The organism is Vibrio sp. Vb1574 (assembly GCF_033338675.1).
Map to the genome: position 1 here is coordinate 1 of NZ_JAWOTC010000010.1, position 56,891 is coordinate 56,891.

60 protein-coding genes, 1 rRNA gene and 1 riboswitch (1 of these 62 running past the window's edge) are annotated in these 56,891 nt (G+C 46.4%); of the genes, 36 read left to right on the forward strand and 25 right to left on the reverse strand.

The window, feature by feature from the left end:
• Window positions 1–67, reverse strand: a 16S ribosomal RNA gene (locus tag R7O12_RS09320); the annotation flags it as partial.
• Window positions 68–580: 513 nt separating this feature from the next.
• On the reverse strand, window positions 581–1,105 hold the full coding sequence (locus tag R7O12_RS09325) for a DUF3087 domain-containing protein (RefSeq protein WP_017820996.1): 525 nt from the start codon (window positions 1,103–1,105) through the stop codon (window positions 581–583).
• Between the two features lie 160 nt (window positions 1,106–1,265).
• Here R7O12_RS09325 and trmY point away from each other — a divergent pair, with 160 nt between their 5' ends.
• A complete protein-coding gene (gene trmY, locus R7O12_RS09330; RefSeq protein ID WP_318125774.1) occupies window positions 1,266–1,865 on the forward strand; it encodes a tRNA (pseudouridine(54)-N(1))-methyltransferase TrmY in 600 nt (199 codons plus the stop codon).
• A gap of 77 nt (window positions 1,866–1,942) precedes the next feature.
• Here the strand turns inward: trmY and R7O12_RS09335 are convergent, their stop codons facing one another.
• Together R7O12_RS09335 and R7O12_RS09340 are read right to left on the reverse strand one after the other, a co-directional pair.
• On the reverse strand, window positions 1,943–3,286 hold the full coding sequence (locus R7O12_RS09335) for a TldD/PmbA family protein (protein ID WP_017820997.1): 1,344 nt from the start codon (window positions 3,284–3,286) through the stop codon (window positions 1,943–1,945).
• A complete protein-coding gene (locus R7O12_RS09340) occupies window positions 3,286–4,671 on the reverse strand; it encodes a TldD/PmbA family protein (RefSeq protein ID WP_054702131.1) in 1,386 nt (461 codons plus the stop codon). Before R7O12_RS09340 ends, R7O12_RS09335 begins: the two co-directional genes overlap by 1 nt.
• A gap of 311 nt (window positions 4,672–4,982) precedes the next feature.
• Window positions 4,983–5,090, forward strand: a riboswitch (TPP riboswitch).
• A 97-nt stretch (window positions 5,091–5,187) separates the two neighbouring features.
• On the opposite strand from R7O12_RS09340, the gene thiD reads away from it, so the two are divergent.
• From thiD to R7O12_RS09380, 8 genes are all read left to right on the forward strand, one after another.
• Window positions 5,188–6,045: a bifunctional hydroxymethylpyrimidine kinase/phosphomethylpyrimidine kinase gene (gene thiD, locus R7O12_RS09345; protein WP_047102518.1), complete on the forward strand. Its 858-nt coding sequence runs from the start codon at window positions 5,188–5,190 to the stop codon at window positions 6,043–6,045.
• Window positions 6,035–6,790, forward strand: a complete 756-nt coding sequence (locus R7O12_RS09350; protein WP_318105321.1) for an ABC transporter ATP-binding protein — start codon at window positions 6,035–6,037, stop codon at window positions 6,788–6,790. The genes thiD and R7O12_RS09350 overlap by 11 nt, the downstream gene beginning before the upstream one ends.
• Complete coding sequence (locus tag R7O12_RS09355) at window positions 6,783–7,583, forward strand: ABC transporter permease (RefSeq protein ID WP_149191644.1); 801 nt, start codon at window positions 6,783–6,785, stop codon at window positions 7,581–7,583. The genes R7O12_RS09350 and R7O12_RS09355 overlap by 8 nt, the downstream gene beginning before the upstream one ends.
• A 47-nt stretch (window positions 7,584–7,630) precedes the next feature.
• Complete coding sequence (locus R7O12_RS09360) at window positions 7,631–8,581, forward strand: ABC transporter substrate-binding protein (protein ID WP_318105318.1); 951 nt, start codon at window positions 7,631–7,633, stop codon at window positions 8,579–8,581.
• Between the two features lie 54 nt (window positions 8,582–8,635).
• Window positions 8,636–9,304 (forward strand): thiaminase II, encoded by a 669-nt coding sequence (gene tenA / locus R7O12_RS09365; protein ID WP_318125775.1) that lies wholly within the window; start codon window positions 8,636–8,638, stop codon window positions 9,302–9,304.
• A gap of 12 nt (window positions 9,305–9,316) precedes the next feature.
• Window positions 9,317–10,108 (forward strand): hydroxyethylthiazole kinase, encoded by a 792-nt coding sequence (gene thiM, locus R7O12_RS09370; protein ID WP_005374295.1) that lies wholly within the window; start codon window positions 9,317–9,319, stop codon window positions 10,106–10,108.
• Window positions 10,109–10,169: 61 nt separating this feature from the next.
• The gene (gene thiE, locus R7O12_RS09375) at window positions 10,170–10,784 is read left to right on the forward strand and encodes a thiamine phosphate synthase (protein ID WP_318105314.1); all 615 of its coding nucleotides are present in this window, start codon (window positions 10,170–10,172) and stop codon (window positions 10,782–10,784) included.
• 182 nt (window positions 10,785–10,966) lie between these two features.
• Complete coding sequence (locus tag R7O12_RS09380; protein ID WP_318105311.1) at window positions 10,967–11,692, forward strand: phosphatase PAP2 family protein; 726 nt, start codon at window positions 10,967–10,969, stop codon at window positions 11,690–11,692.
• 69 nt (window positions 11,693–11,761) lie between these two features.
• On the opposite strand, the gene R7O12_RS09385 is transcribed toward R7O12_RS09380, so the two are convergent.
• The gene (locus R7O12_RS09385; RefSeq protein ID WP_318105308.1) at window positions 11,762–14,209 is read right to left on the reverse strand and encodes a molybdopterin guanine dinucleotide-containing S/N-oxide reductase; all 2,448 of its coding nucleotides are present in this window, start codon (window positions 14,207–14,209) and stop codon (window positions 11,762–11,764) included.
• 22 nt (window positions 14,210–14,231) lie between these two features.
• Entirely contained in the window at window positions 14,232–15,326 is a 1,095-nt protein-coding gene (locus R7O12_RS09390) for a NapC/NirT family cytochrome c (RefSeq protein WP_318105305.1), read from the reverse strand.
• Window positions 15,327–15,596: 270 nt separating this feature from the next.
• On the opposite strand from R7O12_RS09390, the gene R7O12_RS09395 reads away from it, so the two are divergent.
• The 5 genes from R7O12_RS09395 (at window position 15,597) to R7O12_RS09415 (ending at window position 18,473) form a co-directional block, all read left to right on the forward strand.
• Window positions 15,597–16,112 (forward strand): GNAT family N-acetyltransferase, encoded by a 516-nt coding sequence (locus tag R7O12_RS09395; RefSeq protein WP_054578549.1) that lies wholly within the window; start codon window positions 15,597–15,599, stop codon window positions 16,110–16,112.
• Window positions 16,113–16,121: 9 nt separating this feature from the next.
• Window positions 16,122–16,853, forward strand: a complete 732-nt coding sequence (locus R7O12_RS09400) for a glucose 1-dehydrogenase (RefSeq protein WP_269334162.1) — start codon at window positions 16,122–16,124, stop codon at window positions 16,851–16,853.
• A gap of 1 nt (window position 16,854) precedes the next feature.
• On the forward strand, window positions 16,855–17,325 hold the full coding sequence (locus R7O12_RS09405; RefSeq protein WP_005374310.1) for a GNAT family N-acetyltransferase: 471 nt from the start codon (window positions 16,855–16,857) through the stop codon (window positions 17,323–17,325).
• Between the two features lie 119 nt (window positions 17,326–17,444).
• On the forward strand, window positions 17,445–17,912 hold the full coding sequence (locus R7O12_RS09410) for an HAD family hydrolase (protein ID WP_042522353.1): 468 nt from the start codon (window positions 17,445–17,447) through the stop codon (window positions 17,910–17,912).
• 33 nt (window positions 17,913–17,945) lie between these two features.
• Window positions 17,946–18,473 (forward strand): GNAT family N-acetyltransferase, encoded by a 528-nt coding sequence (locus R7O12_RS09415; protein WP_005374314.1) that lies wholly within the window; start codon window positions 17,946–17,948, stop codon window positions 18,471–18,473.
• A 37-nt stretch (window positions 18,474–18,510) separates the two neighbouring features.
• Here R7O12_RS09415 and R7O12_RS09420 read toward each other — a convergent pair whose 3' ends face one another.
• From R7O12_RS09420 to R7O12_RS09430, 3 genes are all read right to left on the reverse strand, one after another.
• Window positions 18,511–19,101, reverse strand: coding sequence for a type II secretion system protein (locus tag R7O12_RS09420; protein ID WP_225474250.1), 591 nt, complete (start codon window positions 19,099–19,101; stop codon window positions 18,511–18,513).
• A gap of 153 nt (window positions 19,102–19,254) precedes the next feature.
• A complete protein-coding gene (locus tag R7O12_RS09425) occupies window positions 19,255–19,542 on the reverse strand; it encodes a hypothetical protein (RefSeq protein WP_005374318.1) in 288 nt (95 codons plus the stop codon).
• Window positions 19,543–19,608: 66 nt separating this feature from the next.
• Entirely contained in the window at window positions 19,609–20,508 is a 900-nt protein-coding gene (locus R7O12_RS09430; RefSeq protein WP_005374320.1) for a DMT family transporter, read from the reverse strand.
• A gap of 92 nt (window positions 20,509–20,600) precedes the next feature.
• Between R7O12_RS09430 and R7O12_RS09435 the strand changes: the two genes are divergently transcribed.
• Window positions 20,601–22,037: a PLP-dependent aminotransferase family protein gene (locus R7O12_RS09435; RefSeq protein ID WP_225491992.1), complete on the forward strand. Its 1,437-nt coding sequence runs from the start codon at window positions 20,601–20,603 to the stop codon at window positions 22,035–22,037.
• Window positions 22,038–22,132: 95 nt separating this feature from the next.
• Here the strand turns inward: R7O12_RS09435 and R7O12_RS09440 are convergent, their stop codons facing one another.
• The 3 genes from R7O12_RS09440 to R7O12_RS09450 form a co-directional block, all read right to left on the reverse strand.
• On the reverse strand, window positions 22,133–23,269 hold the full coding sequence (locus R7O12_RS09440) for a glycerate kinase (RefSeq protein WP_318105298.1): 1,137 nt from the start codon (window positions 23,267–23,269) through the stop codon (window positions 22,133–22,135).
• Window positions 23,270–23,285: 16 nt separating this feature from the next.
• Window positions 23,286–24,638, reverse strand: coding sequence for a GntP family permease (locus R7O12_RS09445; protein WP_021452774.1), 1,353 nt, complete (start codon window positions 24,636–24,638; stop codon window positions 23,286–23,288).
• Between the two features lie 158 nt (window positions 24,639–24,796).
• The gene (locus R7O12_RS09450; protein WP_318105296.1) at window positions 24,797–25,939 is read right to left on the reverse strand and encodes a sugar diacid recognition domain-containing protein; all 1,143 of its coding nucleotides are present in this window, start codon (window positions 25,937–25,939) and stop codon (window positions 24,797–24,799) included.
• A gap of 234 nt (window positions 25,940–26,173) precedes the next feature.
• Between R7O12_RS09450 and R7O12_RS09455 the strand changes: the two genes are divergently transcribed.
• Window positions 26,174–26,347, forward strand: coding sequence for a hypothetical protein (locus R7O12_RS09455; RefSeq protein ID WP_005374332.1), 174 nt, complete (start codon window positions 26,174–26,176; stop codon window positions 26,345–26,347).
• 71 nt (window positions 26,348–26,418) lie between these two features.
• Here the strand turns inward: R7O12_RS09455 and R7O12_RS09460 are convergent, their stop codons facing one another.
• Window positions 26,419–26,781, reverse strand: a complete 363-nt coding sequence (locus R7O12_RS09460) for a hypothetical protein (protein ID WP_017634365.1) — start codon at window positions 26,779–26,781, stop codon at window positions 26,419–26,421.
• A 276-nt stretch (window positions 26,782–27,057) separates the two neighbouring features.
• On the opposite strand from R7O12_RS09460, the gene R7O12_RS09465 reads away from it, so the two are divergent.
• The 6 genes from R7O12_RS09465 (at window position 27,058) to R7O12_RS09490 (ending at window position 31,660) form a co-directional block, all read left to right on the forward strand.
• A complete protein-coding gene (locus R7O12_RS09465; RefSeq protein ID WP_318105294.1) occupies window positions 27,058–28,905 on the forward strand; it encodes a M3 family metallopeptidase in 1,848 nt (615 codons plus the stop codon).
• A gap of 67 nt (window positions 28,906–28,972) precedes the next feature.
• Window positions 28,973–29,509: a DUF924 family protein gene (locus tag R7O12_RS09470; RefSeq protein WP_005374339.1), complete on the forward strand. Its 537-nt coding sequence runs from the start codon at window positions 28,973–28,975 to the stop codon at window positions 29,507–29,509.
• Between the two features lie 24 nt (window positions 29,510–29,533).
• Window positions 29,534–29,863: a DUF4144 domain-containing protein gene (locus R7O12_RS09475; protein ID WP_017634368.1), complete on the forward strand. Its 330-nt coding sequence runs from the start codon at window positions 29,534–29,536 to the stop codon at window positions 29,861–29,863.
• 139 nt (window positions 29,864–30,002) lie between these two features.
• Window positions 30,003–30,488 carry a VOC family protein gene (locus tag R7O12_RS09480; RefSeq protein ID WP_005374344.1) on the forward strand — a complete coding sequence of 162 codons (486 nt, stop codon included), beginning with the start codon at window positions 30,003–30,005 and terminating at the stop codon, window positions 30,486–30,488.
• 174 nt (window positions 30,489–30,662) lie between these two features.
• Window positions 30,663–31,088, forward strand: a complete 426-nt coding sequence (locus tag R7O12_RS09485; RefSeq protein ID WP_017634369.1) for a VOC family protein — start codon at window positions 30,663–30,665, stop codon at window positions 31,086–31,088.
• 59 nt (window positions 31,089–31,147) lie between these two features.
• Window positions 31,148–31,660 carry a macro domain-containing protein gene (locus R7O12_RS09490; RefSeq protein WP_318125776.1) on the forward strand — a complete coding sequence of 171 codons (513 nt, stop codon included), beginning with the start codon at window positions 31,148–31,150 and terminating at the stop codon, window positions 31,658–31,660.
• Window positions 31,661–31,793: 133 nt separating this feature from the next.
• On the opposite strand, the gene ygjK is transcribed toward R7O12_RS09490, so the two are convergent.
• The 3 genes from ygjK to R7O12_RS09505 all read right to left on the reverse strand — a co-directional run bounded on the left by ygjK (window position 31,794) and on the right by R7O12_RS09505 (window position 36,960).
• Window positions 31,794–34,484, reverse strand: coding sequence for an alpha-glucosidase (gene ygjK / locus R7O12_RS09495; protein ID WP_064354460.1), 2,691 nt, complete (start codon window positions 34,482–34,484; stop codon window positions 31,794–31,796).
• A 115-nt stretch (window positions 34,485–34,599) separates the two neighbouring features.
• Window positions 34,600–35,367, reverse strand: coding sequence for a hypothetical protein (locus R7O12_RS09500; protein WP_064354459.1), 768 nt, complete (start codon window positions 35,365–35,367; stop codon window positions 34,600–34,602).
• 456 nt (window positions 35,368–35,823) lie between these two features.
• On the reverse strand, window positions 35,824–36,960 hold the full coding sequence (locus R7O12_RS09505) for an MBL fold metallo-hydrolase (RefSeq protein ID WP_318105291.1): 1,137 nt from the start codon (window positions 36,958–36,960) through the stop codon (window positions 35,824–35,826).
• 180 nt (window positions 36,961–37,140) lie between these two features.
• Between R7O12_RS09505 and R7O12_RS09510 the strand changes: the two genes are divergently transcribed.
• Window positions 37,141–37,386, forward strand: coding sequence for a Rho-binding antiterminator (locus tag R7O12_RS09510; protein ID WP_005460845.1), 246 nt, complete (start codon window positions 37,141–37,143; stop codon window positions 37,384–37,386).
• Between the two features lie 96 nt (window positions 37,387–37,482).
• Here R7O12_RS09510 and R7O12_RS09515 read toward each other — a convergent pair whose 3' ends face one another.
• From R7O12_RS09515 to ompW, 3 genes are all read right to left on the reverse strand, one after another.
• Window positions 37,483–38,973 carry an MDR family MFS transporter gene (locus R7O12_RS09515; RefSeq protein ID WP_025589648.1) on the reverse strand — a complete coding sequence of 497 codons (1,491 nt, stop codon included), beginning with the start codon at window positions 38,971–38,973 and terminating at the stop codon, window positions 37,483–37,485.
• A complete protein-coding gene (locus tag R7O12_RS09520; protein ID WP_064354458.1) occupies window positions 38,970–39,995 on the reverse strand; it encodes an HlyD family secretion protein in 1,026 nt (341 codons plus the stop codon). The genes R7O12_RS09515 and R7O12_RS09520 overlap by 4 nt, the downstream gene beginning before the upstream one ends.
• A gap of 214 nt (window positions 39,996–40,209) precedes the next feature.
• Window positions 40,210–40,854, reverse strand: a complete 645-nt coding sequence (gene ompW / locus R7O12_RS09525; RefSeq protein WP_064354457.1) for an outer membrane protein OmpW — start codon at window positions 40,852–40,854, stop codon at window positions 40,210–40,212.
• Between the two features lie 494 nt (window positions 40,855–41,348).
• Here ompW and R7O12_RS09530 point away from each other — a divergent pair, with 494 nt between their 5' ends.
• From R7O12_RS09530 to R7O12_RS09540, 3 genes are read left to right on the forward strand one after another with little or no spacing between them, the layout of a single operon-like run.
• Window positions 41,349–41,999, forward strand: a complete 651-nt coding sequence (locus R7O12_RS09530) for a Qnr family pentapeptide repeat protein (RefSeq protein ID WP_005374358.1) — start codon at window positions 41,349–41,351, stop codon at window positions 41,997–41,999.
• A gap of 9 nt (window positions 42,000–42,008) precedes the next feature.
• Window positions 42,009–42,320, forward strand: a complete 312-nt coding sequence (locus R7O12_RS09535; RefSeq protein WP_005383281.1) for a cupin domain-containing protein — start codon at window positions 42,009–42,011, stop codon at window positions 42,318–42,320.
• A 38-nt stretch (window positions 42,321–42,358) separates the two neighbouring features.
• Window positions 42,359–42,979, forward strand: coding sequence for an HAD-IB family hydrolase (locus tag R7O12_RS09540; RefSeq protein WP_053308043.1), 621 nt, complete (start codon window positions 42,359–42,361; stop codon window positions 42,977–42,979).
• Between the two features lie 115 nt (window positions 42,980–43,094).
• Here the strand turns inward: R7O12_RS09540 and R7O12_RS09545 are convergent, their stop codons facing one another.
• Window positions 43,095–44,273, reverse strand: a complete 1,179-nt coding sequence (locus R7O12_RS09545) for a lytic polysaccharide monooxygenase (protein ID WP_031813569.1) — start codon at window positions 44,271–44,273, stop codon at window positions 43,095–43,097.
• 214 nt (window positions 44,274–44,487) lie between these two features.
• Window positions 44,488–44,928, reverse strand: coding sequence for an Lrp/AsnC family transcriptional regulator (locus tag R7O12_RS09550; protein WP_005482841.1), 441 nt, complete (start codon window positions 44,926–44,928; stop codon window positions 44,488–44,490).
• A gap of 114 nt (window positions 44,929–45,042) precedes the next feature.
• On the opposite strand from R7O12_RS09550, the gene R7O12_RS09555 reads away from it, so the two are divergent.
• Both R7O12_RS09555 and R7O12_RS09560 read left to right on the forward strand, forming a co-directional pair.
• Entirely contained in the window at window positions 45,043–45,627 is a 585-nt protein-coding gene (locus R7O12_RS09555) for a LysE family translocator (RefSeq protein WP_054578560.1), read from the forward strand.
• Between the two features lie 178 nt (window positions 45,628–45,805).
• The gene (locus R7O12_RS09560) at window positions 45,806–46,579 is read left to right on the forward strand and encodes a siderophore-interacting protein (protein ID WP_170897416.1); all 774 of its coding nucleotides are present in this window, start codon (window positions 45,806–45,808) and stop codon (window positions 46,577–46,579) included.
• Between the two features lie 99 nt (window positions 46,580–46,678).
• Here R7O12_RS09560 and R7O12_RS09565 read toward each other — a convergent pair whose 3' ends face one another.
• A complete protein-coding gene (locus tag R7O12_RS09565; RefSeq protein WP_017633836.1) occupies window positions 46,679–47,551 on the reverse strand; it encodes a LysR family transcriptional regulator in 873 nt (290 codons plus the stop codon).
• A gap of 80 nt (window positions 47,552–47,631) precedes the next feature.
• Entirely contained in the window at window positions 47,632–48,438 is an 807-nt protein-coding gene (locus R7O12_RS09570) for an arylamine N-acetyltransferase family protein (RefSeq protein WP_005374380.1), read from the reverse strand.
• A gap of 293 nt (window positions 48,439–48,731) precedes the next feature.
• Here R7O12_RS09570 and R7O12_RS09575 point away from each other — a divergent pair, with 293 nt between their 5' ends.
• From R7O12_RS09575 to R7O12_RS09595, 5 genes are all read left to right on the forward strand, one after another.
• Window positions 48,732–49,880, forward strand: a complete 1,149-nt coding sequence (locus R7O12_RS09575) for an S-(hydroxymethyl)glutathione dehydrogenase/class III alcohol dehydrogenase (protein WP_017821027.1) — start codon at window positions 48,732–48,734, stop codon at window positions 49,878–49,880.
• 62 nt (window positions 49,881–49,942) lie between these two features.
• Entirely contained in the window at window positions 49,943–50,782 is an 840-nt protein-coding gene (gene fghA, locus R7O12_RS09580; RefSeq protein ID WP_062730862.1) for an S-formylglutathione hydrolase, read from the forward strand.
• A gap of 444 nt (window positions 50,783–51,226) precedes the next feature.
• Entirely contained in the window at window positions 51,227–51,682 is a 456-nt protein-coding gene (locus R7O12_RS09585; RefSeq protein WP_005374384.1) for a hypothetical protein, read from the forward strand.
• Window positions 51,683–51,687: 5 nt separating this feature from the next.
• A complete protein-coding gene (locus R7O12_RS09590) occupies window positions 51,688–52,785 on the forward strand; it encodes a GGDEF domain-containing protein (protein WP_054576500.1) in 1,098 nt (365 codons plus the stop codon).
• A 24-nt stretch (window positions 52,786–52,809) separates the two neighbouring features.
• Window positions 52,810–53,199, forward strand: a complete 390-nt coding sequence (locus R7O12_RS09595) for a hypothetical protein (RefSeq protein ID WP_005374387.1) — start codon at window positions 52,810–52,812, stop codon at window positions 53,197–53,199.
• 93 nt (window positions 53,200–53,292) lie between these two features.
• On the opposite strand, the gene R7O12_RS09600 is transcribed toward R7O12_RS09595, so the two are convergent.
• On the reverse strand, window positions 53,293–54,096 hold the full coding sequence (locus R7O12_RS09600; protein WP_017633831.1) for a Cof-type HAD-IIB family hydrolase: 804 nt from the start codon (window positions 54,094–54,096) through the stop codon (window positions 53,293–53,295).
• A 94-nt stretch (window positions 54,097–54,190) separates the two neighbouring features.
• Window positions 54,191–55,078, reverse strand: a complete 888-nt coding sequence (locus R7O12_RS09605; protein ID WP_054575261.1) for a LysR family transcriptional regulator — start codon at window positions 55,076–55,078, stop codon at window positions 54,191–54,193.
• 126 nt (window positions 55,079–55,204) lie between these two features.
• Between R7O12_RS09605 and R7O12_RS09610 the strand changes: the two genes are divergently transcribed.
• From R7O12_RS09610 to R7O12_RS09620, 3 genes are all read left to right on the forward strand, one after another.
• A complete protein-coding gene (locus tag R7O12_RS09610; protein WP_017633829.1) occupies window positions 55,205–56,071 on the forward strand; it encodes an MBL fold metallo-hydrolase in 867 nt (288 codons plus the stop codon).
• Window positions 56,065–56,685, forward strand: coding sequence for a DsbA family protein (locus R7O12_RS09615; RefSeq protein ID WP_104980307.1), 621 nt, complete (start codon window positions 56,065–56,067; stop codon window positions 56,683–56,685). The genes R7O12_RS09610 and R7O12_RS09615 overlap by 7 nt, the downstream gene beginning before the upstream one ends.
• Window positions 56,686–56,802: 117 nt before the next feature.
• Window positions 56,803–56,891: the 5' end (the start) of an RluA family pseudouridine synthase gene (locus tag R7O12_RS09620; protein WP_318125777.1), read on the forward strand. It continues 1,591 nt past the right edge of the window; only the first 89 of its 1,680 coding nucleotides appear in the window; its start codon is at window positions 56,803–56,805; its stop codon lies beyond the right edge, outside the window.

The following is a 56,891-nucleotide window of genomic DNA, read 5'->3' on the forward strand; positions in this document are numbered from 1 at the left end:
GCTCGACTTGCATGTGTTAGGCCTGCCGCCAGCGTTCAATCTGAGCCATGATCAAACTCTTCAATTTAAGATTTTGTTCGGCTTAATGAATACTGAACATTACATAAGTAATGTTTGAATTGACTGTGCTCTTATTGGTTTTCACTTTTAAAAAGTGAAATAAAACAGCTCAAGGCTGCTTTCCAATTCGAATGGTCACTTCGTTTCATTGAAACCTAATTTGATACCGAGATATCGAATTGGATTATCATCAACGAGTGCCCACACAGATTGATAGGTCTATATTGTTAAAGAGCTTGCTTCGTAAGCTTTGCTATCGAAGCGGAGGCGTATTATAAGGAATTAATTTTCAGTGTCAAACACTTTTTTAAATTAATTTTTAGAAGTTTTCTTTCGCCTTCTTGCCAACCGCTTTTGCGTTTCCGCTTTGCCCTGACAACGGAGGCGCATTATAGGGAGATGATTTTTCTTGGCAACCCCTTTTCAGAAAAAAAATCAAAAAAAAGCGTCGAATGATTAAATCTCACTCAAACGCTTATTTTTAGCACTCAGTTGTTAACTTCAAGTAGCAAATAGGCAATCAATATGTGTCTAGCCAAGACTCTTCAAAGCCTGTGATATCGAGACTCATTGATTGCGCCGCTTCGATTTGCTCGAGAGCCTCCAATTCTTTATTTACACTGCTCATCGTCAGTGTGTTGTTGTCTAGCTCAAACACCTGACTTTGAGTCGTATAGTAGAACTTAAGGATCGTCAGCGCTTTTACATCGCCATTGTTCGCGGCTGCTTTAATGCTTTTTAGTTTACGAAAGATCTTGTTGTGCAGCTGCTTGAGTTTCCAAACGTACAGCACTTCTTCCATGTATGGTCGAGTTTTAATTTGATTCAATAAAGAGAGGGAAGTTGCAACTGCGAGAACGACACCAATCAAATTCCAATGGAAATTGCCCGTTGATTGTTCTGGTACGACTTCAGTGTTGCCAAACAAAACAATCAACAAGGTACTAAAGGCAAGAGAGGAGATGGCGAGCAACGCAACAAAACCGCCAATCACAAGGTTTACTTTCTTTTTATAAATGTCTTTATTTATCTGTTTGATTTCCATATACCACTCCTAACAGGGTTGCCTCCTATTCTAACCAGCACACCCAGCTCCACAATCGAAGCTTTGTAAGTAAGTTCACATTTGCTATTAAACTCGCATCCCTTCCCTGCTTGGGTATATACTTCCGCGCATTCACTCTTCCTATATAGAGGCTAAATTCATGCGCTCTTTTGTTTTACGAGCTCGCGCGGCGCCAACCACCAGCAAAGCACTGTTAGAAGGTGTTGGTAATGAAGCGCATACAGAGATTCTTGCTCATACCATGATGAACACGATGTTCGTTGCTCAATCACACCGTGAAGATGTGGTTGTTCACTTGGTTTTAGAAAGCACAAAAGATTTCTCACGCACCATTACTATTCGCTCCAACGACATCACCAACATTGGCGGCTTCCATGAGTCAACCTTGATTGCAGCAGTGGCTCGCGCTTTGGATGCTTCGGTTGGTATGGGTAAAGAGCAACTTCGTGAAGTCGAACCTGGTATTACCGTTCGTACAGTGAGCTCTGAACGCCTAGTACAAGAACTGGCAGAAGATCACCAACTATATATGCTGGATAAGAAAGGCGAATTTGTTCGTGATGCAGAAATTGGTGAAAATCCATGTTTCTTGCTAACTGACCATATACCGATGCCGAAAAAGTCTTTTAACAGCTTAAAGCGCCTTGGCACAGAGAAGATCAGCTTAGGTCCTAAGATGCTTTTCGCTTCTCAGTGTGTAGTATTGATCCACAATGAGTTGGACATACGCGAATTCTAGTTATTCGCGCACACGTTGCTAGATAATGAAAGAGGACTCTATTGAGTCCTCTTTTTGTTTCTATAGTAATGCTAAGTTTACTTACCACCAATGCTCAAACGAGCAAAACGAACGTCTGGCGAGAAGAAAGTTCGGCTATCGTTAATTAGCTGAGTATCACCTACTGCCTCAACTTCTTGCAGCATATTGTAGAAGTTACCCGCTACCGTGATCCCACGAACTGGTTGAATGCGCTTACCATCACGGCACAAGAAACCACTCGCGCCAAATGAGAAATCACCACTCACTGCATCCGCACCAGAATGGACACCTTGAAGTTCGACTAACTCTAGGTACTCACCCGCTTTTACTTCTGACGCACTGCTGTTACCCGTCGCAATCACTTTGTGATTCGCTGATACGTCTAGGCTCGATTTTGCACCGCGAGCGGCACTTGCTGTCGAGACTGCGCCCAAGTAACTTGCGGTCTGGCTATTGTGTAGCAAGGTTTTCAACTCACCATTAGCAATCATGACATTATCTTGAGTAGCGAAGCCTTCACTATCAAAACTCGCGATTGCCATACCATTTGGCATGTAAGCCGTATCAGTAAAGGTAATTAAATCACTCGCAACACGTTGACCAAGCTTGTCACCCAGTGGCGTAATGCCTTTCATCGCGCTTACGCCAGAGAAAGCACTGCCGAAAGCACCGAATAAACTTGCTAGCGCATTGATGTGGAAGATAGCAGGGTAGTTACCCGTCGCAACCGGTGCGCCTTCAAGAAGATCGCGAGCAAGGTTGTAGCCACCCTCGATACAGTAAGCTGGATTCAACTCATCAAAACGGCGACCCAGTGACATTCTACCCGCCATTGACTGTTTGCCGTCTTTTTCAAACAAGGTATACGCGTAACAAGTGAACGAGCGCTCGAAGTGTTGACACAATGTGCCTTGAGTATTGGCAATGATCAGTTGTGTTTCGCCATCGCTGTAACCATTGTAAGGTGCGCTAGAGGCGTGAGGCAGAGCCACTACGCCTTGCTCAAGAGCGAGAGACAGTTCGATTTTTTCGTCAACAGAAGTTGTATCTTCTTGCGCAATCTCAGCAACATCAGTCGCGATTTGACTGTTCACGCAACTAATCGTCTGATGTTCATCTTGCTTGGAAAAGCGAGCGCTTTGCAGTGCGTTGGTCAGCATCAAATCCAAGCTTGGTTGCTCTAACGACTCAGAATAGCTTGTTGCAACACGCGCATCTTTCACAACACGAACACCCAGAACTTGGCTTGAGCTTACTTTGTACTCATCCAGCTTTCCTTGGTTCGCTTTCAAAGAAAAGCTACTGTTACGGTTTACAATGACGTCCGCTTCTGCACCTTGGCGTTTTGCTTCTGATAGGACGTAATCAACCGCATTAAGAAGTTGTTGTTCTTGGCTCATTAGTTACCGCCTCCTACCAGAATGTTATCTACTTTCAGCGTTGGCTGACCGACAGTTGTTGGTACTGAACCACTCACGGAACCACACATGCCCGGCGCAAGCGCCATGTCTTTGCCGACCATGCTGATTTCTTTCAACACTTTTGGACCCGTGCTGATCAGCGTTGCTGTTTTCAGAGGCTTGGTGATTTTGCCATTTTCAATGAGGTAGGCTTCACGAACAGCAAAGTTAAACTCCCCCGTACCCGGTTGAACAGAGCCACCGCCCATCTTCTTCGCATAGATACCACGTTCGATGCCTGCCAGCATGTCATTAAGTGAATGCTCGCCCTCTTCGATAAAGGTGTTACGCATGCGCGAGGTTGGTGCGAACTTGTAGTTTTGACGACGACCAGAACCCGTAGGCTCATAACCTGTCTTCATGCCACCCATTTTATCGACCATGAAGCTGGTTAGCTTACCGTCTTTGATCAGTTGAGTGCGCTGAGTCTTCATACCTTCATCATCAATGTGAATCGAGCCCCATTCGTTGGTCATGGTGCCATCATCGACTGCATTCACTGCGGTGTGAGCAACCATTTCGCCCATCTTGTCGTGGAAGACTGATGCTTTCTTCGCAACTGAAGTGGTTTCTAGCAAGTGACCACATGCTTCATGGAAGATAACGCCGCCAAAGCCGTTACCAATCACCACCGGCATTTCACCCGATGGACAAGCATCCGCGCCAAGTTTTACTAACGCTTGCTGCGCGATAGTTTGACCTAGCTCTTTGGCATCAAGCTGTTCACTGAATTCCCAACCAGCAAGAGCGCCAGGACCTTCCATACCAGAAGACTGCTCATTACCTTTTTGCGCGACAGTGTTACCAGCAACACGAATGTAGTGGCGAGTATCGTCAACGTGTAGGCCTTCTGAGTTGAAGATAGACACTTGCTGTTCGCGCTGAAGCACGCTGCCAATAAACTGGCTGATATGTTCACTCTCTGCACGTGCTGCTTGGTCAACTTTCAATAGAAACGCGATTTTTGAATCTAGGTTAGCATCCTTACCTAGCGGCATGCGGCAACCATGTTGTATTGGGTAGCGGTTCAGATTGAGAGAACCTGCTGACGCGATTTGCTCACGCTTATCTTTTGCAGCAAGCAGTGAGGTTACGCGTTTAAGTTCAGTTTCATCTGTGCTGTTGGTGTAACCGTAAAGCACTTTATGACCGAAGAAGAGACGAATACCGATACCAAAATCGATACCCGAGTTAACCTTGTCCACCTCACCAGATGCGATCTGGACAGTGTTGGTTTGGTGATGTTCAACGAATAGTTCAGCGAAATCAGCCCCCAAAAAGAGCGCATGATCGATCACTGACTTCGCTGTTACAGAATTAAGCATGAAGTCTCCTTGCTCGATGATCGTCTTAGCCTTCCTAATTAACTGTGAAAAAGTTCAACAAAGTTAAATTGGCAACACGTTAAATTTTAACAGTTTTTTAACCTTGTTTTGTGCTAATCCTTGCTTAACGAGACCACGATTATTTATTAAATATTCCAGGTTCTGCTCATTCACCAGAGCGTTGCACTAGTAAATTCCACCCAGCAAACCATTTAGGTGCTTACTTTATCACTCACCTCGCATAATTGAATACTCATTATAATTACGCTCAAAAAACGTATCCCTTCCGCAATGGTCCTGCTATCATCCGAACGAAATAGTCGGGGGGCCACACGACAAGTGTTGGCTGAGATCGAAATTCGAGACCCGTTGAACCTGATTCAGTTAGCACTGACGTAGGGAACTATGCACACTTTGCCTTTCGTCGCCCCTCTTAGGTAAGCGATAGCGATCGAAAAATCGATCTATCTGCAATGGTCAAAGTCAGTTCCTATACGTCTTGTAGTAGGAGCGACCATGACGCAGCAATCACAACCTCATTCACATCAAACGCCAGCCTTGCCTACCCCTATCGTATTGACCATCGCGGGCTCAGACAGTGGTGGCGGTGCAGGTATTCAAGCTGACATCAAAGCGATGTCCGCAACTGGTAGCTTTGCCTGCTCAGTGATTACCGCCATCACCTCACAAAACACTCAAGGCGTCTCTGCGATTTTCCCAATTCCTCTCGACCATGTAGAGAGTCAACTCGATGCGGTATTCACCGACCTCAACATCGTTGCAGTAAAAGTGGGCATGCTGGCCGATTCCAACATCATCAAAGTCGTTGCTGACAAAATTAAACAATACCAGCCAAAACACCTCGTGATTGACCCTGTAATGGTGGCCACCAGCGGCGATCTATTACTGGAACAGTCGGCAATCAGCACTTTAAAAGAAGAATTGATTCCGCTCGCAGACATCATTACCCCTAACCTACCCGAAGGCGCAGCATTGACGGGTAAGCCAATGCCTCAATCAGAATCTGAAATGAACGATATGATTACCGACCTTCGTGCGCTTGGCGCCAAAGCTATTCTGCTCAAAGGCGGTCACCTTGAAGAAAATGAAAACAGCAACGATCTGCTTATCATGCAAGACAGTGCCGAGTTAATTAGCGCCAAGCGATTTCCAACCAAAAACACCCATGGCACAGGCTGTACACTTTCTTCCGCCATTGCGTCTTATCTTGGCCAAGGCAACAACCTACACAAAGCGGTGCACCTGGGTAAGCAGTACATCAGCCAAGCTATCGCGCACGCTGATGAATTGGATGTAGGTAAAGGCCATGGCCCTGTGAACCACTTTTTTGCGGGTCATACTTATGTTCGCTAACGCGATTGGCATTCAGCTTTCCGATGCTAGTCTGCGATACAAAGACAGCCAAACACCGACTTTAGCAGGAATGAACATGACCATTCCCGTCGGTAAATGGACGGTATTACTCGGACGAAGTGGCTGCGGGAAAACCACAATATTGCGTTACTTAGCTGGCCTGCTGGATGACCAAGTTGACTGGCATGGCGAACTCATCACAACGGATGGCGCTACACTGCATGACCGTATCGCTTACATGGCTCAGCAGGATTTATTGCTACCGTGGTTGAATGTGTTAGACAACGTCTGCCTCAGTTCTCGATTTTCTCAAGAGCAAGCACCAGAGCAAAATAGACAACGTGCACTGACTTTACTAAGCCAAGTGGGACTCGCCGATTACGCGGATGCTAAGCCAGCTCAGCTCTCTGGCGGCATGAGACAACGTGTTGCCCTTGCTCGCACTCTGATGCAAGACAAGCCTCTGGTTCTGATGGATGAGCCTTTCTCTGCGTTGGACGCGGTTACTCGCCATAAGTTGCAGACCTTGTCTGCCGAATTACTGAAATATAAGACCGTTGTTCTTATTACCCACGACCCACAAGAAGCGGTGCGATTAGCTCACCAACTCTATGTACTGCAAGGTACGCCTGCGCAAGCTCAGCACTTGGTCGTTCCAGACTCCAAGCCGCCACGAGTTCTCGATGGAGAGTGCGCCGCGCTTCAACAAGCGATTTTGGATCAATTGGAGAAAGACTATGAGTGATATGACTCAGTACAACTCCGTTTCGGCAAGCATTAGTAAAAAAGAACGCGTGACCCATCCGGCTCTGCGCTTGGTCATTAGCACAGCGGTGATCTTGGGATTGTGGCAGTTGGTTGTTGTGGTATTCGACATGCCAAGCTTCATCTTACCTTCACCAATTGAAGTGCTGGATAGATTAGTCACTCGTTACGATGTCCTGCTCAAACATACTTGGGTTACCGCGCAAGAGATTTTACTTGGCTTGGCGCTTGGATTATCAATGGGTTTGCTGTTCGCATTGCAAATGCTGATGTTCGAGCCGCTGAAGCGTTGGTTACTGCCAATTCTGATTGCTAGCCAAGCGATCCCTGTATTCGCTATCGCGCCAGTGCTCATGCTTTGGCTGGGTTACGGCATTGCATCGAAAGTAGTCATGGCGGCGATCATCATCTTTTTCCCCGTCACGACATGTTGCTATGACGGCTTGCGCAATACGCCAACAGGTTACCTCGACCTTGCCAAGACCATGGGCGCGTCGAAATGGCAATTACTTCGTCATATTCAATTGCCAGCCGCCCTACCAACTTTAGCGTCAGGTATTCGTGTTGCCGTCGTTATTGCGCCAATTGGAGCAGTGGTCGGTGAGTGGGTAGGTTCAAGTGAAGGCTTGGGTTATCTGATGCTCCAAGCCAACGCTCGCATGATCATTGATGAGATGTTTGCAGCGCTGTTTATCCTCGCTGTGCTGTCTATCTCACTCTACTTCATCACCGATAAATTATTGAAAAAAGCCATCCCTTGGGAAAGCAAATAATTACAGAAAATAACCAAAGAAAATTGGGAAAGAAAAGGAAGAACCCCGTGAATAAAAACAAACTTATGAGCGCTGCTGCTCTACTCGCTTCAGTGGTATCAACCAACGTCCTTGCCGCTAAAAAAGAGATGACACTGATGTTGGATTGGTTCGTCAATCCAAACCATGGTCCTATCGTGATTGCCAAAGAGCGTGGTTACTTCAAAGAGCAAGGTTTGAAGGTCAACATTCAAGAGCCGGCAGATCCAAGTACACCACCTAAGTTGGTCGCTGCTGGCAAAGTCGACATGGCGATTTCATACCAACCAAGCCTAACTATCGATGTCGCGGCTGGTTTGCCACTAATCCGCTCTGCGACTTTGATTGCTACGCCACTCAACACGTTGATGGTGTTGGACAACAGTAAGAATGAAAACCTTGGCGACTTGAAAGGCAAGAAGATCGGTATTGCGATCGCAGGCAACGAAGAAGCGACAATCGGCACCATGCTAGCGCAAGAAAACGTGAAGTTTTCTGACGTACAAATCATCAACGTAGGTTGGGCGCTGTCTTCGTCTCTTGCGTCTGGCAAGGTGGATGCGATTTGGGGCGGTCTACGTAACTTCGAAACCAACCAACTGGCACTAGAAGGTTATAAAGCTAAGGCCTTCTTCCCTGAAGAACACGGCGTGCCAGCGTATGACGAGTTAGTCTTCGTAGCCAATGCAAAAAACTACGACAAAGAAGCCATCAAGGCATTCAACAAAGCACTAGAGCAAGCGACCACTTACATCGTTAACCATCCAAAAGAGTCGTGGAAAGAGTTCGTGGCTTATTCACCAGACACGCTCAACAACGAGCTTAACCAACGCGCTTGGAACGACACGCTAACTCGTTTCGCTCTTCGTCCATCCGCAGTAGATCTGAAACGCTACGATGATTATGCGCAGTTCATGTATTCACAAAACATCATCGAAACACTGCCAAAAGCGAAAGATTACGTACCGAGCTTTGACTAATTCTACTGACCTTAGGATCTAAGCCTAGGGTCTTTTGATAACGAGATACTCATAATGAAATACCAAGATTTGATCGACGCTTGCCGCCACGATTGGCAAGAATACACTGAGCATGCTTTCGTGCAGCAATTGGCGCAAGGCACTCTGGCTCAGCCTTGTTTTCTGCATTACCTAAAGCAGGATTTTCTTTTCCTAAAGCAGTACGCACGAGCTTACGCATTAGCGATCTACAAAGCACGTACTTTGGATGACATGCGCCGTGCCCTACCAAGCGTACACGCATTGCTCGATTCTGAAATCGCCCACCACGTGACTTACTGTGAGCAATGGGGACTGACAGAATCCGACTTAGAAAACGAGCCAGAAGATTTCGGCACTGTGGCTTACACCCGTTACGTATTAGATGCTGGCATGACGGGCGATCTTGTTGATCTATACGCGGCACTAGCGCCATGCTCCATCGGTTATGCCGTAATCGGTAAGGTGCTGATTGAAGATGAAAAGACCGTAATCGAAGGCAACCCATATGCAAGTTGGATCAACCTCTACGGTGGTGAGGAATTCCAATCTGGTGTCGCAAAAGGGGCAGAACACTTTAATCAGTTGCTAGCAGAAATTGATATCAACAGCCAGCGCGGTCAAAACCTGATTCAGGTATTCAAAACCGCAACGCGTATGGAAGTAGCATTCTGGCAACAAGGTCCGAACGCTCAGCAAGATTAATCGGAGAGTCTCATGTTAATTGAACAAATCACCCAAGCATTAACCGCAGTACGCCAGCAAAAGCCGTTAGTCGTCAACATCACTAACTACGTGGTGATGAATAACACAGCAAACGCACTATTAGCGATCGGCGCTTCTCCAATCATGGCGCACTCCAAACAAGAGATGGCAGAGATGATGTCGTTCGCTGGCGCACTGGTTATCAACATCGGTACCCTAGACAGCGTTTGGACACCGCGCATGAGCTATGCCGTAGAGCAAGCCAATGCCAACGGTAAAATCGTTGTACTCGACCCTGTCGGTTGCGGAGCAAGCTCACTACGTACCGAGACATCACGTGAGATCGCACGCCTTGCCGACAAGTTGATCATTCGTGGTAACGCCTCAGAAATCATCGGTCTCGCTGGCGAACAAGCACAAAGCAAAGGCGTCGATGCGTTAGACAGCAGCGACGCAGCACTTGGCGCAGCGAACTTCTTAGTTTCAGAGTATGGTGCAAGTGTGGTGATTTCTGGCGAGACTGATTACATCATCACGAAAGAGCAAACTGTGCAGCTAAACAACGGTCACGAGATGATGCCATACGTAACCGGAATGGGCTGCACACTAACGGCACTGACGGGTGCTTTCGCTGCTGTTGGTGATCACTCCGGACTTGCTGCCGCGGCGGTACTGGGCGTTGTGGGTGAAATTGCGGCTGAGCAAGCGCGAGGGCCAGGCAGTCTGCAAATGAACCTGTTGGATGAGCTTTACCAACTGGATGAAGAAACACTGGCAAAACGCCTAAAACTCCAAGTGAGTTAAGCTTTCTCTAACAAATACCGGCCTCTCACTCCCTGTAGATGAGAGGCCCAAAGGAAACAAAATGAACGCCTATCGTTTATATTTGGTCACCGATGACCAACAAGATTTAGCCACACTAAAGCGTGTTGTGAGAAAAGCCGTGGAAGGTGGCGTGACCATGGTACAAGTCCGCGAAAAACACGGCGATGTGCGTGCGTTTATCGAACGTGCTCAAGCCGTGAAAGACATCCTTAAAGATACCAATGTGCCTTTGATCATCAATGACCGCGTTGATGTTGCACTGGCAGTTGATGCCGATGGGGTTCACCTCGGGCAATCAGACATGCCCGCAACTATCGCTCGTGAGTTGATTGGACCAAACAAAATCCTCGGCTTATCGATTGAGACTGAAGAGCAGTTGGCAGAGGCGGGGTCTCTGCCCATTGATTACATCGGCTTGAGTGCCATCTTCGCGACGCCGACCAAAACCAACACCAAAAAACATTGGGGTATTGATGGTTTGAAAATGGCGTTAGAGACGACTTCACTGCCGATTGTTGCCATTGGCGGCATTAACGAAACCAACATTCCTGCCCTGAGTGCGACAGGTGTACATGGTTTGGCTTTGGTTTCTGCCATTTGTCATGCAGAAAACCCAACCAAAGCAGCAGAGTACTTACTTTCTCTGATGGATTAAGACCCCAACGCTTAAGGATGAGCGCCTTTACCCTCCGGATAAATGTCATCAATTCATCACTCAGCCTTCATTCTCTCGTCAAATTGACAGAGCGTTGATAAGTTTTTCACGCCAGATAACGTAAGATAAGCCCCTTATTTTCACGTGGTTGAATAACCCTCAATAAAAACAAAACGCTCTCAATGAAAACCAAAAAATATGGATTGATGATGCTCGCCTTGTTTGTTCTTGGCATCATCCCGATGTCGCTGTTTGGCTCTTATCACAATCTCACGTCACAGGTGCCTGAAAGTCTGGGTATTACTTTTACTTTGCTCACAGATTCTGCTGGTAGCAAAAGCTTTTTAATTACGTTAACACTGCTACTGCTTTCTTTATTTCACTTTAAACCAAGTCGCATTGAGTGGATGCAAAAACTCTCAATGTTAGGGCTGTTACTTGTGATTGGCTTTGCCAGCAAAACGGGGCTAAAACTGATGACAGAAAGCCCGCGTCCCTACACGGAATTGCTCGCAGCAGAACAATTGATTGAAACACCAGAAACGTTTTATCAGTTGGATACAAAGCAGCAAGCCAACGTAATTAACCAGATTTCTGAACACGTCAGTGATTGGCGAACGCGCCATTGGCAAGGCGAAAAAGACTATTCTTTCCCATCCGGCCATACGATTTTCGTTTCGATTTGTTTGGCTTTCTTTGGCGGGTTGTTCTTACAGAACAAGTGCTATATCTCTGCACTGTCATTATGGATGTGGGGAATGAGCGTCGCATATAGCCGCTTATGGCTGGGTATGCATCGCCCTGAAGATTTAATAGGCTCAGTCTTGTTTGTCGCGATTGTATTTACTTTACTCCCGATATTTCAGATTAAGAAACAGATGCCATTTGTTTCTCTCGCTTCGCGCTAATGTGAACGATGACTAGATAAAAAGAAGCCAGCGATTCGCTGGCTTCTTGCTTTAAAACGCTACTTTTTTCTAACCATTTCTTGGTGGTTCAAACGCTGTTAGTTCTAATTCTGGGCCAGTGTATTTTTCAATACGAACCAGTGCCGAGTTCGCCGCACAGCCGTTTGCAAGTCGAGAGGTCGGAATATCCAACGTTAACACGTTACAACCGCCGTTCTTACAAATGCCGGTTTTCGGATCCAGATCCGGCCAGCCGCCTTCATGAATACACACTGAACCTTGCTTGATTCGGTCAGTCACTTCTGCACCAACCAATACTTGGCCACGGTTGTTAAACGCACGAACTAGATCGCCCGTTTTAATACCACGCGCTTTCGCATCTTCAGGGTGAATCCAAATAGGTTCACGGTTTGCAATTGCGTACTCTTCGCGAATCTTCGCGTAGTTAAACTGGCTGTGTAGACGATGCGCTGCGTGCGCGGTCATTAGCTGCAACTCGCCATCTTTCGCAGTACCCGTGTACTCGGTTGGTGCCATCCACGTTGGGTGTGGAGGACAGTCTTCCAACTGGTAACCTTCAATGGTTTTCGAGAAGATTTCGATCTTACCACTTGGTGTACCGAGTGGATTCATGATCGGGTCTTCACGGAAATCCGCGTAACGAACAAACTGTGCGTTCTTCTCGTTCCACTTCATCTCGATCAGTTGGTTATCTTCCCAGAACTTGCTGAAGTTCGGCATTGCTACGCGAGAGCCACGGCCACCTTGTTGCGCCGCCTTGTAGAAGCCGTACAGCCATTCCATTTCAGTTTTGCCTTCGGTGTACACATCACGGCCACCCGGTGCTAGCATCTCTGCCATGTCCGCGAATACATCAAAGTCATTACGCGCTTCACCTTGTGGCTCAATCACTTGCTTCATTGGCACCAAGTGTTGGTTACTGTAGTCACCCGTCATCGTTAAGTCGTTACGCTCGAACGATGTGGTGATTGGCAGAACAATGTCCGCGTGCTTCGCAGCCGCCGTCCAGTAAGGCTCTGAAATCACGATCAGTTCAGGCTTTTGCCATGCTTTAATCAAGCGGTTGGTATCTTGGTGGTGAGTAAAGTTCGCACCACCGGCCCACCAAATCATCTTGATGTCCGGGAACGTCAGTTCATGACCGTTATGATGGTAGGATTGACCTGGGTTTTCCAACGCCTCGACAATACGCGCTACAGGGAAGCTTTGCACCGCGCCAGACACCGCCCAGTCGTTCCCCGCAGAAGAGCCGCCACCCAGCGATGCCGAAATCGCAGGAAGTACGCCAGCATCACGAGCAGGGTTACCACCGTTTGAGTAGTGGTAAGAGAAACCAAAACCACCGCCCGGTAAACCGATCTGGCCCAACATCGTTGCCAGTGTAACCAGCATCCAGTGACGCTGCTCACCGTATTGTTGGCGCTGCATGCCCCAACCCGCCATCAGCATGGTGCGGTTTTTACTGAAGATGTCAGCCAGTAACTCAAGTTGCTTCGCAGGTACGCCACAGATTTGTGATGCCCATTCTGCTGATTTTTCTACGCCGTCTTCTTCGCCCATCAGGTACGCTTCAAACTTGTCGTAACCTGCGGTGTATTTATCGAGGAAGGCTTTATCGTGCTTACCTTGTTTCACCAAGGTGTGTGCGATACCCATCATCATTGCCACGTCGGTCATTGGGTGAGGAGCAATCCACTCCGCATTCTCGCCAAAGAACTCGATGGTTTCAGAACGAATTGGGTCAATCGCAATAACCGTCTTGCCTGATTTTTTCAATTGATGGAAGAACTCAAGACCCGCGCAGTCTGTTGAGCTCCACGCGATTTTTAGAGTGTTGATTGGGTTTAAGCCCCAAAGCACAACCACATCGCTGTGCTCTAATACCACTGGGTACGTGGTTTGTTGCTCGTACACTTCGATAGAGCCCACAACGTGCGGCATGATGATCTGCGCAGCACCCGTTGAGTAGTCACCCAAGTGGCCTGAATAGCCACCCGCCATGCTCATGTAACGTTGCAGCAAGGTTTGTGCTTTGTGCAGCACGCCACTTGAACGCCAGCCGTAAGAGCCTGCAAACACAGAAGCCGGGCCATATTCTTTGCGAATTCGCATGTGCTGTTCGTGGATCAGCTTGTAAGCCTCATCCCAAGACACACGCACAAACTCATCACTACCGCGCACACCTTCTGGCGACGATGGGTTTGCGAAGTAGCCTTTACGTACCATTGGGTACTTCACACGCGCTTTAGTGTGCACTTGGTCAGGACCGGTGCTTTGTAGGCTGTTTGATACCGTTTGTGGCAATGCATTCGTGGTTGAAACCAGCTTACCGTCTTGCACTTCACACAGCATTGGGCCCATGCGGCCCGCCGTTAGAATGCCTTTGCCGCGAGCATTAGAAGAAGCAACAGACATAGGTGCAAATGAAGTGAATGCCATTGCACCAGCCGCCATACCAGTGCCTTTTAGAAATCCGCGACGGGTCATATTAGTCATAATCTTATCCTTCTATTTATCGTTAGTGACCAACCACATCTTTCGCGTGGTGCTGGAAGAACTTGGTTAGAATTTCTAGGTTCTCGGCTGAAATATCAGTTCGATCACCCATACTTTTCGCTACCGGTCCCCATGCATTCACTGTGAAGTGATTTGAAGGAATTTTAGCGTGACAAGTTGCACAGTAAACGTTGTCCAATTCTTCTGCGTATGACCATACGGGTTCAAGCGTGTCTACAACTGGAGAATCAATAGCACCTGTTAGAGAAACCGCGCGCCATTCGTTGCCGTAAACATCTGCCTCAAATTCACCAGTTTCAAGCGCTTGTTGGCCTTGCTCGGTTAGCGTTGCTACGATGGCACGTTGACCTTCTCCCATGTAAAGCACTTGCTCTGCGCCTTTCATTTGGAATGCGTTCAACTTAACAGTGCGGTTGTCGCCTTCAGAGCTGATTACTTCCAACTTCGTCGTTGGGTTAATTTTACCCATCTCACCCATTGCGATTTCAGTCACAGGGTAAACGACTTTGGCACCAGGTGATGTTTTTGTGGTGAAGCTCATCAACGTTTCAAATGCCTTGCTGTCTAGCTCTGCTTCTGGTGCAAAGTGCGCCACACCTTTATGACAATCGATACACGTTTGATCGTTTGCTTTCGCGTAAGCGTGCATCTTCGCCGCATCACGTGATTGTTCAAACTCTTCCATTGCATCGAAATCATGACACGAACGACACGTCGCTGAATCATTTTCACGGAACTGAGCCCATACCGTTTCAGCCATATCTTTACGATGTGCTTCATATTTCTCTGGCGTGTCGATCTTACCTGTCACAAATTCATGGTAGATGTCTTTCGACGCGCGAATTTTGGTGATCAGGTAATCCATTGGTTCTTGAGGAATATGACAGTCAGAACATTCCGCGCGAATGCCTTTCGCATTACTGAAGTGCACTGAGCCTTGGTACTCTTTGTAAGGGGTTTCCATAGAGTGGCACGAGAGACAAAATTCAGTATCTGAGGTGTAATGCACTACTGCCGCACTCCCCCCCAAAGTTAACCAGCCCACACCAATGCCGGCAGCAACCAGCAGTGCAACATATCGTTTTTTTATTGACATAATTAGCAACACTTCCAAATAAAATGTAATTATAGGTCGCAAATTACTACTTTATGGGTAGTCCTCTCTTGATCCACATCATTTCCGTGTTGCTCTGTATGCCTCAAGTATGAAATTTTGTTATTTGCATCTCAAAGATGAATATATGGCAATAATCCATTACCCAGCTAACCATTCACCACATAAATCACTTTTATGAATGCAACTATTTGATTAAACAGATAAGAGGATGAGAGACTGAATCTCCACATTGATGCAGTAAGGACACGCATGTCAGTTTATATCGAGACACACAGAAGCCAATTAAGACCCATCAAAGCCAGTGACTGGGAACTCTTTCAACGATTACTCTCCGAACAAGAGGTTATTGCGCTCTGTTTCGATCGTCCCAGCGAAACAGAAATAAGAGAAAAATTTGCTTCGCGATTATTACCATGGACCCCAAATAGCCAGCATTGGCTTTGCCTTGTAATACTCGATAAGCAATCTGAGCAACCCATCGGCATCACTGGCTTTGCTATTGAAAACGGTAAGGCAGAGGTAGGTTACTTACTTTTGCCGGAATTTCATGGCCAACAGTTTGGAACAGAAACTCTTCAAGCGCTTCTATATTGGGCAACCTCGACACATAACATCAACCACTTTTCCGCGACGGTCACTGAAGGCAATATTGCGTCAGAGCGTGTCCTGATAAAATGTGGTTTCGAACTCATTGAGGTCATTCCAGACGCATACCAAATTGGTGGCAAACCCTACGCCGATAAAATCTACTCACTACATAAATAAGGACGTATTTTGAATAAAGTAGTCATCATTACCGGCGCAAGCCGAGGCATTGGAGCCGCAGCGGCAAAAAAGCTGGCCGAGCAAGGCTATCGCGTTTGCGTTAATTACCGCACTCAGCAAGAGGCCGCCGACCAAGTTGTGGCAGAAATACAAGCAAACGGTGGAAAAGCGATTGCCATCGCCGCAGACGTAGCCGATGAGAAGCAAGTGCTCTCCTTGTTTGATGAAACAGAACGTGAATTTGGTGCAGTGACGCACTTGGTCAACAACGTTGGCATCCTATTTACTCAATCGCCTTTGTCAGAAATCAGCTTGGAACGCTTTCAGAAAGTAATGAACACCAATGTGAATAGCTGTTTTCTCTGCTGTCGAGAAGCGGCGAAGCGATTCAGTGCAGGCGGTGCAATTGTGAATATCTCCTCTGGAGCGTCGCGCTCAGGCGCGCCATTTGAGTATGTCGATTACGCCACATCAAAAGGCGCGATGGATACCTTAACTAAAGGGCTCTCGCTAGAGTTGGCAGAGCGCAATATTCGCGTCAATGGCGTTCGACCTGGTTTCATTTACACTGATATGCATGCCGACGGCGGAGAACCAAACCGAGTAGATAGACTCAGCCCTCAAATTCCTCTTAAACGCGGTGGCACGGTAGAAGAAGTGGCAAATGCGATCGCTTGGCTATTAAGTGACGAAGCCTCTTATGTCACAGGATCATTTATCGATATTGCAGGGGGCAGATAGAATGCAAGTCCATATCCGACAAGCGATTCCCGATGATTTAGACGGAATTTTTCAGCTTAATTTTCAAATTAATTCACTGCATTTTGCGAATGCGCCAGAAGCCTTTGTTGCGCCTTCAGAAGCTGACCGTGAATTTCTTGCACAAGCACTAGAGAACAAAGAGCGACTCTTTTTGATTGCCGAACGCGAACAGCAAATTCTCGGCTTCTTAACCGCGATGATCACCCAAAACGACACCGTCAGTTTTCTGATCAAAGACCCAATTTGTCGCGTGGGAACAATTGTTGTCGATGAAGCGCAAAAGCAGCAAGGAATCGGCCGCCAACTGCTCCAAGCCTGTGAGCAATGGGCGCGCGATGCCAATGCCACACAAGTTCGATTGGAAGTGATGGAATTCAATCAGCCAGCACAGCGCTTTTACGATAATCAAGGTTTTAAAACTAACTCACGCATTATGCTGAAACATTTGTAACGATAACGACAATTAAGCGCTTTTCACGGCTAAACCCACCTAAATCGCATTTATCGATGCAATTTACCCCCCTGATTTTAGAAAAAGACGATATGATGTGCGGATAAGGAGATTCGAACATGATTTATCTTTTCGATTGGGGGAACACCTTGATGGTAGATTTCCCTCACGCACAAGGAAAAATGTGCGATTGGGAACACGTAGAAGCAGTTCCTCAAGCCAGAAAAACACTGGCAATACTTTCCCAAAATCATCCCATCTACATTGCGACCAGTGCATCTGATTCCAACATGGAAGAGGTTCAGCGTGCATTTGTTCGCGTCGACTTAGACCAATACTTAAATGGCTATTTTTGTTTTGCCAACCTCGGTATCGCTAAACACCAACCTGAGTTTTATCTCGCCATCGCAAAACAGTTAGGGGTTAACGTGAGTGGAATAACCATGGTTGGCGATTTACCTCACAAAGATATTTACCCTGCGATGAAAGCGGGCGTAAACACAATTTGGTTTAACCCAACGGGCGCTGATGCACCAGCCGAAGCCATTCCTAACCAAATTCGTTGTTTATCTGAGCTTATCCCCTAACCGTTACTAACCTGCACTAATCAAGGAAGATGAATGCAAATCAGATCCATCAAGGTGAGCGATATCGCGCGCTTCACCGCGCTGTGGAATCGAGTGTACTCCGAAGGGGAATTTTTGATTTCTCCTGCACCCGATAACGCAACGCTTCGCAGAATCCTGCAACGTGTGGAAAACGAGTCCATCCCTCAGTTTGTCGCGTTTGACCGCCAAAAACTTATCGGTAGTGTTGAAATCTACCCAGCTGAGATGTGCGGTTACGAAAGAGGGCAACGCCTTCGCGTCGGTATTCTTGGTATTCACATCGACAAAAACTACCGAGGCAAAGGATTGGGGCGGAAACTATTGGCAGTCGCGATCGCACGTGGTTGGGAATTTGGTTACGACCAAATCGCACTCTACGTATACACAACCAACACACCAGCGATTGCTTTATATGAACGGTTTGGATTTGAACATCAGGGGGAACTTGGGGAAGTGACCTTGCCAAATGGTAAAGTCTTGATGAGTCAAAAAATGGTATTGTATAAAGCGCAAAGCCCTTCGAAAAACCCCGATTTGTAGACTCACGATAACCGTTGTTCGCAACACTTATTCGGGATTAACACCCTTGCGTCACATACCCTCGAACAATTGAATCGTTAGAGGCTTGATTCACGTAGTAGAAATAGCATGCTTCTTCTGCCAGTGTGTAACCTTGCGGCCAAATGTACACCACGCGATCAACACCCGATTTATCTAAGAACTGATAATCAGGAATAGCGACAAAATGAGCACTGTTTGGGTGCTGCTGACCGATGATGCAAAAATCACTGCCTTTGCACGGCACGTCAATTTTCGAATAACCTCTGGCTGGTAGATCGATTTCTAACAAAGCTCGAATACTATCGGCACTCGCTTCTGGCATGCCTTTGCGTGTTTTGACATGTCGGTCAATGTAGTGAACGTGCTCTTGGCCGTAAGCGTTATCAATCACTGATTGAGCATGAAAGAATTTGAGAGCCGTACCCAAAGAAGACTGAGAACTGTGCAGCATCGCAGCGTATGCTTGGCGATGAATATCGAGTAGTACTGGTAAAGCAGCTAATGCGATGAAAGCCAAAGTGGTAAGCACTATGGTGATTTCCATCAGCGTAAATCCCTTTGATTTCACGTTTCTTATCTCAACTAGCCCAAGACAATAGCCCCACATCCATGTGAGACCGAGCCAATATATCGCCAATTTCTTACGATTAAAGGCTTAAGGGGTAAGAAGAGACAAACACCACTCAAACTTGAGAACAGCAGCCAAAGAGCAGTGTAACAAAACGACGCTATGTGTCAGATATTAGACGGTTTTTACTCTCTAGTTACTGAGTAAAGGCACATTATTTCGCACCAGACCACGACGAACATTCGTGCACATTTTGCCAAAACGACGAATCTCATCGAACTGCGGAACAATGCCGCGCTCCATGGCTGACTCCCAATAAGTGACTTCTGAATCGACCATTTCCAACAATTTCTTCGGACAGCCAATGCACTGCCCTTCTGGTCCACATACAAACGTTTCTGGTTCATAAATTGGTAGTTCCGCTTTTACTTGCTCGATGATGCTACGCATGGCGGTCATTCGATCTGGCTTTACCTTCATCATTCTGCTCCACGGATTAAGATGAAGCAGATTGTACCCACTGATACGCAAATGTCCCTACCCAATTTAGGTATATTCTGTTTGAATCGATTTCTTTATCGTCAGATCCGGCTTTTTAACCACCAAATACACCGCCGTAGCTGCCAGTACGAAACCAGAAATCCCCATCCAATCAAATGACTCTCCAAACGCGAGCCAAGCCTGAATCGCCGTCGTTGGCGGCACCAGGTAGAATACAGAAGCTACGCTCGATGCAGCACCGTTCTTAACCATGTACAGCAGCAGTAGAATAGCTACACAAGAGAGCACGACGACCAACCACAACACAGTCAAAATAAACTCCAGTTCCCACTGCACTTGCATGGTTTCAAACTGCATCGCAACGGGCAGAAACATGACGAGCGCGGCCAAATATTGCACCGTCGCACCACCCACCATATCCACTTGTTGGCAATGTTTTTTCTGATAAAGCGTCCCTAGCGTGATACCAACCAAAGCCAACAAACACAAACCAATGGCCAACACTTTATGCTGCTCGGATTGCCACTCCATTTTGCCCATCAACACCATAGCGATACCGACAAAACCAAGAGCCAAACCCAACCATTGCGAGGGTTTAAATTCCTCACGAACAAACACCACCAGCAAAGCCGCGGTTAAAATCGGTTGAATACCCACCAGCAACGAACTCAACCCCGCAGGCATACCTAAGGCGATAGCGAAATAAGTACCGCCCAGATAGAAACCGTGGATCAATGCACCAACCACACAGCTGTGCCATAAATCTTTTCCTGTCGGCAACCTTCTACGCAATACCGCCACAAGAACCAAAAACAATAAGACATTGAATGCCATACGGATAGAAAGTAGTGTCGCTGGCTCGGCATATTGCAAACCAAAACGCGCACCAACGAATCCAGAAGCCCAAAGGATGACAAATACAAAAGGGATGGCTCGGATTAACATGATCGCCTCACTCACGCTTGTTTTATGTTTTGAGATACTGCTAATGTAATTAGGTACAGTGTTTTCAAAAAGTGACAGATGGAAGTGTTTTTATGGGTACAGATTTATTGGGAAGCGGTGAAGGGAATAAGTACCTCGTGGTGGAAAAACACCTCAAACAAGCCATCAGTGGTGGCGTTTATCAGGCGGATGATCGACTGCCCTCCATTCGCTCGTTGAGCCAAGAATTAAACGTCAGTAAAAATACCGTGATTCGTGCGTATCAAGAGCTGGAAGCACAAAACTTGGTGTACTCGGTTCCCAAATCGGGTTATCGAGTTAAAGTCGCTTTGCCGACCTCTCGCTCAATTCCGGATCCGACTCGCGTGGATTTGCTCTCGATCTGCAAAGAAATCCTTACTTATCCTGAATACCAAGAGCGTTTGCCTACCGGTTCTGCCCACCCAAACATTGACTCTCCCGCGATCAAAAGCTTGTACGCCGAGATCGGCCGTCACAGCCGCCAGCAAACGCATGTACCGAGCCATTACCAGTTGCCACCCGGTGATCACCTCTTAATTAAACAACTGGCGAAAATCACGCAAGATTTGGGCACACCAGCCAAATTGGATGAAATCATGGTGACGCACGGCGCGCAACAAGCAATAAGCCTAGCGCTGCGCGCAACGACACAAAAAGGCGATATCGTCGCGGTGGAGTCTCCTTGTTATTTTGGAAACTTATTGATGCTCGAATCACTCGGCCTCAAAGTGGTGGAAATCCCGAGTTGCCCACGAGACGGTATGTGCCCCGAAGCCTTAGCAAAAGCAATGGCGACATGGGACATAAAAGCGATCATCGTAACACCAAACTTCACCAACCCTACTGGTGCCATGATGCCGTTAGAAAAGCGCCAGCAATTGCTATTGGCGTCCGGCAATGTTCCTATTATCGAAGACGATGTGTTTGGCGGGTTAAGTTATGATAAGCCGTTGCCAAGCTTGAGATTGCTCGATGACAAGCAACGCGTAATTTACGTAAATTCGTTATCCAAAACGCTCGATTCGCGTTTGAGAATTGGTTGGATGTTGGCGGGGCGATATCGAGATCAAATTGAGCAATATCTACTGTGTGAGAACATGGGCAGTTTGAACCTGATGCAATCCGCCGTGGCAACGTTTCTAACGTCAGGCAAGTATCGAACGCATACTGCGCGAATGGGTCGGGTTTATCAAAACAACATGCGACGATTTATCCAGATGCTTCATCAATACTTGGATGAATACGAACCTCTAAAAAATCGATACCAGATCAACGCCGTACAAGGCTCGTTCTTACTTTGGTTGCGACTGCCCGAAGACACGGACAGCTATGCGTTGTATCAAGCATGCAATAAGCACAGAATCAGCCTACTTCCCGGCACCGTATTTGGCACTCAAGGGCAATATCGGCATTGCGTACGCCTCAGCGTGGCAAACTTTGGTCATGAAACCGATTGGAGTCAAGCGATGCAAACACTGGCAAAATTGATAGCAAAGCATGCCTGTTAACTCGCTCTTGCTAAATGAACTTATGCCTACACACGCAAACACGTAACAACAAAAAACTCCACGCAAAGGTGGAGTTTTTCATATCGTCATCGCCTTCAGTGCGACTTAATTTGCCACATTCTCGCGACGTTTTCGGCTAAGTTAGCAACGTTGACGTCGGCCTCTTTCATGGCCTCAGGTAAGCTCATCGCCCTTGGTACACAAGCAAACACCGCATCAATGCCGCACTCATAAACCGCCTGATAGTTGTCGCCCACACAGCCTGCTAATGCAATGACTGGTAAATTACACTGCTTGGCGACCTGAGCAACGCCCATCGGCGTTTTGCCATGTGCGGTTTGATGATCGATTCGACCCTCGCCTGTAAATACGATATCCGCATCCTCAACATGCTGAGCAAGTTTGACCGTTTCAAGCACAATCTCAATTCCTGGTTGCAAACATGCTGGCGTGTACCCGAGCAAGGCCGCGCCCATACCACCAGCAGCACCCGCCCCTTCACGAGTCAGTACATGCTTACCCGTCGCTTGTTCCGTCAACTCGCCAAACTTGCGCAATGCGTTATCGAGCAGAGTGACGTCTGATACCGTCGCTCCCTTTTGAGGGCCAAAGATAGCCGACGCGCCTTTGTCACCACAGAGTGGGTTATCAACATCGCACGCTACCAACACTTCGCAAGTTGCTAAGCGAGGGTCAAGACCAGAAATATCGATGGACGCAAGCGCCGCTAACCCGCCTCCATTTGGGGTAATTGCATGACCAGATTCATCAAGAAACGCCACCCCCAACGCGGTCAACATGCCCACGCCACCATCATTGGTAGCGCTGCCGCCCAAACCAATGATTAAGCGTTGAATACCTCTATCTAGCGCGTGTTTGATCAGCTGTCCAGTACCAATGCTACTGGTCAGTTTTGGGTCGCGAGCATCACTCGGCACAAGGTGCAGACCACTGGCCTCCGCCATTTCAATAACCGCGGTTTCGCCGTCGCCGAGGATGCCATAAAACGCTTCAACATCATTCCCTAATGGCGCGGTCACCGTTGTGAAGACTTGTTCGCCTTGAGTTGCATCTATCAAAGATTGAACCGTGCCTTCGCCACCGTCTGCGACCGGAACCGTAACAAACTCGGCATCATGCCATACGCGAGCAAGACCCGTTTTGATCGCCTCGCTCACTTGTTTGGCGGTTAAGCTTTCTTTAAATGAATCAGGTGCAATTACCACTTTCATACGTATTTCCAGAGACTTATAAGAGAACGAGGCTCAAAATGTACACTAATGCCATTGCCGTGACACCTTGAACGAGCGTAGCCATGGTTTGCGCGCGGTACGCTAGGCCCACCGACATGCGACTAAACTGCGAAACTACCCAGAAGAAACTGTCGTTTGCATGAGAAACCGTCATCGCACCTGCACCGATCGCCATCACCGTTAATACGCGGCCCATTTCTGAATCGAGCCCCAATTGCGTGAGCATAGGCGCAACCAAAGCCGATGTGGTCACCAATGCAACCGTTGATGAACCTTGCGCCGACTTTAGCGCAGCCGCAACGATAAATGGCATGAAAATACCCACGCCCAGCGCCGATAGCGTCGTACCTAAGTATTCACCTAGCGGCGTTGCTTTTAATACCGCGCCAAATGCACCACCCGCACCGGTAATCAAAAGAATAGGCGCAGCAGCCGTAATACCTTGGCTGATTCGCTCGCCAAATTCTTCAATCTTGTTGTCTGACTTGAGTAGGCGAACAGAAAGGAACAGGCCAATCACCAATGCCGTTAGTGGCTGTCCTAAGAAAGTCAGAACATCAAACACAAAACCTTCGCCCAGCGGTAGGCTTGGGAATTTCGCGATAGAGCCAAAACAGATCAATAAGATTGGAACAAAAATAGGAGCGAATGCTTGGCTCGCCGTTGGCAATTTGCCGTAAGACGCTTTGAGTGCTTGCCAATCATGCTGAATTTCCTCTGCGGCTTCAATGCCATCTGGTTCAACATGTTGGAATCGGTTCGCCCACAACATACCCGCTAGCGCCGCAACCGCTGCAACAAACACACCCACACCAATCACTAAACCAAGGTTAGATTCCAGGCCTAAGTTACCCGCAGCGGCAATCGGGCCAGGAGTTGGCGGCACAAACGTGTGCGTTGCGTATAGGCCAGTTGCCAACGCCACACTCATCGCAACGCTTGAGGTTTTTAAACGCTTAGCGAGTGATTCTTTGAGCGAGTTCAGAATGACAAAGCCTGAATCACAAAACACTGGAACAGAAACGATGTAACCGATGATGCTCATGGTCAATGTTGGGAAACGCTCACCCAACACTTTGATGACCGTATCGGCCATGGTGATCGCCGCACCACTTTTTTCCAAAATAACACCAATGATGGTACCTAAAACGATAACCAAACCAATGTAACCAAGGATGCCGCCAAAGCCAGAAGCAATGGTTTTGGCAATGCTATCTGCCGGTAAGCCGTAAGCAAATGCCGCAAGGAACGCCGCGATGATCAGCGCTAAAAAGGGATGTAATTTGAATTTGGTGGTCGTGAGCACAATAAATGCGATCACCCCGAGCAGGATTAATATAAGGTTCATGATAACTCCATTTATTCTTATTTTGCTGAGCGAGTCCGTGTTGGCTCACTCAACATGTAGGGACGCATGAATTATTAATCGTTTGCTTTAGAATTCCTTTAGGCGGAGTGACAAATGATGTGGTCAAAAAATGACGCGTATTGTGCAGATGCACAATATCACGACATTTTTGAGAGCCGAGTCGCAATATAAAGCTCCGCTAACCCCACAAAATTGGTAGTTGGTAGCCCTGTTATCTCGGTGATTTTCTCTAACCGATAGCGCAGAGTGTTCCGGTGAATAAACAGCATTTTAGAGCATTCTGTTACATTGCCATTGCATTCAAACAGTGCATCTAGGGTTTTCAATAATTGCCCAGATTTGTCTTTCTCTTTCAACCGTTTCACACCATCAACAATTTGTTCACCTTGCCAAATATCCGCCAACGGCGCTAACAAAACAGGCAAACGAAGTTCATCGAACAGGTACTTACGTTTCTCTGGGTAAAACTGCTTGCCAATAGCTAATACCTGCTTCGCACTTTGGTATGACAACGCGACATCTTTAGGCTCATTAAACAGCTGCCCTAGCGCAATGTGAAACGTATGCGAATCGTGATCGCTTAAACGCGACATCAACTTATCAATGCGCTCACTTTCAACTTGGCTATCCCACTGCTTGGCGGAATGACACGGTTTCAACACCACAATTTCATTCACTGAGACAATCGCAACTAGGTTGTTACGCTCTGGGTATTCAAGCAGCTCAACAATATTGCGCACACTCTTCATGCTTTTCGAGGCGGACGGCGTCGAGACTTCAATCACCGTTGCCACCCGTGGTTGAGTAACATCGATAGAAAGACGCATCGCCCAATCTTTCAGCTCTTCATCGGTCAATTTCCCATTGATCCAAGCCAGAATAAACTCTTCGCGATGACGTCTGTCCCACTGAAATTTTTCCACCAGCGCGGCTTGCTCGATTGTCAGTTCAGCGGTCATTTTAACCAGTTTTGCAAAATCTCGGATTTTCTCCGGCTCGCCTGTGACGCCAACAATACCGACCACGTCGCCATGTAATTTCAACAACATATTGATACCGGGTTTGACACCCTGCAACGTCAAACATTGCTGCTCATTAAGCTCTAGCGAATCGCCATGATTCAGCGCCAGTACCGCGCCATCATGCACTTGCCCAACACGTTTAGGGTCGCCACTGCCAATGATGATGCCTGCCGAGTTCATCACATTCACATTGTGACCAATGATGGACATGGTTCGATCAACAATTTGTTGTGCTAAAGCGTGGTCGAGAATCACCATTTCGAGTTTCCAAATTGACCGTTTAATCACTCAATAAATCACAAATGGCAAACTATCGCGATGCTGCGGTTCTAAATAACGGAAGCAGCTCAAAGCATTATCCAATTACCCATATTTAAAAAGTGGATTAAACCTTCATTTTTAGCAGCGGGTTATATACTTAGAACAAAGGTTACCAATGCATTCTTCACTGTGCATTGATGCCACTCGTCTACCTACAGAGGAGAGATCAACATGGAGTTACGGAATAAATCGGGGGAAGTTGCAAATATTGCTGATAACCTCACTTTGAAGGAAATCACAGAAATGGGCTACACCGTAGATTTATGCGATGAAGCATTTGCTCCTGGAGAGCATTGGAAAGCGGAAGGTAAAACGCAAGGTATGGGCGAGTATCCAGAGGAGTAAACGTCCTGACGAACCAGCGTACAAAAGCGTTCCACAAACAGAAAAGCCGAGCGACTTAACGCTCGGTTTTTTTACTTTTGAACTTCTTGAATAAACAAGCTCATCTCTTCAAGATAATTGCCGTTTGAGCATCCCCAGTCGGTGACCTCAATCAACTCTGTAACTAACTGTCCAGACTCATCATCTTGCACTCTCTGCACAAACGCTTCAAAACGTTCCAGTTGTGCCTGACTCTTAACGCCATGCACGGCATATTCTACAAGCAAGCCGTTGTACGTCTGCCAGCGCTGGTCGCCCGCAACATCATTGCTTAAAATCACAGAACACTTTTGTTGAATGCTTTCAACCGCATCATTTCTTGGTGGCGCGACTGTGGAACATCCAACTAAAATCGTACCTACCGCCAATAACGTAACTTTTGTCTTATTTATCATATCGTTTCCAACTGTATCGCCACGATATGGAAATCTTATTACACCTGATAAGGATCATCGATAGCGCACCGCAGATTAATTACTTAATAAACTGTAAACTCCATACCAGTCTTAACACTGCAAGCTCATAACTCCTATTAACTCACCCAAATGTAAACAAATAGTAAAATCACCTTTACGCGATGCAAAATCGACAAATGAGATTAGCGTTCCTTTCTCGCGACCAAGCGTGCAATAATCAACTGTCTACATAACGAAACCATTTGAAGGATCAAAATGACCGCAACGGATTACCTCAACGACCTCAATCAAAGTTACCTTGCGATTCACCGCACCAAAGAAGATTTCTTTTGGGAAACTTACATGGGGATCAGCGATGACCATAATGGCTCGACGCAAGCACAAACGGCATGGACAAGCTTTTTAAGCAACGCCGAGCAAATTACTGCCATCAAACAACAGCTTGAAGCCGCGGACTCAATTACCGACCCACAAGAGAAACAACAAACCATTACGGGTCTATCTGGTTGGCTGGCGATGTTTGAATCTCACGCTATCGAGGGCGAAAAAGCACAAGCGTTGAAAAATCAGCTCATTGCCTTTGAAGCTGAGCTCTTCGAGAAAAAACAGAACCACGTACAAACATTTACCGATGAGAACGGCGAGCAAGTAGAAGGTTCACTTCCAGTATTAAGCTCAACCATTCGCACTAGCAATCATGAAGAAGTTCGCCAATCAGCTCATCAAGCGTTGCTGAACCTTGAACAATGGCTACTGCAAAACGGCTTTATAGAGCTGATCAAGCTGCGCAACCAGTTCGCTCGCTCACTGGGTTATGCGACTTTCTTTGATTACTCCGTGCAAAAAACGGAAAAGATGAGCTCTGAGCAGCTATTCGAGATTTTGGAAGATTTCGAACAACGCACGCGAGATGCGCATCTAAACAGCTTAGAAAACTTGGCGAAAGAGAAAGGCGAAAGCGCACTAGCAGGCTACAACTTTGTTTACTCATTCGCGGGTGACGTTATGCGTGACCTTGACCCATACGTGCCGTTCTCAAAATCTCTGAGACGCTGGGTAGAATCATTTGGTCGCCTAAATATTGATTACTCTGGCGCGACGCTAACGCTGGATTTACTAGATCGCAAAGGTAAGTACCCGAACGGGTTCTGCCACGGCCCTATCCCTTCTTTCTATAATCAAGGCGAATGGGTCGCAGCGCAGGTGAACTTCACCAGTAATGCCAAGCCAGACCAAGTGGGCAGCGGCTATGATGGCATTAACACGCTGTTCCACGAAGGCGGCCACGCAGCACACTTTGCGAACGTAAAAATGAACGCGCCTTGTTTCTCGCAGGAGTTTGCGCCGACGTCAATGGCTTATGCAGAAACTCAGTCGATGTTCTGTGATAGCCTGTTAACCGATGCCGATTGGCTAAAACAGTACGCACTGGATGATGAAGGGAATTCTGTGCCTGATGAGATTATTCAAGCAATGATCAACAGCCGTCAGCCATTCAAAGCTTATGAAGAACGTAGCATCTTGGTTGTACCATATTTTGAGCGCGCGTTGTATCAATTGAGCGATGACGAGTTAACGCCAGAACGCATCACTAAGCTGGCTCGCGATTGTGAAAAACAGATCCTTGGTTTGGAATGCAGCCCTCGCCCACTGATGGCGATTCCACATTTGCTATCCGACGAAGCGGCTTGTGCGTATCAAGGTTATCTACTCGCGCACATGGCGGTGTATCAGACCCGTGCATACTTCCTTGAGAAGTTTGGTTACCTGACGGATAACCCAGAAATTGGCCCACTGCTGGCAAAACACTACTGGCACGCAGGCAATCACTTGTCTCACAACGAAACCATTGTCAGCCTGACTGGTGAAGGTTTTAATGCTAAGTACCTTGCAGACGTGTGTAACCTGTCGCCAGAACAGGCATGGGAAGTGCAGCAGAAGAAAATCGACTCACTTGCGACGCGAGAACGAGCATCAGTCGCTTCACTGAACGCCGCGATTAAAGTCGTCGACGGCAGTAAAGAGCTGGCAAGCAACGCCATCTCTGACGAACAAATGTGTGACGATTTTGAACGTTACATCGTAGAGACTTACGGTCGATAACACAGAAAGCCAGGAGCTCGCCTTCTGGCTTTTTATTCTTTAGCTAATGCAATAAGAAGGAAGATCCATGTACCAAGAAGTCATCAAATTTTGGTTCGAGGAGCTATCGCCCCAAAATTGGTTTGAAAACAACCCAGAACTGGACAAGCGTATTGCATCGCGATTTGCCTCGGTATTAGAACAAGCGGCTCGTTGTGAACTGTTTAATTGGCGTGACAGCGCACAAGGACGATTGGCCGAAATCATCGTCCTCGACCAGTTTTCACGTAATGTGTATCGCAACACCCCAAAAGCGTTTGCACAAGACCCACTCGCATTAGCATTGGCTCAAGAGGCAATTCGGTTAGGTCACGATAAAGAATTAGCGCCTGAGCAGCTAAGTTTTTTGTACATGCCGTTTATGCACAGCGAATCTCGCCTCATTCATGTCGAAGCTGAAAAATTGTTCCGCGCATCAGGGCTTGAAAATAACTACGATTTTGAGCTAAAACACAAAGCCATCATCGACCAGTTTGGGCGCTATCCTCATCGCAATGCGATACTGGGAAGAGAGAGCACTCCCGAAGAGTTAGCGTTTTTGCAACAACCTGGGTCAAGTTTCTAAATAACAATGAATAATGAGTTAACCATGAGAGACCACGCAGTATGCTGGCCATGCTTGCTAAAACTAGACGGCGACGATGAGCTGATCTATACGCATTCCCAGTCCGACTTAGACTCTGAATGCGAAGCCCTCATTTTTGGGCAAGATGATTACGTTATCGACTCAAATGGCAACACGTTTGAATTGAAAAACAATGGTTCGAACACCACTCTTTTACATCTAAAAGAACGAACGCTGTCCGTAGAAGAGGTTACGTCATTAATCCAATCGCATGAATTCAGCCTCGCGCAACGGTGCATTATCAAGATTCATTTCACCTCGGTGAGGCAAGCTGTTGAGGCCTTAGCTCACTAACTCAATCCCAACATGTACAGCATTAAATAAAATTATCATTTTTATAATTTATGATAATTTCATGTAATCAACATCACGCCATATACTCTCCCACATCGAAACAAGACAACGTTCAAACACACATGTTGGGAGTAAACAAATGAAAATGAATCATGTCGGTATTATGGTCGGAGATATGGACAAAGCGGTTGAGTTTTACACGCAAGCGCTAGGTCTAAAAGTCGTTATGGGCAACACGAAAGTGATTGAAGAACGCGAAACGGCAATTGGCAGAATGTGTATTGCGGTCTTTGGGGAAGGCTTTAAAGGCTTCAACATTGCGCACCTTGTGACAAGTGATGGCATCGGCCTTGAGTTATTCGAAATGAAAGAACGTCAAGAGCGCCATGAAGTGGATTTTTCTCGCATCGGTATCTTCCATTTCTGTTTGCAGACAGACGATTTTGAAGGTGCTATCAAACGCACCGAAGCACTAGGTGGCAAAGTTCGCATGGACATCATGCGTTACCACCCAGAAGACGATAATAAGCCTGCGAAAATGGTTTACCTAGAAGACCCATTCGGCAACCTATTCGAGCTTTACTCACACACTTACGAAGAAACTTACGCTTCTGATTACGAGTAATAGCCCCATCCATATTCCAAAAGGCTAGCAATACGCTAGCCTTTTTTGTTTGCTTTGAGTTGCAGTGTTTCTGCACTCGCTCTAGCAAAAAAACATCTTGAATTTGATCATTTCTCTCACCACTTTTAAGGTCACTTTATACTTACCTCAACACAATGCAAAAAGGAGTGAAGCATGCCCACCAAAAATCCAATCGCCATCAAAGCGCTTGATCATGTTGTATTAAGGACCTGTAACCTCGATGCTATGTTGCATTTCTATCGAGACATTTTGGGCTGCCCTGTCGAACGCGAAGTAACGGAACTTGGTTTAACTCAACTTAGGGCAGGTAACGCATTGATTGATGTAGTGACGGTAGACAGCGAATTGGGCCAACTCGGCGGTAAGCCACCAGTTCAAAATGGTCGTAATATTGACCATTTTTGCCTGCAATTGGCGCCTTTTTCCGAGGATGAATTACTGGAATATCTGCGTGCGCGCGGCATTGAAACCGAAGAGTTTGCGAAGCGGTATGGCGCACAAGGGTTCGGTAGATCACTCTATATACATGATCCGGAAGGAAATGTCGTCGAGTTAAAACCTCAAGTGATTGATGAGTAAGCTACACTTTACTGTGTTACTGACCATTTGTTTCTCACCATTGTAGAAGGCTCAAAAAAATGAACGCGATCTCGTTAGTCCAAGGCGACATCACCACCGCCCATGTCGATGCCATCGTGAATGCAGCAAACCCGAGAATGCTCGGCGGAGGTGGCGTCGATGGTGCCATTCATCGCGCAGCAGGGCCTGCGCTTATCAATGCGTGTTATGCCGTTGATGATGTCGACGATATTCGATGCCCGTTTGGTGACGCACGCATTACTGAGGCTGGCAATTTAAACGCGCGTTACGTCATTCATGCCGTTGGCCCGATTTACGATAAATTCGCCGATCCAAAAGCGGTGTTGGAATCTGCATATCAACGTTCGCTGGATCTCGCGCTCGCCAACCACTGCCAAAGTGTGGCGCTGCCTGCGATTTCTTGCGGAGTGTATGGTTACCCACCTCAAGAAGCAGCAGAAGCCGCGATGGCCGTTTGCCAAAGACCGGAATACGCGGCACTCGACATGCGCTTTTACTTGTTTACTGAAGAGATGCTTTCGATATGGCAACACGCCCTGACCCAGCACTAAAATCTTTGTGACAAGAGGCATAAAAAACCGGACTGCTAACACAGTCCGGTTTGTCTTATTTGTCACTGAATTATCGTTCGTTAAGCGCTACGAATGCTAGGGGGGGTCATCCAAAGCGCCTAATGTGTGCGATCTAGTTTTTGAAGAATCCGTTGTACATCATGTACAAATGCGCTGCAGACCAAGAGAAGTTCGACGCACCTTGTACCGCGCCCGTCTCTGGGTTGTAGTTTTCACGGATTGGCATGTCACCCGTCATACCTTCTGCGTTGTTAAACAGTTCATTCGCCATTGCAATCGCTTCTTCTTTGTAGCCGTAGTTTTCCATCGCACGGAAGCCAAAGTACACTTGATCTAGCCACACGCGACCACGCCAGTACACATCTTTACCGTAAGCAGGGTTGGTTTGCGATGCGGTCGGCAAAGGCACTCCCGTTCCTTGGAATTTATCTGGCGTGTTGAACTCGTCTTGATCACGCATCACCGCGATCACTTTATCGGCATGCTCTTGCGTTGCTGCACCATTAAACAGCGGCGACCAACCTTCAGGACCACGTCCACGCTCTACAATCGGCAAACCCGCACAACCATTTGCAAGAGGCGCAGGAGTAGTGCCATCTTCAGCCACATTCAAGTGAATGTCGTAGAAGAATCCTGTGCTTTCATCAAACATACATTGGTTAATGTAAGTCTTGATTTTTTCTGCGCCATTAAGGAATTCTTGCGCACGATCTTTACCTTCTACGCCATCAGACACCAACTTCGCCATTTCCGCTAAGTATTTGTTGTCTGAGTACATGTAAGAGGCTTGATCCACCGATTCTTGCAGCATAGAGAAGCCAAGCAGCTCACCGTCCGCTGCGTTATTGTTGGTGCGGTTTTCTGCAAAACGAACTTCCCAATCTTTCTTCGCTAGATCGAGTTTCGCTAAGTTTTCCGCTGACGTATTGCTGTACACCCACTCTTCGCCTTCCAGCTTGATGCTGTTATCAAAGCCGTACGCACTTGCCGCGTAGCGACCAAGTTGATCCACATTTCTGTCTGGGTTGCTGATGTCTTCAGCTTGCGAATTCATGTTGTGGATGTTGTAGATAAAGCCAAAACGAGCCGCGTTATCCATGCCCGATTCCCAGCCCGCCGCTTCTTGTGCGCCGACGTGAATCGTCATGTAATCCACTTCATCGAGAATCTTATTGTAAGACGCCATGCCTTTTACTTTATAAGAATTGCCGTTTTGCTCGATGATGTCTTCTGCAGGAATAATGGTCGTGAAGTTAGGATCGCGCGTTTCTACCCAAACGTACATCACGCCTTCTTCCGTGTTGTGTGCTGGGTCTACTGCCGCGCCGTATTCAGGCACACCATTTTGGTTGTGGTCGCGGTTGGATAGCCACCAATCGTGGTATGCCACCAACTTCGGATACATTTCATCAATGAATTTTTGCGCGTCTTCTGGGCGATCAAACTGGTTCACGAGAGCGTAATACACCTCCATCACAGACCATGCCGCCAACGATGGTTTCGTATTGCGTTCGTTCCAGTTTTCAGAGCCAGCACCACCACGACTAACAGGTTTGGTGTACGTCAACACATCCAGCAAGTAGCCTTTATCTTGCGGACGGATCTTGTCATCAGCTTGAACTTGCTCTTGGAATACCGTGCGAATGTTGTCCATCGCAACATCTGGGTTGAAATGCGCCATCGCGTACGCTTGTTTCCACGAATCCCACGGCCACGTTAAGTTACCAGAGAACCAACGCGCAGTGACCGATGGCGTGACTGTCGCTTGTTCAATATCGCCCGCCGCAGAGCGCCAGTTACCGTTTAGGGTCTCCATCGCTTTTACCGCTACGCGAGCTTGGTCTGCTGTCGCTTCTTTGTTGATAAGACCATTCGCTAAATAGCCGTCCCAACGCGCTTTCGACGCTTCCATGTATTGAGTTGGATTCGCTAATACATCTTGCAATTTCAACGATTCTGACTGCACTTCTTTCGCATTGTGCAGGTTAGAATACGCCGTATAAACCGCCGATGTTTGCTCAGCTGGTAGGCTCATCTCCGCGGTAGAACTGAATGAGGTTTCGTTGGTGAACGTCTTCGTCGGTAGAGAACGAGTAATGCGGAACTCGGCATCGCGGTCATTACGAATCGCCCAGTTGTCTTTCATCTCGCTAAAGTTAATTTTAATGCCGTTTTCGATGGTCGAAATCTGGCGCTTGTAATCTGGGTAGTACTGCGCCACGGTTTGGTTTTTGCGCGTCGACAGCGCGTATTTCACCAACTCGCCGTCCCACTCCAACGCCAAGTTCATATCACGATCAGTTTTGTTAGTGATGAGCGTTTCCACCAGCGAAGAGCGATCAGTCACGAAGCGCAGCACCATTTGCACGTGAATATCGTCCAAGTCCAACACCTGCACTAACGCACCTGGAATGGAATAGACTTTCGCTTCTGCGTTCGATAAATCGTAAGTTTGGCCACTCACTTTGTCGGTCAACGTGAGCTTGTCGAACGTTTGGCCAGACATAAAATGCGCGTACTCTTGCGTCACTTGCATAATACCGCCGAAAGCGCCATAACCCGCCGCATCTTCAGGTAGCAAATGGCCATGCCACGCGCCGTTGTCCGTGAGTGCGTTGTACTTCAGGTTCGAATAACTGTCGTAATCACGCAGGTAAGTTGGATTACCAGTACGATCAATCACGTTAGTAAATTCCGAAGTTGGCGCCTGTGGTAAACGGATTTCAGTTTTATCATTGGAACCACATCCAACAAGCGAAATAGTAGCCCCGATCAGAATGGCAAGTGTGCTCTTTTTAAACATACTTTTTCCCTATTATTTACGTTATTTTTATATTCTCATTTATATAAATGAGTATTTTTAGTGTGCAGAAGCTCGGCTCGCACTAAATAAGCACGAGCTTCCAATAATTATTCTTTTATTTTTCTTTAGCGATAGTGATGGATTTTAATAAATCGCCATTAATATTCGGAATTGTGTCAGCCAAAAATATCTGATTACCAGGCGTAAAAGTGAGTAAAACATTTTTTAGTCGTTGACTGTTTTCACTGGTTTTATTTTGAACATCAAACTCAATTAATTTGTTGTACACTTCATTTGCCAGTTTTTCTTCTTGTTCTTCGGTAATAGCAATGCGTCCAACACAAATTGGAGGCCGAATATCGTGGCTAAACACTTCTTCACGAAAGCGCTGTGCAAATAGCGTGTCTAAATTTGAACCTTCTTCAAAAATAAAGCGGCCTGTATCTTTAAATTGATAGTGTTTATCCCCTTTCAGTTCAATGTAATCCATCATTTCTAGTGCACGTAAATAGAGCGCAACGGAAGTATCACTCAGCTGGTATCTCCGTGCGATCTCTTCTAAAGACCACTCAGGTCGACGCAAAAGATAAAGAAAATCAAATAAGTGAGGATATTGATGGAAAATCTCACTGTTGGTGTCGGTGATAAACTGTTCATTCTCTTGCTGCAGCTGCTTACCTCGCATGGATAATTCAACCAAATCCGTATCAAGGTGCGTGGCGTACAACAAGATTTTATCTAAACCAAGAGACGTATTGTGAAGCTGCCTTTTTATGGTAGAAAGCGGGATTCCAAGTCCAATAGAAAGCTCGGAATATCCAATGCCTTTTTCTTTTATTTTTTCTCGTAAAGCAGCAAGTAAATACGTTGCAGAATTATTCATCGAACAATGCCTGTATTTTATTTATTCAGCATCCATGATGATAAATTCAAGAGAGTCCTACTCTTGTGATTTTGGTCTCAATATTCTATCTTGTTGGCGTAAAACATGTCTTATCCATTAGATTTTTTTACTTTTCTTTAACTGGATACATTTTACCCATCAAGAACAAGCTATAGCCATTGCTCTATGAGCTTATCAAGATAATAGTCAGTATAATTGTTTTGAAGAGTAAAATTAAGATGGCAAAGATTTTTACTAAAACTTTTCTGATAAGAGCGCAAATTTTCAGATCAAAAGTATCAAAAAATGACACCAATCGATTTATAAAAGCGTGAGATCACAATTGGAAAGTGAATCTATGGAAATTTTTAATTTCAATGACCAGTAAAATCCTTGTTATATTCTGAAAATAACAAGGTTAATTTCTAAAATAATTATTGAAGTAAGATCATATTATTAAGTCAAAATTCCAGCTGGATCACATATTTCTTTTTCTCGCCACCATTGTTTATTTATATGTTCTTGATGAACGTAAAAACTTTCCCCCGGCATTGGCGTCAGCAGCGTTATATGTTCTTTTTGACAATGGGCAAGCAAATCTAAAATCGGTTCGTCCCAGCGGTGAGTAAATAGCTCGTATGTAGCCCAATGTACTGGCAACAGTTTTTTCGCATTTAAATCGCGAAACGCTTGCACGGTATGATGAGCCTGCATGTGCCCCCAGTTTTCGACCGGATAACCTTGGCCTTTCACATCGGCAGCCACTTCCAAACAGGCAATGTCGATTGGTCCACATCGCTGTGCGATCTCGGAAAAGTGCGAATCGTAAGCTGAATCGCCACTAAAATAGAGCGTCTCTTCTTTGCCTTTGATGACCCAAGAAGCCCACAGGGTCGCGTTTTTATCGAAATAAGTACGACCCGAATTATGGTTAGCAGGCGTACAAATCAGTTCGATTCCAGCATAGTGCACGCTATCCCACCAATCGAATTCCACGATGTTGTCTGCGTAAACGCCCCACTTTATCAGATGCTTGCCAACCCCTAAGGGTACATAAAACGTCACGGGTTTATCGGCGTAAAAACGTATGGTCGATGCTTCTAAATGGTCGTAATGATCGTGCGAAATCACAATAATTTCAGGAATCGGCAAACGATCTCTGGCATGGGTATTGGGAATATTGCGTTCAAACCACGCTTTTGCGATGAACGGAGAAGCGTAATCAAATAACGGATCGGTCAGAATTCGAATGCCATCGACCTCCACCAGCATGGTGGAATGGCCCAGCCAAGTAACGCGCATCGATTCACTTCGCTGCGCAAACTGCGTGGGTTGAATTGGGGAATGTGGCAGATGTTCGTTAGGACTCAACGGCGTTCTACCACCAAGATAACTCCAACACACCTGCCAGAATGATTGCGGACTAGGGACGTTTGGCATCTCGTTTTTAACGCGGCCGTTTTCAAATTGAGGCGAGTGGTGAACACGGTGCGCCAACTGCGCATGGTAGGTTTGAGGCGGAATCAGTGAATCTGGCTTTTGTGTCTTTTGTTCACTCGTTAGGTATGTGCGCTTAAGTATCGTCTCAGACATATTGTAGTTTTGTCTCACTTGCGAACGCTCAACAGTAGGTTTATTAAAACGTGCGTGTATGTCTATTTCGTGACCAAAATGAGGTGTAAGATGAAGATTCAGTTTCAATCAAACGTCTTCTATTTAAGGATACGGTTCTCAAACCTTCTGAATACTGCGTCGGTTTGAAAGGAGAAAACTATGGTGACTTGCAGCCAATACGATTTTATTGAAATCGCCTGTATGTTTAAGCTCCCTATCGAGATCACACTAAAAAATGGTGAAACTCATCAGGGCAACGCGTTCGACACAGGCTACGACATGCAGCGACAAGAGTGTTTGTTTTTAGATATGGATGGAGAGCACACCGCCTTCCCGACTGAACAATTAGTCGCAATGCGCGCGCTCAAAGCCAATCCGCATTTTGACGAAGTGACGTTTGAGTAAACGTCCTTCTTTCACTGACACCGTCCAATAAAAAACGCCTCTCAAGCTGACACAACTTGAGAGGCGTTCTCTTACACGGTTCACCTGAACTTGTTGTTATTCACGTGACCGGATGAAAACCAGCATCGGCATCATGATCACGAACATCACTCCCACAAGCTGGAAGGTGTGCACAAACGAGACCATTTGCGATTGTTGCTGCAACATCTGTTGGTATTGGTCTAACGCAACCGGATCGGTAATGGAAAGCCCCTGATTGGCCGCCCAGTCATGCAAGTTAGGATTATAAGGATTAATACCCTCACCCAGCGCATGCCATTGCTGCTGACTATCACGATATTGGAACGTGGTAGCGATAGAGATACCAAACGAACTACCAATCGTACGGAACAGATTGTAAATACTCGCCGCCGCGACAGATTGCTCTTTCGGAATCGTTAAATACGCCAAGGTGGACAGCGTCGAGAAGGTTAAACCAAGCCCCATTCCCTGAATCATACTCGGCATCACAATCCAAAATGTATCGATCTGCAGTGAGTATTGCGTCATCAAATAACTACCAATCCCGATGCAGCTCAAGCCAAAGACTATTTTGATTCTGGGATCGAATTGCGGATTGAGCTTAATCACCAAAATCAACATCGCCGCTGACGCCAATCCACGCGGTGCCATTAATAAGCCAGTGGTTGAGACCGGATAATCCAGCAAGCTTTCCAACAGCATCGGTTGTTGAGTCGTCAGGCCAAACATCGCCATCGACACCACGGCAATCATCAACGACGAGACCATAAGATTTCGGTCTTTAAGCAGCCATAATGGCGCTATTGGGCTTTTGGTTTTCCAGCTACGATAAATCCACATCACCGACCCCATGACAGCGAGTAATATCGCGGTCTGGATCATGCGTGAGTTGAGCCAGTCTTCTTCGTTACCTTTATCCAACACAAACTGCAACGCGCCCACACCTAACGCCATGTAACCGATGATCCACCAGTCAAAGTTGGGTTTGGATTTGTTGTCGATGTGGATATAGCGATAAATCAAAGAGGTACAAATCAAACCGAATGGCAAGTTGATGTAAAATATCCAGCGCCAATTGATGTTGTCGGTGATCACGCCACCCACGACTGGGCCCAAAATAGGACCAAGCAAAATGCCGATGGAGAAAATCGCCATCGCTTTGCCTTTTTGCTCGTACGGATAAATCTGCACTAACGTCGACTGCGCCAATGGAATCACCGACGCGCCGAAAGCGCCTTGGATAATGCGAAATAGCACCATCTCTTCAAGAGACTGTGCTTGCCCACAAAGCGCACTGGCAATTACAAAACCGATCACAGCAACCAGCATGACTTTGCGTTCACCAAAGCGCGACACCCAGAAACTGGTCATCGGAATGAAGATCGCTTCCGCCATGCTGTAACCCGTCAGCACCCAAGTAATTTGGTCTGCCGTTGCGCCCAACGCGCCCATCATGTGCGATAGCGACACGTTCGCAACGGTCATATCGATTAACACCATGATGGCAGAAAGCATCACGGCGACGGTGGCAATCCCCCGTTTGTCTGCCGTAATTTGATGGTTCATTGCACGCTACTTTGCAAATCAATGGTGACTTCTGAGCTCGCACCCACGCGAAGTTGCGGCGCATCGGCCGGTACTTCTAATGCCAAACGTACAGGGAAACGTTGTTTGATTTTAACCCAGTTACCCGTTGCGTTTTCTGGTGGCATCAAGGAGAACGATGTACCACTCGCAGGCGACAGCTGCTCTACCGTTGCTTTCCACACCACGTCTGGGTACATATCAATCACCACATCCGCATGCATGCCAGGTTTAATATGAGTAAGATCGGTTTCTTTAAAGTTCGCGCGTACCCAATAGCTGTCTTTTAAAATCACAGGGAACAACGTTTGACCCACGCTAACGACCGAGCCTACGTGCGTATTGATCTCACCGGCAATGCCATCCACTGGTGACGTAATGTCGGTGTAGCTCAAGTTCAGCTCTGCTTGCGCTAACTGTGCTCCCGCTTGTTGAACAACCGCAGCCTCTGCGCCTTCTTCACCACGGTTCGCAATGGCTTTTTCTACCGTCGCGCGCGCTTGCTCCAGGCTCGCTTGGGCATTGGCTAGTTTGTTTTTTGCCGTATCTAAATCTTGGTTCGACGCCAGTTTGCGTTTCACCAAGGAATCCGTACGTTTGTACTCCACTTGCGCTTCTATCAGGTTAGAGCGCGCCGCATCTAAGCCCGCAACAGCTTCAGTTACCTGCTTATCGGCAACATCATGTTGCTGGACCGCCAATTGGTATGCCGCTTTTGCTTGCTTCACTGCCAACAAATATGGGCGTGAATCTATCTTCAGCAGTAGGTCACCTTTGTTAACAGATTGGAAGTCTTTGACATCCGCGGAAACCACTTGGCCTTTTACCTGAGGCGCTACCGACAAAATTTTTGCCCTAACGTAGGCATCTTCCGTGCTTGGGTGACTGTCTGAATACTGCCAAGACCAATACATCGCACCAAATGCGATAACACAGAGAGTAAAGAAAAGAGTTTTTACCAGCTTAGATCTGGAGGAGGAATGCTTTGCGATGTCGTCGCTCATTTATATTGTCCACTTGTTCAATTATGTGATCAGTGTAGGACTTTTCGATCTTCCGACAATAAAATGATCTGCAAGGTAAAGATCCAATTTTGCATGTTGCTAAGTGGAGTAAATGATGTGCAATCAAAACGAGGATAAAAAAGAGGGGCAGTCCCCGTAACCGCCCCCAAAGTCATGCCAATAATAGTAATGTGCGTGTAACTACTGGTTTTTCTTAGAACTTGTAACCGCCGCTGATCATAAATACCCAAGGGTTAATTTTGACGTCGGTTTTTTGCTTCTCTCCACCTGCTTTGTAAGTTGCTTCTGTTTCAATGTTTGCGTACCACGCAGCAGCGTTGAGGAACCATTGATCGTTGATCATGTAGTCCACACCAATATTCGCTGCTAGACCGAATGAGTCATCCAACTTAAGATCTGAAAGACCAGCGCCTTTACCCGTGCTATTGAAGCCCTCATCAAAGAACATGGTGTAGTTGAGACCTGCACCCACGTATGGACGGAACTTACTTTGTGGCTCGCCAAAGTAGTACTGCACCATAAGCGTTGGTGGAAGGTGTTTGGTGTCCGCGATATCACCAAGACCTAACAAGTCTGTTGAAATATCGTGGCTGAATGGTGTTGCTGCTAGAAGCTCTAAACTGATGTTGTCTGTAAACATGTAGCCAAACGTCAAACCAAGCTGCGTATTTGAATCCACTTTCAATTCTTCTTGAGAACCAAGAATCTTATCGCTGCTGTCGTTTGGAACGACAGACGCCGCACCAACACGAAGAACGAAGTCACCTTGTTTATGAGCGAAAACACTTGGTGACACGAGTGCAGCAACCACTGCTAGACTGCAGATTGTTTTTTTCATTTTTATTTCCTTTCGTAGGGCTTCGTTATGTCGTACCCAAAGGGGTGCCTGCTAACTGATCTGAGATTTCAAGTAAACTCAGCGCCTTGAAGCACACGGGTATCTATATCTTTTTGAGCTGTGCGCAATCTAGCACATAGAAACCCTACTATTTTGATGGAAATCAATTTGTGAAAAATATAGGTTTTTTGTATGGAGAAACGCCATATTGATCAACAAATTATGCAAATAGGATACAATTCTGTAATGCAAACTGTGCGTGTGAGTTGCCATGCATACCCATAAATGCGAATCCTCTCGTTAAGGCTCGTAGCCAGTAAAAACTTTTTTCGTCCTCTACTTCTTCTATTTTCAAAAAAAAACCACTTAAAAAGCTCGTTTGACCCCTTAAAATCGCGATTTGAGGGGTTTGTAAAACACTGAAATACAAGAAGTTATTTTTATGGAAAATCAGTCACTTGGAGTGCTAGTCTGCTCGCAGCTAAGGAGAAGACATGTTAAAAACCGACCTCATTTTTGAACGAGAAAACTTTTCTCATCACGATTTTCAGAATGCCACCTTTAAAAACTGCCACTTTTATATGTGCTGTTTCGACCATGCCGATCTGCGCGATGCTAAGTTCATCGACTGTCGCTTTATCGAATCCAAAGCGCTAGAAGGGTGTAGTTTTCGCTTCGCGAACTTAAAAGACGCCAGCTTTACGAACTGTATGTTGGCGATGAGCCTGTTTAACGGCGCAAATTGTATGGGCTTGGAGCTGCGTAAGTGCGATCTCAAAGGGGCAAACTTCCAAGGTGCGAACTTTGCTAATCGCGTCAGTAACACCATGTTTTTCTGTTCTGCTTTTATTACTGGCTGCAACCTCACCTACTGTAACTTCGAACGAGTGTTACTAGAAAAATGTGACCTCTTTGAAAACCGTTGGAACGGTGCGAACCTCGCAGGGGCAACTCTCAAAGGCTCGGATTTATCTCGCTGCGAATTCTCGCCAGAACAATGGGGAACCTTTAACGTTGAGCAATGTGATCTGACTCATGTCGAACTAGACGGGCTGGATGTTCGCCGCGTTTCTCTGTTTGGTGTTAAAATTTGTGATTGGCAACAAGAGCAATTGCTTGCGCCTTTTGGATTGATCATTCTCTAAGGAAAGGCCATGAACCTGTTTAAAGACTTACCGAATAACCTCGACGAGGAAGTGTTCGAAGACCTGCTGACCCACAAAAACCTGCGTATAGAACGCATTGTCTCAACAGGGCAAACCTCGCCCGAAAGTGGCTGGTACGATCAAGAAGAACATGAATGGGTCTTGGTTCTTAAAGGAGCTGGAGAGCTGACTTTTGAATCAGGTGTAGTGCAACGACTTGAGGCAGGCGATCACGTTACGATTCCAGCTCATACCAAACACAAAGTGAGCTGGACTGACCCAACGCAAGAAACCATCTGGTTGGCGGTGTTTTATCAATAAACACAAAACGATCTTAAACCCAAAAATAGGCGCTGAGTTTGCTCGATACTACTAAGCCGTCACTGGCACTGTTTGATTTTGATGGCACCATCACCCGAGAGGATATGTTTAGCCTTTTCCTCCACTATTCTGCTTATGGCCTGCGCAAACGAGTAGGAAAGGTCGCTATCATGCCATTTTATGCGCTGTACAAACTCGGAGTGTTACCCGCTCGTGTTATGCGCCCTCTCAGCAGTTTTATTGCATTTTCAGGGAAAGAAACGCAGAAAATTGAAGCGATTGGCACTCAGTTTGCCCATGAAGTGATCCCGCTGTACTTACGGCCAGAAGCGATGGAAAGGTTGGCGTGGCATCAACACAGAGGCGATACCATTGTGGTGGTGTCGGCATCACTCAATGCATATCTCAAGCCTTGGTGTGAAGTGAACGGTTACCACTTGCTGTGCAGTGAACTGATCTCAGAACAGCCAAAACTGAGTGGCTTTTACCAGCAAGGTGATTGCAGTTTAGAAAGAAAAGTCTCGCGCGTTAGGGCCACGTTTTCGCTCGACGAGTTTGCGTCTATTTATGCCTACGGTGATACGCACGAAGACATTCCGATGCTAAAACTGGCAGACTACGCGATGCTCAACTGGAGCGAGTGGAGAGCAAGCGAATAACGATATGTGCTCTGATTTTCAAGACAACCACTCAACCAAAGTGATCGTTTTAGACTGAAAAAACAAACCCTTCTCACATGAGAAGGGTTTACTGTTCAGGGCCCAAATAACTGGCTTAACGCCATACACCCCATTGACCCGTTGTGCCTGGTTCCTCACCAGACGTCCACCACTGGGCAGTCCATTCTTTGCCGTTGTGTGTCACCACATCACCTTGGTTGTAAACGGCCGTCTTGTCCCACAAGTTGGTTGGTTCAACTGGTGGCGGTACATCCGCTTTGATCAGTGACAACGCATAACTGAAGTCTGCACTTGGCGCTAATACTTGGTTTGCATTCACGTTCTTACTATCGAACATGTAGTGGTTCATCTCTTGATGCCAAATGCCAACATACCAATCGCCCGTTTGCTGCGCGTTAAATTGATCTGCTATTTCTGCAGCCCAAGTCGCCGTATTGTTTGCGCTGATTGGTAGTGAAATATCGACAATTTCATTCCCCGTCGCATTAAACGTACGGAAACGCACCGTATCGCCAGACTCTACTGGCCCAAAACCTTGCTGAACAAAGTAGCCTAGAGATGTCAGATTGTTGCCTGGTTCGGTTGGATCAACAGGGTCAGTCGGTGGCGTCGTACCCGTTCCGTTTAACGTAATGTCACTACAGTTGTAGAAGCCTTCCCCAGCGACATCAATGCGCTGCCAACGAGTATAAAGCACCGCATCGCCGGAACGATCAGCAGGGAAAGTCACCTGAATACGGTAGCGTTTTTCCGCATCAACATACACATCACCTGCGGTGTCGATCAGCTCTAAATCACTCCAAGTAAGAGGTTTTGAATCATCATAAGTTGGCTTGGTGAGATAGAATTCCCAGTACGATGGGTTGTGCGGCGCTTTGCCGTAAAACACCAATTCAATCTGGTTATTTGCATCTGGCGTAACATTGGTGCGCTGCCAGTTTGGAGAAGGAATGTTCAAGCCTTTCTTAGCTGCATCGCCAGCAGAACATAGCTCACCGTCGCGAACCACGGCTTTCACATGCTCCATATCTCGGTAATTTGGTACGTTTGCTGCAATTTCGCTACGCTGCACAAACGGATACGCGCCAGATTCTTCAAAAGCCGCTTTACACGCTTGGTTAGGGATCTCGTTGGTCCAAAAACCACCGTCTAAATAACACGTATTCTGACGAGCACTTGGAAATTCTACCCAGCCGTGGGCGTTGACGTTAAATGAGCTCAATGCGGCAACAGCGCTTAAGCTCAAAAGAGGAAGTGTTACATGTGATTTCATCGTTCATCCTTAATTTTGCTGACTCGCCGCTCTGAAACACAAGCGGTTTAAGCAAAACTAGCAGGATGGGATTATTTAGAAGGTGAGAATAAATATGGAAATTGTAAGAGTGCCATCTGCTTTCCAGCATTTGTTGTGAACCATTCTCATACTCGACTGACTCTTTCGAGTCACTTCAAATTCGTGTGCCACAAAAACTGTCACTCTCGTTTGGCTAGCGCTCGTCTTTTGGTGTGTCCATCACCACCATGGTTGTGATCGACTTGACGTGTTCGCACTCACCCAACACATCAGCGTGAAACGCTTTATAAGCGGCGAGATCTTGCGTTTCCACACGCAGCAAATACTCGTTCGCACCAGTGATGTTGTGACATTCCACCACCTCGTTTACAAAACGCACATGCTCTTCGAAACCCAACTGCGCCTGCTTAGAGTGCGAGGCCAAACCAATCGACACATAAGCGACAAAACCCACGCCAAGTTGCTGATTATCCAGTACCGCTCGGTAGCCTTTGATCACGCCTTTACGCTCTAAATCTTGCACTCGGCGTAAGGTTGCAGACGGAGATAAACCAACGCGTTCCGACAGCTCCACATTGGAGATTCTTCCGTCTCGTTTGAGCACTTGCAATATTCTTTCGTCAAATCTATCCATGATGATGTTTCATTGCTTATTTAGTTTCTAATCATCAAATAAAAGCACAATATTGACCTCAGTTCTACTTATAGTTGTTCTTTACTTATCGAGAACTGATTCAAGGAACAATCTATGGAATATCATCAACTGGGCGCTTTGGCGTTGTTCGCTTTTGTCTCCACTTTTACGCCGGGTCCCAATAACATTATGTTGATGACCTCAGGGGCAAATGTCGGCTTTAAACGCACTATCCCACACATGTTGGGCATTACCTTCGGCTTTGGTGCCATGCTAATTTTGGTGGGTATTGGCTTGATGAGCCTGTTCCATGCCTACCCGCTAACCCACTCGATTTTAAAAGTATTGAGCTTGAGTTATTTGCTGTACTTGACGTACAAAATCGCCACCAGCGACAAAACCGAAGCAAAACACGATTTTCGCCCGATGTCTTTTTTAGGGGCTGTTGCATTCCAATGGGTGAACCCAAAAGGTTGGTCGATGGCGTTGACGGCCATTACGGTATACAGCAGTGGCGGTGCATGGCTCGAACTGACTTTTATCGCCGGTATCTTCTGTTTAGCCAACTTGCCATCGGTAACATTTTGGACGGCGGCAGGTATGCAATTGCAGCGTTGGTTGACCACCGATAAACGCGTTAAGGGGTTCAACTACAGCATGGCTGCGCTGTTGCTTTTGTCTACGATTCCAATGATATAAGTCTATTTTGGGTTAAAAAACGACTCACTTTACGTAATTGGGAAAGGACAGATACTGCATTTTGCTTGAGGCTTTGGCGTTAATTCACAGTGTAAATTTGTTTAAAGACGCTACCCTCTTGTTAGGGAACTTGATAATCTTTAAATGAGAAAGAGAATAATTATCGAGTAAAGTAACAATGAAAAAGAAGCCTCAACCTAAAACGCTTGTTGTCACAGACACAGAAACCATCACTCCAAACATGCAGCGCATTACCTTGCAAGGTGAGGCGCTGAGCCACTTTCCTCGTGACTGCGAAGGCAGTTACATCAAATTACTGTTTAACGATATGGGCGGCGCGGATCTGAGCATCCTGCCAGAAGACGACCGACCAATCATGCGCACCTACACTATCCGACGCTTTCATCCAGAAACCAGTTCAATCGAAGTGGATTTCGTCCGACACGTAACGCAAGATCTGCAATGCGGATTTGCAGCGCGTTGGGCAATGGCCGCGCAAAAAGGCGACACGATCAGCATTGTTGGGCCAGGTAGCATCTCCAACTTAAATACTGAGGCGGATTGGTTCTTCATGGCTGCCGATATGACCGCACTTCCAGCGCTTTCTGCGAAAATTCGTACGTTGCCACAAGAGGCCAAAGGCTACGCTGTGATCAGCGTGATGTCTCCAGCCGACATTCAACCCCTACAAGCGCCAGCCGGTATGGAGTTGATTTGGCTAACTGAACAGCAAACCTTGGCTGATAGCGTTCGCGAACTCGAGTGGTTAGACGGTAACGCTTCGGTATGGTGTGCGTGTGAGTTCGATTCAATGCGCGCGCTGCGCCAATATTTCCGCAATGAGAAAGAAGTCGATCGCGAGAATATCTACATCAGCAGCTATTGGAAGCAAGGCGTGTCTGAAGATGGGCACAAAGTGATTAAACGTGAAGACGCGGAATCCAACCAATAGTGATTCATGTCTTTTCGATTCCAGCTCTCATCCTAATAAAAACGCCCGGCATCACTGGGCGTTTTAGCAACTTCAGTTGTATTAAAGTTCATGAAAACTCTAATCCGCTAGTTCCTGCGCTAAAAAGTCGATTAACAACCTCACTTTGGGCGATAAATTTCGGCTTTGTGGATACAGTGCCCAAATGCCTTCACGGTCGTCTCGGTAATCGGTCAGCACCTCGACTAGCTCACCGTTATCTAGAGCTTCTTGAACGTAATAGTCCGGCAACTGCACTAAACCCAAACCACGTTTGGCGGCGCCCATTAGCGCAAAACCACTATTGCATTTAATTCTCCCCGATACGCGCAAAGACTTATCGCGTTTATTTTCCTTAAAATGCCAATAATCGACCGAACCAACTAGGCACTGATGTCGAGCCAGTTCGGATAATGTGTGAGGCTCGCCAAATCGCTCCAAATACATAGGGCTAGCACACACGTAATTTTGACGCGACGAAAGACGCTTTGCGATCATGCTGGAATCTTGCAGGCGGCCAAGACGAATCGCCACGTCTACCCCTTGCTCTATCAAATCCAGTTTTTGATTGGTCAGAACTAAATCGAGGTCCACACGCGGGTACTTCTCCAAAAACTGATGCAAGAGCGGTGCGAGGTTCATTTCCCCATAGGTCACAGGCGCTGTCACACGCAGCAAACCTCGCGGTTCGGTTTGCATTTGCGTTACAGCAAGCTCAGCTAGTTCTAGCCCTTCGACCAAGTGTTTGCACTGCTGATAATAAAGCTGTCCAGCTTCAGACAGAGAAACTTTTCGCGTCGTGCGATGCAGTAACTTAACCGCAAGACGCTCTTCAAGTGCCGATACGCGGCGACTGATTTGTGCCACTGACGTTTTCAGTTTAGCCGCGGCAGCTGTAAAGCTGTTAGTTTCCGCTACGGCAACAAACTCGCTGACTCCTTCCCAATTCGCCATGCTGTATTCCTGTCGACCTCTTCTAGACAAATAGTGATTACATTGTTCTCGTCGAGCTACGCTTTGAAAACGGGAAAACTTTACGCGTCAGGTAACGGACGAAGATCGTCGTATTGCGCATCAAGCTCAATACCAAAATATTCTTTCAACGCATCCAGGTAGGCTTGACCTGGCTCTAGCTCTATTTCTGTTAGCGCTTCATGATTTGTGCATCTGAGTGTGTAGTTAAGCAGCGTCACCAACCCACTTTCTGTCGCTCTAGCAGCGACCCTTGCGCTAGTAAAACGCGAATTAGGCGAAGTCGAGGTAAAGAAGTTGCTACATGCAATGTCACCAGCAAACACAAACTCTAGGTCAAAGCTGTATAGATTGTTCCACGTGTCCGTTCCATCGGTTGAAAGCACTTGGAGGAAATAACCAAACTGAGCATCTTTGACAAAACGGAAGGTTTGTAAATCCGTCTGAATCACTTGGTCAAGGATAAATGGCAATGGCGCTCGAGGGGTATTGGAGCCAAAACCCACATCGACAATCCATGTTTGTTCCTCTAACGTCACTAACGTGATTTGATGACTACGACCTGTTGGTGTACCAGACACATGTACACGCCCTAGCAAACTTCGCGCTTCAAACCCAAGAGTGTTGAGCACATCAAGCATTAAACCATTTAATTCAAAGCAGTAACCACCGCGAGAGTGGTACACGGTTTTTTGAATAATATCTTCAATCTCAACAGAGACGCCTCGCTGCAATGCGATGTCAAAATTCTCAAACGGCAGGCAACGATGCTGCGCCACGTGAATTCTGTGCAATGACTCCAAATCGGCGGGCAATTCACTAGGCAAGCCTAGCTTGGTTAAATAGGCACTCAGATCCGTCTTATTCATAATCACTCTTACTTAGCTGATGGTTTGACAGTTTTCTACTTTAGCCCCTCTATCTAACTTCAGGTCAATCACCTTTTCCATTTCCCTTCCGCTTTAAGGAGGCATCGCACTCTTTTTACACGCTCACCTTATCATTATTACGCATATGTAAAAATCATTTTCAAAATGGACGGATTATCATTTTTACTGAAACACCTAAAATGAGCACCAACAAAACGACGAAGCGCGGTAAGCAAACCTTAACTACGCTTATTACGTCACTCCATATACTGAAAATATAAAGGAAACATCCAATGTCGCTTGAAATCAAACCTGGTCAAACTCACATAAAATCAAAAGCAATGGTCGCTTGGGCTGCAGGTGAGCCGCTTAAAATGGAAGAAGTGGATGTACAACTTCCAAAAGCCGGCGAAGTGCTAGTACGCATCGTAGCAACTGGTGTTTGTCACACTGACGCATTCACACTATCAGGTGACGATCCTGAAGGTATCTTCCCTTCAATCCTTGGTCACGAAGGTGGCGGTATCGTTGAAATGGTTGGCGAAGGCGTAACAAGCGTTGAAGTTGGCGACCACGTTATCCCACTTTACACTGCTGAATGTGGTGAGTGTAAGTTCTGTAAATCTGGCAAAACGAACCTATGTCAGGCCGTTCGTGAAACGCAAGGTAAAGGCCTAATGCCAGATGGCACAAGCCGATTCTCTATCAACGGCGAAACTATCTTCCACTACATGGGTTGTTCTACTTTCTCTGAGTACACGGTTCTTCCAGAAATCTCACTAGCGAAAGTAAACAAAGAAGCACCACTTGAAGAAGTTTGTCTTCTAGGTTGTGGCGTAACCACTGGTATGGGTGCGGTATTAAACACAGCTAAAGTTGAAAAAGGCGACACAGTGGCAATCTTTGGTCTCGGCGGTATCGGTCTTTCTGCAATCATCGGTGCTCGCATGGCTGGTGCCAGCCGCATCATCGGTGTAGACATCAACGAAAGCAAATTCGACCTAGCGAAACAACTTGGTGCAACTGATTGCATCAACCCACAAAAATTCGACAAGCCAATTCAAGAAGTGATTGTTGAAATGACAGACGGTGGTGTTGACTACTCATTCGAATGTATCGGTAACGTAAACGTGATGCGCCAAGCACTTGAGTGCTGTCACAAAGGTTGGGGTGAGTCAGTCATCATTGGTGTTGCTGGTGCAGGTCAAGAGATCTCAACTCGTCCATTCCAACTGGTAACTGGTCGTGTATGGCGTGGCAGCGCTTTCGGTGGCGTTAAAGGTCGCTCTGAGCTTCCAGAAATCGTAAACCGTTACATGGCTGGTGAATTCGGCTTACAGGAGTTCATTACCCACACAATGGGATTAGCAGACGTCAACAAAGCGTTTGATCTGATGCATGAAGGTAAGAGCATCCGAACAGTTATCCATATGGATCAATAATGCTGCCTCAGGCTCTCCTTTTGGGGAGCCTGAATTCCTTCTGCTAATTAGAGAGTTTATTCATGACCATTGAAAATGTAAGCCAAGCCAAAGTGTTTGGCGGTTGGCACAAGCAATATACACACGAATCCAATGCCCTAAACTGCACCATGCGCTTCGCGATATTCTTGCCACCTAACGCAACGAAATCAAATCCCGTACCCGCGCTATACTGGCTCTCTGGTTTAACGTGTACCGATGAGAACTTTATGCAGAAAGCGGGCGCATTTCGTATGGCGGCCGAGCTTGGCATTGCGATCATTGCACCAGACACAAGTCCGAGAGGCGAAGGTATCGCTGACGACGAAAGCTATGACCTAGGAAAAGGAGCTGGCTTTTACCTTAATGCGACGCAAGCACCTTGGTCACTGCATTACTGTATGTACGACTATGTGACTGAGGAGTTGCCTGCGATCATCGAAAGTAACTTCCCAGTCTCTGACGTGAAGTCAATTTCCGGTCACAGTATGGGCGGCCACGGAGCGCTCACCATTGGTCTGAAAAATTCAGAACAGTACCGTTCTATTTCAGCGTTCAGTCCAATCAGTAACCCAATGCAATGCCCTTGGGGACAAAAAGCCTTTACTGCTTACTTAGGCAAGGAGCTTGAAAGCTGGAAGCAATACGATGCAAGTGAACTTCTAAAACAACAACAATCACCATTACCAATTTTGGTTGATCAAGGTGATGCTGATGGCTTCTTAAATGAGCAGCTTAGACCGGAAGCGCTGATTGCTGCGGCAAGAATACACGATTCAAACCTAACCTTGAGAATGCAACCAGGCTATGACCATAGCTATTACTTCATCTCAAGCTTTATTGAAGAGCACCTCAACTTCCATGCAAAATATTTGTTTGCATAGTTAATTTAAGTAAGCTCATGAAATAAAAAATAAAGTCACCAAAACTAGGTGACTTTATTTTCTTTACGTACTAACAAATACATATCTGAATATCGATGATTTAAATATGTAAAATAATGTAACTTAAGAACAAATTCGACATCCATTTCTCGCCTTATTAAATTCTCATTTCCGACACAGTATCTTTATTAAAAATGACACAAAGTTGCACTAAAAACCAATTAAATACCGCGAAATCATTACGAAACTCTACCATCATCCCAATACTCTGAGCTTTTAATTAAGAAGCAACTTAATAACCTTGACGTGACGTAAACCGACAGTTATTTTTGAAACATAACGTATTATAAAATCTCATCCGGTTGGCTCTATAATTATAAATAAATTACCGCTAGCACCTTTGTCCTAGCTAAGAAAAAAGAATAAAACTCAAAAGGGCATATGATGAAAAAGATAGTCGCGCTAGGTCTGTTTTTTGTTGCGCCATTCTTGTCTGCAAATACGATCGTATTTAGTAGTAGCCAGCAGCCTAGTGTCATACTGGAACTGGAAGAGATCCAAGCTTTACCTACCACTAGCTACACGATGACATTGCCTTGGCTTCCTGCCTCGTCAGAGTTTTTAGGCGTTAAACTCAGCACGCTGCTTACACACGTCTACGGAAAGGTACCAGAGCAGGTTGATATCAGCAGCTTAAACGACTATCACTCGACATTGTCCCGACAAGATATTCTTCGATATCAACCAATACTGGCTTATCAACAAGATCAGAATTACATAAAAGTCAGGAATAAAGGCCCTTTCTGGGTGATATATCCACTCAATCTCTATCCAGAGCTAAACTACAATAAATATCATGCGCAAATGGTATGGCAAGTAAATGAAATAAAAGAAAAATAATAAGAATGAAGTTATCAGAACCCTATTCTAAGAAACAAAGAATATTGCAATATTCTACCACCAGCAAAATGCTGCTGGTGGTGTTTGCCGTTTCTTTGCTTCTCGCGAATGTCGTGCTTTTACAGCAAACACGTTCACTCTCACAAAATTTTAATAACGAACAAAAACAAGCGACTTGGTTTTTATTCCAACTCTCCAAAGAACTATCAGAACTTGTCGGCGAGGCCAGACGGTTAGATGAAAACGTATTGAATATTGATGGTGCAGAGCTTCAATACGAGTTAGCGTGGAGTCGCTTTGACTTATTGACCAGTAGCACGAAAGCCAATAAGTTCTTTTCTCGGAACAACATGCACCTTTACTTCATTAATCTTTTTGAAGAGTTCAAAGAGCTAGAAAAACAACTAGTGGAAGCTAGAACAGGTGACAGCCAAGCTGCTGCTGCATTTTATCGTTCAACTCAAACACTATATTTAGGCTTAATAGACTTCGTTAATCAAAACTTCCGTCTAAGCAGTAAAGCTTATGAAGCACAAAAAGGTCAAACCCAGCGCTTAATGCAAGCACAATATATGTTGTTTGCGACGTTCGTTTTGTCGATTATCTCTCTAACTTATTTCTTTTATCGTGAATCCCATTTTCATAGAAAATTGGCGCTAAGCGACCCTTTGACGAACCTAGGGAACCGCAATGCACTATTCATAACCCTAAACAAATTTACTCAAGAAAAAAGGCCCTTTTCTCTCTGGATTCTAGATTTAAATGGTTTTAAAGAAGTCAACGACACACACGGACACCAAGTTGGCGACACTGTACTGCGGGAAATCGCTAGGCGGCTTAATTCTATGGCACTCAATGATTTTACTGTTTATCGCATGGGAGGAGATGAGTTCGCGGTTATCCTTGAAGGTGAATATCTCAATGAAGAGAACGTACGTGAGCAGATAAATACCGTCTTTGATGCACAAATATTAAACTCCGATAAAGTCTCAACACTTTCAACAAGCATGGGCTTAGCGCAATACCCTAAAGACAGTGACAATGTTGACTTTCTTATCAGCATAGCGGATAAGCGCATGTACAAAATGAAATTTCAACGTTAAACGGTATATATGATGAGAAAGTTCATGCAAGTACTGCTTCTACTGGCAGTCATTGCGGCAGGTGTGTTGGCTTGGGTATTTATTCCATCGCACGAAACCATCGGGCAAAAAACGCTTGAGCAGGCACTCAACGACGACTACAGCCTCGTTGGACATCGAATCTACTCAACCGATCCGGATGCTGGCAACCGATTCGGCTACTTCGTATTAGCAACGGGCCAGAGCATTGAAGAGCAAGAGCCGTTTTTGGTCACTTCGGATCAGTTTATTCGCATGGAGAAAACGGGTGATAATACCTTGTCTGTGACCGTCAATGGCCGTATTTACCATTATCATAACGACTTGTGGGTGCCAAAATCAGACGGGAAATTGCAGCACTTTTTAGTCAGCGCAACCGCCAAGTACGTACGCTAAAACGGGAACCTTACTCCCCCCAAAAAAACAAAGCCCCGCATACACTGCGGGGCTTTTTACGTGAAGAAGAAAATAACATCGAAAGAATGAGCGTTACTTCGCTAATACTTTCTCTTTAATCACTTTGAGTACCCCAGCCTCTTGGTTGCTTGGCGCAGAATAACGAGCAATTTTCTTAATCTCTTCGTGCGCGTTGGCAACCGCGTACGAATGCTCACTGACTTGCAGCATTTCGAGGTCATTGAGGTAGTCACCAAACGTCATAGTTTCTGCCGGAGTAAAATTCATCGTCTCTTGAAGATGCTGAATGGCCGCACCTTTAGAGGCCTCGGCATTCATCACATCCAGCCAGATTTTTGCACTCACCACGACTTTATGCGTTGCGCCAAACTTTGCGTTCATGGTCGGGAACAGGAGCTCTTCCGAACCATCAAAGTGACAAATTGCTACCTTAATAAACTCGTCTTCGACCTCAAGCAAATCCGGCACATATTCACAGCGGTGGTAGTACTTTTGAAATTCTTCCAGCGATTGCTGATCATGCGTTTCGATGTACGCCGAGCGCTTGCCACACAATACGATGTTCGCCCCGTCAATCTCACGAGCCGCTTTCACAATCTCCAACACTTCCGCTTTAGGAATGGTACAACTGTAGAGCTCATTGTCTTGGTACATCACTAAGGTGCCGTTTTCAGCCACATACAACAGTCTGTCTTTGATTGGCGCGAACGTGTCTCGCAGACTGTAATACTGACGACCAGACGCAGCGGAGAACAAAATACCTTGCTCTTCCAGTTGCAAAAACAGATCGAAAAACTCTGGATCCAAACGACCGTATTGGTCAAGCAATGTGCCATCCATATCGGAAGCAATAAATTTGATGCGAACTTGTGACATTAACTAAAACTCTAAATGACGCTGCGAAAATATATCCATGTAAGGTACAGGATCTTGTATGAATCTCAAGTCGGGATGACGACGCCTTTCGCTATTACCAAGGATGCTGTTTAAAGTAATCTTCACTGTGATCGATGAAAGCTCTCACCGCAGGAGACAAGTGTTTACGTGATGAATACAGCGCGTAAATGTTGAGATCATTTGGCTTCCAATCCGGCAACACCGACTCAAGCTGACCCGATTTGAGATAGATATTGCTCAAATAGGTTGGCAGCATCGAAATACCCATGCCTTGCAAAGCGCCATGCAATAACGCCGTGGCCTCATTGCTGGTTAGGCGACACTCAATTCCCACCGATTCGAACTGGTCGCCCTGAGACAAATGCCATACGTGACGCTCAAAGTTTTTGTAACCCAAACAGTCGTGTGAAGATAAATCTCGGGGATGCGCGATCGCGTGGTGAGTTTGTAAATATTGCGGTGATGCTACCAACACCGATTCGCACACCGCAATCGGCTTACCAATCAAAGAAGGATCGGGATCTGACGCAATTCGGATCGCCAGATCGATACGTTGTTCGGTTAGATCACTCACTGAATCTTGCAGATCTATGTCGATATACACTTTGGGGTGCTTTTGCATAAAACTGTTTACTACGGGGATCAACTGTGAGAATCCAAATGAAGTACTAGACGCAAGACGGATTTTTCCGGACAGCTCACCATCAGCGGCAATGTTCGACGTCAACGTATCGGCCTGTTTTAACCAGCGCTCAATCTGAGGCAAGCTGCGCTCCCCTGCGGTGGTGAGTGACACCTTGCGCGTAGTGCGGTGCAACAAACGAGTTTGTAGCCAGTTCTCCATCGACTCTACATAACGAGTCACCATTGGCCGAGACATGTCTAACCGCTCGGCGGTAGCGGTAAAACTGCCAGAATACACCACATCTACAAATACTTTTGCTGCCGTTACTCTATCCATACATTTGCTCGAAATAAGAAATAGTGATGCACATTATTGTGTATTTTTTCGAGCGTATCAATTTCCTAATATAGCTCCCGTTCCCAAGCCATCGTCGCTTGGCCCCAAATTCTTTAGGAGCTTATTATGAAAAAATTCACTTTGATTGCTGCATCCATTTTAATGGCAAGCCCTGTTCTAGCGGCAAACCACTCTCCCCTTACTCTTGAGGTTTACAACGCCGACGGTAACAGCTTCCACGTAAACTCAACCTTGGTATACGGTGAGACTGACGCCATGGTTATCGACACTGGCTTCACCAAAGCTGACGCGATGCGCATTGCCGCTAAAGTGCTGGACTCAGGCAAAACGCTTAAAACCATTTTTATCAGCCAAGCGGACCCAGATTACTACTTTGGCGCAGAGGCCTTACACCAACAGTTCCCTGATGCGCAGATCATCACAACGCCAGCGGTTCAAAAAATTATTAAAGAGAAATTGGCTGGAAAGCTGGCGTACTGGGGGCCAAAGCTTGGCGCAAACGCACCGGTAAAACCAGTGATCCCTGTCGCGTACGATAAAGCATCATTAGAGCTAGAAGGTCATAAGATTGAAATCCGTGGTAACCATGGCACATCAGCACACCGCCCTTACCTATGGATTCCAGATAACAAAGCGATTCTAGGTAACGTAGCCGTGTACTCAAACGTACATTTGTGGATGGCCGATGCCGCTGACCAAACCGCTATCAATGCTTGGGAGCAACAACTTAGCGAGATGCTTGCGCTTAAACCTCAAGTGGTCATTCCTGGTCACATGAAAGCAGGCACAAAGCTGAACGCAGACACCATTCGCTACTCGCAACAATACTTGCAGGATTTTCAGCAAGCGAAAAAACACAGCAATAACAGCGTTCAACTCATTGACACCATGTCAGCGAAATACCCAGAAGCTCAATTGCCAATCGCGCTAGAAATCGGTGCTAAAGTGCATACTGGTGAAATGTCATGGTAACCGTGCATTACTTCTTCGATCCCATGTGTGGTTGGTGCTACGGGGCATCACCACTCATCGAAGCCTTGATGGACACCTCTCAATTTAAGGTAGAGCTTCATCCCGGCGGTATGATTGAGAAACGCGCGATTGAATCTGAATTTCGTCAGCACATCATCAACAGTGACGCTCGTATCGCAACCGAAACCGGAGCAACGTTTGGTGAAGCATATCTGCAACGCGTGAAAAGCGAAGATGCGTTTGTTCTTGATTCTTATCTACCCACACAAGCGATCTTGAGTGCGGAGAAAATGGGGCTGAATCCATGGCACATGCTAAAGGCCATCCAATCTGCGCATTATCAGCTCGGGTTAAAAGTGAATGAAGCATCGACGCTCAAAGCCATTGCAGAATCGCTAGGTTTAACAAGTGATGCGTGGGAGCAAAACATGGCGTTAAGCGAAGCCGAACTAGATGAGAGAATTCGCTCTAGCCGACAATTGATGCGACAGTTACACGTTGGTGGTTATCCAACCCTGATTGCAGAAGTAAATGGCGAGTACTTGACCTTGCCGCACTCGACCTACTACGACAAACCGGCACAGTGGAAGCTTGCATTACAAAAACTGCAATAAGCTCTTCCCCACTCGCTCTTGTTCTTAATCCAAGAGCGAGTGCCAACACCGACATGGCAATCCTGACTCAAACAGGTACAATCCTCGCTCGATTTTTTACTCGCGCGGATACCCACCATGCACTCGCCTGAACATTGTTTTACTCGTTTTACTGCTGATATTTCTGGCTATGAATTGCCAACGCAGTTTACGTTTCCGTTCTACTA

Excerpts from the sequence above, each read along its gene's own strand:
- R7O12_RS09615 (WP_104980307.1), top strand. The coding sequence starts at position 56,065 with ATGGTAACCGTGCATTACTTCTTCGATCCCATGTGTGGTTGGTGCTAC.
- R7O12_RS09435 (WP_225491992.1), top strand. The coding sequence starts at position 20,601 with ATGGGTACAGATTTATTGGGAAGCGGTGAAGGGAATAAGTACCTCGTG.
- ygjK (WP_064354460.1), bottom strand. The coding sequence starts at position 34,484 with ATGTTTAAAAAGAGCACACTTGCCATTCTGATCGGGGCTACTATTTCG.
- R7O12_RS09605 (WP_054575261.1), bottom strand. The coding sequence starts at position 55,078 with ATGGATAGAGTAACGGCAGCAAAAGTATTTGTAGATGTGGTGTATTCT.
- R7O12_RS09590 (WP_054576500.1), top strand. The coding sequence starts at position 51,688 with ATGAAGTTATCAGAACCCTATTCTAAGAAACAAAGAATATTGCAATAT.
- R7O12_RS09420 (WP_225474250.1), bottom strand. The coding sequence starts at position 19,101 with ATGTGGGGCTATTGTCTTGGGCTAGTTGAGATAAGAAACGTGAAATCA.
- R7O12_RS09535 (WP_005383281.1), top strand. The coding sequence starts at position 42,009 with ATGAACCTGTTTAAAGACTTACCGAATAACCTCGACGAGGAAGTGTTC.
- R7O12_RS09510 (WP_005460845.1), top strand. The coding sequence starts at position 37,141 with ATGGTGACTTGCAGCCAATACGATTTTATTGAAATCGCCTGTATGTTT.
- R7O12_RS09395 (WP_054578549.1), top strand. The coding sequence starts at position 15,597 with ATGTCAGTTTATATCGAGACACACAGAAGCCAATTAAGACCCATCAAA.
- R7O12_RS09415 (WP_005374314.1), top strand. The coding sequence starts at position 17,946 with ATGCAAATCAGATCCATCAAGGTGAGCGATATCGCGCGCTTCACCGCG.
- R7O12_RS09505 (WP_318105291.1), bottom strand. The coding sequence starts at position 36,960 with ATGTCTGAGACGATACTTAAGCGCACATACCTAACGAGTGAACAAAAG.
- R7O12_RS09550 (WP_005482841.1), bottom strand. The coding sequence starts at position 44,928 with ATGGATAGATTTGACGAAAGAATATTGCAAGTGCTCAAACGAGACGGA.
- ompW (WP_064354457.1), bottom strand. The coding sequence starts at position 40,854 with ATGAAAAAAACAATCTGCAGTCTAGCAGTGGTTGCTGCACTCGTGTCA.
- R7O12_RS09350 (WP_318105321.1), top strand. The coding sequence starts at position 6,035 with ATGTTCGCTAACGCGATTGGCATTCAGCTTTCCGATGCTAGTCTGCGA.
- R7O12_RS09410 (WP_042522353.1), top strand. The coding sequence starts at position 17,445 with ATGATTTATCTTTTCGATTGGGGGAACACCTTGATGGTAGATTTCCCT.
- R7O12_RS09585 (WP_005374384.1), top strand. The coding sequence starts at position 51,227 with ATGAAAAAGATAGTCGCGCTAGGTCTGTTTTTTGTTGCGCCATTCTTG.
- thiE (WP_318105314.1), top strand. The coding sequence starts at position 10,170 with ATGAACGCCTATCGTTTATATTTGGTCACCGATGACCAACAAGATTTA.
- R7O12_RS09545 (WP_031813569.1), bottom strand. The coding sequence starts at position 44,273 with ATGAAATCACATGTAACACTTCCTCTTTTGAGCTTAAGCGCTGTTGCC.
- R7O12_RS09390 (WP_318105305.1), bottom strand. The coding sequence starts at position 15,326 with ATGTCAATAAAAAAACGATATGTTGCACTGCTGGTTGCTGCCGGCATT.
- R7O12_RS09565 (WP_017633836.1), bottom strand. The coding sequence starts at position 47,551 with ATGGCGAATTGGGAAGGAGTCAGCGAGTTTGTTGCCGTAGCGGAAACT.
- R7O12_RS09445 (WP_021452774.1), bottom strand. The coding sequence starts at position 24,638 with ATGAACCTTATATTAATCCTGCTCGGGGTGATCGCATTTATTGTGCTC.
- R7O12_RS09610 (WP_017633829.1), top strand. The coding sequence starts at position 55,205 with ATGAAAAAATTCACTTTGATTGCTGCATCCATTTTAATGGCAAGCCCT.
- R7O12_RS09425 (WP_005374318.1), bottom strand. The coding sequence starts at position 19,542 with ATGAAGGTAAAGCCAGATCGAATGACCGCCATGCGTAGCATCATCGAG.
- trmY (WP_318125774.1), top strand. The coding sequence starts at position 1,266 with ATGCGCTCTTTTGTTTTACGAGCTCGCGCGGCGCCAACCACCAGCAAA.
- R7O12_RS09520 (WP_064354458.1), bottom strand. The coding sequence starts at position 39,995 with ATGAGCGACGACATCGCAAAGCATTCCTCCTCCAGATCTAAGCTGGTA.
- R7O12_RS09555 (WP_054578560.1), top strand. The coding sequence starts at position 45,043 with ATGGAATATCATCAACTGGGCGCTTTGGCGTTGTTCGCTTTTGTCTCC.
- R7O12_RS09335 (WP_017820997.1), bottom strand. The coding sequence starts at position 3,286 with ATGAGCCAAGAACAACAACTTCTTAATGCGGTTGATTACGTCCTATCA.
- R7O12_RS09575 (WP_017821027.1), top strand. The coding sequence starts at position 48,732 with ATGTCGCTTGAAATCAAACCTGGTCAAACTCACATAAAATCAAAAGCA.
- thiD (WP_047102518.1), top strand. The coding sequence starts at position 5,188 with ATGACGCAGCAATCACAACCTCATTCACATCAAACGCCAGCCTTGCCT.
- tenA (WP_318125775.1), top strand. The coding sequence starts at position 8,636 with ATGAAATACCAAGATTTGATCGACGCTTGCCGCCACGATTGGCAAGAA.
- R7O12_RS09480 (WP_005374344.1), top strand. The coding sequence starts at position 30,003 with ATGAAAATGAATCATGTCGGTATTATGGTCGGAGATATGGACAAAGCG.
- R7O12_RS09440 (WP_318105298.1), bottom strand. The coding sequence starts at position 23,269 with ATGAAAGTGGTAATTGCACCTGATTCATTTAAAGAAAGCTTAACCGCC.
- R7O12_RS09560 (WP_170897416.1), top strand. The coding sequence starts at position 45,806 with ATGAAAAAGAAGCCTCAACCTAAAACGCTTGTTGTCACAGACACAGAA.
- R7O12_RS09500 (WP_064354459.1), bottom strand. The coding sequence starts at position 35,367 with ATGAATAATTCTGCAACGTATTTACTTGCTGCTTTACGAGAAAAAATA.
- R7O12_RS09470 (WP_005374339.1), top strand. The coding sequence starts at position 28,973 with ATGTACCAAGAAGTCATCAAATTTTGGTTCGAGGAGCTATCGCCCCAA.
- R7O12_RS09450 (WP_318105296.1), bottom strand. The coding sequence starts at position 25,939 with ATGGTGATTCTCGACCACGCTTTAGCACAACAAATTGTTGATCGAACC.
- R7O12_RS09325 (WP_017820996.1), bottom strand. The coding sequence starts at position 1,105 with ATGGAAATCAAACAGATAAATAAAGACATTTATAAAAAGAAAGTAAAC.
- R7O12_RS09385 (WP_318105308.1), bottom strand. The coding sequence starts at position 14,209 with ATGACTAATATGACCCGTCGCGGATTTCTAAAAGGCACTGGTATGGCG.
- R7O12_RS09355 (WP_149191644.1), top strand. The coding sequence starts at position 6,783 with ATGAGTGATATGACTCAGTACAACTCCGTTTCGGCAAGCATTAGTAAA.
- R7O12_RS09405 (WP_005374310.1), top strand. The coding sequence starts at position 16,855 with ATGCAAGTCCATATCCGACAAGCGATTCCCGATGATTTAGACGGAATT.
- thiM (WP_005374295.1), top strand. The coding sequence starts at position 9,317 with ATGTTAATTGAACAAATCACCCAAGCATTAACCGCAGTACGCCAGCAA.
- R7O12_RS09380 (WP_318105311.1), top strand. The coding sequence starts at position 10,967 with ATGAAAACCAAAAAATATGGATTGATGATGCTCGCCTTGTTTGTTCTT.
- R7O12_RS09530 (WP_005374358.1), top strand. The coding sequence starts at position 41,349 with ATGTTAAAAACCGACCTCATTTTTGAACGAGAAAACTTTTCTCATCAC.
- R7O12_RS09485 (WP_017634369.1), top strand. The coding sequence starts at position 30,663 with ATGCCCACCAAAAATCCAATCGCCATCAAAGCGCTTGATCATGTTGTA.
- R7O12_RS09455 (WP_005374332.1), top strand. The coding sequence starts at position 26,174 with ATGGAGTTACGGAATAAATCGGGGGAAGTTGCAAATATTGCTGATAAC.
- R7O12_RS09570 (WP_005374380.1), bottom strand. The coding sequence starts at position 48,438 with ATGAATAAGACGGATCTGAGTGCCTATTTAACCAAGCTAGGCTTGCCT.
- R7O12_RS09475 (WP_017634368.1), top strand. The coding sequence starts at position 29,534 with ATGAGAGACCACGCAGTATGCTGGCCATGCTTGCTAAAACTAGACGGC.
- R7O12_RS09465 (WP_318105294.1), top strand. The coding sequence starts at position 27,058 with ATGACCGCAACGGATTACCTCAACGACCTCAATCAAAGTTACCTTGCG.
- R7O12_RS09430 (WP_005374320.1), bottom strand. The coding sequence starts at position 20,508 with ATGTTAATCCGAGCCATCCCTTTTGTATTTGTCATCCTTTGGGCTTCT.
- R7O12_RS09490 (WP_318125776.1), top strand. The coding sequence starts at position 31,148 with ATGAACGCGATCTCGTTAGTCCAAGGCGACATCACCACCGCCCATGTC.
- R7O12_RS09340 (WP_054702131.1), bottom strand. The coding sequence starts at position 4,671 with ATGCTTAATTCTGTAACAGCGAAGTCAGTGATCGATCATGCGCTCTTT.
- R7O12_RS09515 (WP_025589648.1), bottom strand. The coding sequence starts at position 38,973 with ATGAACCATCAAATTACGGCAGACAAACGGGGGATTGCCACCGTCGCC.
- R7O12_RS09600 (WP_017633831.1), bottom strand. The coding sequence starts at position 54,096 with ATGTCACAAGTTCGCATCAAATTTATTGCTTCCGATATGGATGGCACA.
- R7O12_RS09595 (WP_005374387.1), top strand. The coding sequence starts at position 52,810 with ATGCAAGTACTGCTTCTACTGGCAGTCATTGCGGCAGGTGTGTTGGCT.
- fghA (WP_062730862.1), top strand. The coding sequence starts at position 49,943 with ATGACCATTGAAAATGTAAGCCAAGCCAAAGTGTTTGGCGGTTGGCAC.
- R7O12_RS09460 (WP_017634365.1), bottom strand. The coding sequence starts at position 26,781 with ATGATAAATAAGACAAAAGTTACGTTATTGGCGGTAGGTACGATTTTA.